48 protein-coding genes are annotated in these 50,091 nt (G+C 70.3%); 37 read left to right on the top strand and 11 right to left on the bottom strand.

Going from position 1 to position 50,091, the window contains the following annotated elements; genetic code table 11:
- From ACFYO2_RS12350 to ACFYO2_RS12310, 9 genes are all read left to right on the top strand, one after another.
- A partial coding sequence (locus tag ACFYO2_RS12350; RefSeq protein ID WP_324612174.1) for a DNA-directed RNA polymerase subunit alpha C-terminal domain-containing protein occupies positions 1–384 on the top strand: 384 nt, incomplete at its 5' end.
- Positions 385–564: 180 nt separating this feature from the next.
- Positions 565–1,113, top strand: a complete 549-nt coding sequence (gene rplQ, locus ACFYO2_RS12345) for a 50S ribosomal protein L17 (protein WP_388347533.1) — start codon at positions 565–567, stop codon at positions 1,111–1,113.
- Between the two features lie 74 nt (positions 1,114–1,187).
- Positions 1,188–2,069, top strand: a complete 882-nt coding sequence (gene truA, locus ACFYO2_RS12340; RefSeq protein WP_388347531.1) for a tRNA pseudouridine(38-40) synthase TruA — start codon at positions 1,188–1,190, stop codon at positions 2,067–2,069.
- Positions 2,070–2,240: 171 nt separating this feature from the next.
- Positions 2,241–3,836 carry a glycosyltransferase family 2 protein gene (locus ACFYO2_RS12335; protein ID WP_388347529.1) on the top strand — a complete coding sequence of 532 codons (1,596 nt, stop codon included), beginning with the start codon at positions 2,241–2,243 and terminating at the stop codon, positions 3,834–3,836.
- Positions 3,833–4,882, top strand: a complete 1,050-nt coding sequence (locus tag ACFYO2_RS12330; protein WP_388347527.1) for a glycoside hydrolase family 26 protein — start codon at positions 3,833–3,835, stop codon at positions 4,880–4,882. Before ACFYO2_RS12335 ends, ACFYO2_RS12330 begins: the two co-directional genes overlap by 4 nt.
- On the top strand, positions 4,879–6,810 hold the full coding sequence (locus tag ACFYO2_RS12325) for a hypothetical protein (RefSeq protein WP_388347525.1): 1,932 nt from the start codon (positions 4,879–4,881) through the stop codon (positions 6,808–6,810). The genes ACFYO2_RS12330 and ACFYO2_RS12325 overlap by 4 nt, the downstream gene beginning before the upstream one ends.
- Positions 6,807–8,654, top strand: coding sequence for a glycosyltransferase family 39 protein (locus ACFYO2_RS12320; protein ID WP_388347524.1), 1,848 nt, complete (start codon positions 6,807–6,809; stop codon positions 8,652–8,654). The genes ACFYO2_RS12325 and ACFYO2_RS12320 overlap by 4 nt, the downstream gene beginning before the upstream one ends.
- 67 nt (positions 8,655–8,721) lie before the next feature.
- The gene (locus tag ACFYO2_RS12315) at positions 8,722–9,480 is read left to right on the top strand and encodes a polyprenol monophosphomannose synthase (protein WP_388347522.1); all 759 of its coding nucleotides are present in this window, start codon (positions 8,722–8,724) and stop codon (positions 9,478–9,480) included.
- 115 nt (positions 9,481–9,595) lie between these two features.
- Positions 9,596–10,147, top strand: coding sequence for a GtrA family protein (locus tag ACFYO2_RS12310; protein WP_388347521.1), 552 nt, complete (start codon positions 9,596–9,598; stop codon positions 10,145–10,147).
- 31 nt (positions 10,148–10,178) lie between these two features.
- Here ACFYO2_RS12310 and ACFYO2_RS12305 read toward each other — a convergent pair whose 3' ends face one another.
- Complete coding sequence (locus tag ACFYO2_RS12305) at positions 10,179–11,060, bottom strand: hypothetical protein (protein ID WP_388347519.1); 882 nt, start codon at positions 11,058–11,060, stop codon at positions 10,179–10,181.
- A 536-nt stretch (positions 11,061–11,596) separates the two neighbouring features.
- On the opposite strand from ACFYO2_RS12305, the gene rplM reads away from it, so the two are divergent.
- From rplM to glmM, 3 genes are all read left to right on the top strand, one after another.
- A complete protein-coding gene (gene rplM / locus ACFYO2_RS12300) occupies positions 11,597–12,040 on the top strand; it encodes a 50S ribosomal protein L13 (protein WP_388347517.1) in 444 nt (147 codons plus the stop codon).
- 42 nt (positions 12,041–12,082) lie between these two features.
- Positions 12,083–12,604, top strand: a complete 522-nt coding sequence (gene rpsI, locus ACFYO2_RS12295; RefSeq protein WP_388347515.1) for a 30S ribosomal protein S9 — start codon at positions 12,083–12,085, stop codon at positions 12,602–12,604.
- A 186-nt stretch (positions 12,605–12,790) separates the two neighbouring features.
- A complete protein-coding gene (gene glmM, locus ACFYO2_RS12290) occupies positions 12,791–14,149 on the top strand; it encodes a phosphoglucosamine mutase (RefSeq protein ID WP_388347513.1) in 1,359 nt (452 codons plus the stop codon).
- A gap of 190 nt (positions 14,150–14,339) precedes the next feature.
- Here the strand turns inward: glmM and ACFYO2_RS12285 are convergent, their stop codons facing one another.
- The gene (locus ACFYO2_RS12285) at positions 14,340–15,275 is read right to left on the bottom strand and encodes a DUF389 domain-containing protein (RefSeq protein WP_388347511.1); all 936 of its coding nucleotides are present in this window, start codon (positions 15,273–15,275) and stop codon (positions 14,340–14,342) included.
- A 50-nt stretch (positions 15,276–15,325) separates the two neighbouring features.
- Complete coding sequence (coaA, locus tag ACFYO2_RS12280) at positions 15,326–16,294, bottom strand: type I pantothenate kinase (RefSeq protein WP_388347509.1); 969 nt, start codon at positions 16,292–16,294, stop codon at positions 15,326–15,328.
- A gap of 174 nt (positions 16,295–16,468) precedes the next feature.
- On the opposite strand from coaA, the gene glmS reads away from it, so the two are divergent.
- Entirely contained in the window at positions 16,469–18,316 is a 1,848-nt protein-coding gene (glmS, locus tag ACFYO2_RS12275) for a glutamine--fructose-6-phosphate transaminase (isomerizing) (RefSeq protein WP_388347507.1), read from the top strand.
- A gap of 7 nt (positions 18,317–18,323) precedes the next feature.
- On the opposite strand, the gene ACFYO2_RS12270 is transcribed toward glmS, so the two are convergent.
- Positions 18,324–18,434 carry a DUF397 domain-containing protein gene (locus ACFYO2_RS12270; RefSeq protein ID WP_388347616.1) on the bottom strand — a complete coding sequence of 37 codons (111 nt, stop codon included), beginning with the start codon at positions 18,432–18,434 and terminating at the stop codon, positions 18,324–18,326.
- A 69-nt stretch (positions 18,435–18,503) separates the two neighbouring features.
- On the opposite strand from ACFYO2_RS12270, the gene ACFYO2_RS12265 reads away from it, so the two are divergent.
- The 7 genes from ACFYO2_RS12265 (at position 18,504) to ACFYO2_RS12235 (ending at position 24,765) form a co-directional block, all read left to right on the top strand.
- A complete protein-coding gene (locus ACFYO2_RS12265) occupies positions 18,504–18,938 on the top strand; it encodes a VOC family protein (protein WP_388347506.1) in 435 nt (144 codons plus the stop codon).
- Positions 18,939–19,019: 81 nt separating this feature from the next.
- Positions 19,020–19,391 (top strand): holo-ACP synthase, encoded by a 372-nt coding sequence (locus tag ACFYO2_RS12260; RefSeq protein WP_388347504.1) that lies wholly within the window; start codon positions 19,020–19,022, stop codon positions 19,389–19,391.
- A gap of 228 nt (positions 19,392–19,619) precedes the next feature.
- Positions 19,620–21,053, top strand: a complete 1,434-nt coding sequence (locus ACFYO2_RS12255; RefSeq protein WP_388347503.1) for an NAD(P)H-hydrate dehydratase — start codon at positions 19,620–19,622, stop codon at positions 21,051–21,053.
- A gap of 293 nt (positions 21,054–21,346) precedes the next feature.
- Positions 21,347–22,507, top strand: a complete 1,161-nt coding sequence (gene alr, locus ACFYO2_RS12250) for an alanine racemase (protein ID WP_388347501.1) — start codon at positions 21,347–21,349, stop codon at positions 22,505–22,507.
- A gap of 124 nt (positions 22,508–22,631) precedes the next feature.
- A complete protein-coding gene (locus ACFYO2_RS12245; RefSeq protein ID WP_388347499.1) occupies positions 22,632–23,864 on the top strand; it encodes an alpha/beta fold hydrolase in 1,233 nt (410 codons plus the stop codon).
- A gap of 88 nt (positions 23,865–23,952) precedes the next feature.
- Positions 23,953–24,459 (top strand): tRNA (adenosine(37)-N6)-threonylcarbamoyltransferase complex ATPase subunit type 1 TsaE, encoded by a 507-nt coding sequence (gene tsaE / locus ACFYO2_RS12240; RefSeq protein WP_388347614.1) that lies wholly within the window; start codon positions 23,953–23,955, stop codon positions 24,457–24,459.
- Positions 24,460–24,594: 135 nt separating this feature from the next.
- Entirely contained in the window at positions 24,595–24,765 is a 171-nt protein-coding gene (locus ACFYO2_RS12235) for a hypothetical protein (RefSeq protein WP_388347497.1), read from the top strand.
- Between the two features lie 34 nt (positions 24,766–24,799).
- On the opposite strand, the gene ACFYO2_RS12230 is transcribed toward ACFYO2_RS12235, so the two are convergent.
- On the bottom strand, positions 24,800–25,348 hold the full coding sequence (locus ACFYO2_RS12230; protein ID WP_388347495.1) for a hypothetical protein: 549 nt from the start codon (positions 25,346–25,348) through the stop codon (positions 24,800–24,802).
- A 282-nt stretch (positions 25,349–25,630) separates the two neighbouring features.
- On the opposite strand from ACFYO2_RS12230, the gene tsaB reads away from it, so the two are divergent.
- The 4 genes from tsaB to ACFYO2_RS12210 are packed head-to-tail and all read left to right on the top strand — an operon-like array spanning position 25,631 to position 28,134.
- Positions 25,631–26,287, top strand: a complete 657-nt coding sequence (gene tsaB, locus ACFYO2_RS12225) for a tRNA (adenosine(37)-N6)-threonylcarbamoyltransferase complex dimerization subunit type 1 TsaB (RefSeq protein WP_388347494.1) — start codon at positions 25,631–25,633, stop codon at positions 26,285–26,287.
- Positions 26,288–26,295: 8 nt separating this feature from the next.
- Entirely contained in the window at positions 26,296–26,805 is a 510-nt protein-coding gene (gene rimI, locus ACFYO2_RS12220) for a ribosomal protein S18-alanine N-acetyltransferase (protein ID WP_388347612.1), read from the top strand.
- A complete protein-coding gene (gene tsaD, locus ACFYO2_RS12215) occupies positions 26,798–27,883 on the top strand; it encodes a tRNA (adenosine(37)-N6)-threonylcarbamoyltransferase complex transferase subunit TsaD (protein ID WP_388347492.1) in 1,086 nt (361 codons plus the stop codon). Before rimI ends, tsaD begins: the two co-directional genes overlap by 8 nt.
- A complete protein-coding gene (locus ACFYO2_RS12210; RefSeq protein WP_388347490.1) occupies positions 27,880–28,134 on the top strand; it encodes a hypothetical protein in 255 nt (84 codons plus the stop codon). Before tsaD ends, ACFYO2_RS12210 begins: the two co-directional genes overlap by 4 nt.
- Positions 28,135–28,210: 76 nt before the next feature.
- Here ACFYO2_RS12210 and ACFYO2_RS12205 read toward each other — a convergent pair whose 3' ends face one another.
- Positions 28,211–30,550 carry a glycoside hydrolase family 3 N-terminal domain-containing protein gene (locus tag ACFYO2_RS12205; protein ID WP_388347488.1) on the bottom strand — a complete coding sequence of 780 codons (2,340 nt, stop codon included), beginning with the start codon at positions 30,548–30,550 and terminating at the stop codon, positions 28,211–28,213.
- A gap of 122 nt (positions 30,551–30,672) precedes the next feature.
- Here ACFYO2_RS12205 and ACFYO2_RS12200 point away from each other — a divergent pair, with 122 nt between their 5' ends.
- The 5 genes from ACFYO2_RS12200 to ACFYO2_RS12180 all read left to right on the top strand — a co-directional run bounded on the left by ACFYO2_RS12200 (position 30,673) and on the right by ACFYO2_RS12180 (position 36,165).
- The gene (locus ACFYO2_RS12200; protein WP_388347486.1) at positions 30,673–31,734 is read left to right on the top strand and encodes a LacI family DNA-binding transcriptional regulator; all 1,062 of its coding nucleotides are present in this window, start codon (positions 30,673–30,675) and stop codon (positions 31,732–31,734) included.
- 92 nt (positions 31,735–31,826) lie between these two features.
- Positions 31,827–33,182 carry an endo-1,4-beta-xylanase gene (locus ACFYO2_RS12195; protein ID WP_388347484.1) on the top strand — a complete coding sequence of 452 codons (1,356 nt, stop codon included), beginning with the start codon at positions 31,827–31,829 and terminating at the stop codon, positions 33,180–33,182.
- 94 nt (positions 33,183–33,276) lie between these two features.
- The gene (locus ACFYO2_RS12190; RefSeq protein WP_388347482.1) at positions 33,277–34,338 is read left to right on the top strand and encodes an LCP family protein; all 1,062 of its coding nucleotides are present in this window, start codon (positions 33,277–33,279) and stop codon (positions 34,336–34,338) included.
- Between the two features lie 128 nt (positions 34,339–34,466).
- Complete coding sequence (locus ACFYO2_RS12185) at positions 34,467–34,823, top strand: YciI family protein (protein WP_388347481.1); 357 nt, start codon at positions 34,467–34,469, stop codon at positions 34,821–34,823.
- A 55-nt stretch (positions 34,824–34,878) separates the two neighbouring features.
- Entirely contained in the window at positions 34,879–36,165 is a 1,287-nt protein-coding gene (locus ACFYO2_RS12180) for an RNA polymerase sigma factor (RefSeq protein ID WP_388347479.1), read from the top strand.
- Position 36,166: 1 nt separating this feature from the next.
- On the opposite strand, the gene ACFYO2_RS12175 is transcribed toward ACFYO2_RS12180, so the two are convergent.
- A complete protein-coding gene (locus ACFYO2_RS12175; protein ID WP_388347477.1) occupies positions 36,167–37,351 on the bottom strand; it encodes a methyltransferase domain-containing protein in 1,185 nt (394 codons plus the stop codon).
- 501 nt (positions 37,352–37,852) lie between these two features.
- On the opposite strand from ACFYO2_RS12175, the gene ACFYO2_RS12170 reads away from it, so the two are divergent.
- The 3 genes from ACFYO2_RS12170 (at position 37,853) to groL (ending at position 41,163) form a co-directional block, all read left to right on the top strand.
- Positions 37,853–38,773, top strand: coding sequence for a polysaccharide deacetylase family protein (locus tag ACFYO2_RS12170; protein WP_388347610.1), 921 nt, complete (start codon positions 37,853–37,855; stop codon positions 38,771–38,773).
- 323 nt (positions 38,774–39,096) lie between these two features.
- On the top strand, positions 39,097–39,405 hold the full coding sequence (gene groES / locus ACFYO2_RS12165) for a co-chaperone GroES (protein WP_003998759.1): 309 nt from the start codon (positions 39,097–39,099) through the stop codon (positions 39,403–39,405).
- A 132-nt stretch (positions 39,406–39,537) separates the two neighbouring features.
- Positions 39,538–41,163 (top strand): chaperonin GroEL, encoded by a 1,626-nt coding sequence (groL, locus tag ACFYO2_RS12160; RefSeq protein ID WP_388347475.1) that lies wholly within the window; start codon positions 39,538–39,540, stop codon positions 41,161–41,163.
- 210 nt (positions 41,164–41,373) lie between these two features.
- Here the strand turns inward: groL and ACFYO2_RS12155 are convergent, their stop codons facing one another.
- The 3 genes from ACFYO2_RS12155 to ACFYO2_RS12145 all read right to left on the bottom strand — a co-directional run bounded on the left by ACFYO2_RS12155 (position 41,374) and on the right by ACFYO2_RS12145 (position 43,756).
- Positions 41,374–42,069: an ester cyclase gene (locus ACFYO2_RS12155; protein WP_388347474.1), complete on the bottom strand. Its 696-nt coding sequence runs from the start codon at positions 42,067–42,069 to the stop codon at positions 41,374–41,376.
- A 129-nt stretch (positions 42,070–42,198) separates the two neighbouring features.
- Complete coding sequence (locus tag ACFYO2_RS12150; protein ID WP_388347472.1) at positions 42,199–42,972, bottom strand: SDR family NAD(P)-dependent oxidoreductase; 774 nt, start codon at positions 42,970–42,972, stop codon at positions 42,199–42,201.
- Between the two features lie 97 nt (positions 42,973–43,069).
- Entirely contained in the window at positions 43,070–43,756 is a 687-nt protein-coding gene (locus tag ACFYO2_RS12145; RefSeq protein WP_388347470.1) for an MOSC domain-containing protein, read from the bottom strand.
- Between the two features lie 80 nt (positions 43,757–43,836).
- Between ACFYO2_RS12145 and ACFYO2_RS12140 the strand changes: the two genes are divergently transcribed.
- Entirely contained in the window at positions 43,837–44,733 is an 897-nt protein-coding gene (locus ACFYO2_RS12140; RefSeq protein WP_388347468.1) for a LysR family transcriptional regulator, read from the top strand.
- Positions 44,734–44,825: 92 nt separating this feature from the next.
- Here the strand turns inward: ACFYO2_RS12140 and ACFYO2_RS12135 are convergent, their stop codons facing one another.
- The gene (locus ACFYO2_RS12135) at positions 44,826–45,149 is read right to left on the bottom strand and encodes a WhiB family transcriptional regulator (RefSeq protein ID WP_388347467.1); all 324 of its coding nucleotides are present in this window, start codon (positions 45,147–45,149) and stop codon (positions 44,826–44,828) included.
- 382 nt (positions 45,150–45,531) lie between these two features.
- Between ACFYO2_RS12135 and ACFYO2_RS12130 the strand changes: the two genes are divergently transcribed.
- The 4 genes from ACFYO2_RS12130 (at position 45,532) to ACFYO2_RS12115 (ending at position 50,071) form a co-directional block, all read left to right on the top strand.
- Positions 45,532–46,143 (top strand): response regulator transcription factor, encoded by a 612-nt coding sequence (locus tag ACFYO2_RS12130; protein ID WP_003948568.1) that lies wholly within the window; start codon positions 45,532–45,534, stop codon positions 46,141–46,143.
- Between the two features lie 455 nt (positions 46,144–46,598).
- Positions 46,599–47,186 (top strand): sigma-70 family RNA polymerase sigma factor, encoded by a 588-nt coding sequence (locus ACFYO2_RS12125; protein WP_053754091.1) that lies wholly within the window; start codon positions 46,599–46,601, stop codon positions 47,184–47,186.
- 139 nt (positions 47,187–47,325) lie between these two features.
- Positions 47,326–48,831 (top strand): IMP dehydrogenase, encoded by a 1,506-nt coding sequence (gene guaB / locus ACFYO2_RS12120; RefSeq protein ID WP_388347465.1) that lies wholly within the window; start codon positions 47,326–47,328, stop codon positions 48,829–48,831.
- A gap of 115 nt (positions 48,832–48,946) precedes the next feature.
- Positions 48,947–50,071: a GuaB3 family IMP dehydrogenase-related protein gene (locus ACFYO2_RS12115; protein ID WP_388347463.1), complete on the top strand. Its 1,125-nt coding sequence runs from the start codon at positions 48,947–48,949 to the stop codon at positions 50,069–50,071.
- The last annotated feature ends 20 nt before the right edge of the window (positions 50,072–50,091 follow it).

Below are 50,091 nucleotides of genomic sequence, written 5' to 3'. Positions count from 1 at the left end.
ACCCTGGTCGAGCTGTTCGGTCTGGCCCGCGAGCTCAACATCGACGCCGAGGGCATCGACATGGGCCCGTCCCCCACGGACGCCGCCCTTGCCGCTGATCTCGCCCTGCCGATCGAGGAGCTCGAGCTCACCGTTCGGTCGTACAACTGCCTCAAGCGCGAGGGCATCCACTCCGTGGGTGAGCTCGTGGCCCGTTCCGAGGCGGACCTGCTCGACATCCGCAACTTCGGTGCGAAGTCCATCGACGAGGTCAAGGCCAAGCTCGCCGGCATGGGTCTCGCGCTCAAGGACTCCCCGCCCGGGTTCGACCCGACGGCCGCCGCGGACGCGTTCGGCGCGGACGACGACGCGGACGCGGGCTTTGTGGAGACCGAGCAGTACTAAGAGCTCGGGCCATCCGGTCCGTTCTTGGGTGCGGAGCGCTGTGCTTGATCGCGCAGTTCCCCGCGCCCCTTCCGGGAGCGCCCCTTCGGGGCTGCTCCCGGATCTCCGACTAGCACCCGCTTGCTCGGATACTGACTCCGGTACCTGATACGGCCGGGGCAGACACCTAGGAGAAACACCATGCTGAAGCCCACCAAGGGTGCCCGTCTGGGCGGCAGTGCCGCGCACGAGAAGCTGCTTCTCGCGAACCTCGCGAAGTCGCTGTTCGAGCACGGCAAGATCACCACCACCGAGGCGAAGGCGCGCAAGCTGCGTCCGTACGCCGAGCGTCTGGTCACCAAGGCGAAGAAGGGCGACCTTCACAACCGCCGTCAGGTGCTCCAGGTGATCACGGACAAGAGCATCGTGCACACGCTCTTCACCGAGATCGGCCCGCGCTACGAGAACCGTCCCGGTGGCTACACCCGCATCACCAAGATCGGTAACCGTCGTGGCGACAACGCGCCCATGGCTGTCATCGAGCTGGTCGAGGCGCTGACGGTCGCGCAGCAGGCCACGGGTGAGGCGGAGGCCGCCACCCAGCGTGCCGCCAAGGACGCCGAGGCTGCCACGGAGGCTCCGGCCGCCGAGGAGACCAAGGTCGACGTGACCAAGGCCGACGAGGTCGAGGACGCGGCTCCGGCCGAGCCCGCCGCGGAAGCGGCTGAGGACAAGGCCAAGGACGCCTGAGGCTGAACCCTCGCGTTGAGCGGGTCCGCCCCCTGCGGGGCGGGCCCGCTTTCGCGTTTTGAGAGGATCTAGGGGTGAGTGACGAAGTACAGCCCGGGTTCGTACGGGTGCGGATGGACCTCTCGTACGACGGGACCGAGTTCTCCGGGTGGGCCAAGCAGGCCGGGGGACGGCGGACCGTACAGGGCGAGATCGAGGACACCCTGCGGACCGTGACGCGGTCGCGGGAGACGACGTACGAGCTGACCGTGGCGGGGCGGACCGACGCGGGTGTGCACGCGCGCGGGCAGGTGGCGCACGTCGATCTGCCTCAGGAGCTCTGGGCCGAGCACCGGGAGAAGCTGCTGAAGCGGCTCGCCGGGCGACTGTCCAAGGACGTGCGGGTGTGGTCCCTCACCGAGGCGCCCGCCGGGTTCAACGCGCGGTTCGCTGCGTTGTGGCGCCGCTACGTCTACCGGGTGGGGGACCGGCCCGGGGGAGTGGACCCGCTGCTGCGCAACCATGTGCTCTGGCACGACTGGGAGTTGGACGTCGCCGCGATGGACACCGCTGCCAAGTCCCTTGTCGGCGAGCACGACTTCGCGGCGTACGCGAAGAAGCGCGAGGGGGCGACGACGATCCGCGAGATCCTCGACTTCGGGGTGCGCCGGCGCGTGGACGGCACCGTCGAGATCGAGGTCCGCGCCGACGCCTTCTGCCACAACCAGGTGCGCTCCATGGTCGGCGCGCTGCTGTTCGTGGGCGACGGGCACCGCGGCGTGGAGTGGCCGCGGCAAGTCCTCGAAGCGCGCGTACGCGACAGTGCCGTGCACGTCGTACGGCCGCACGGGCTGACGCTGGAGGAAGTCGGGTACCCGGCGGACGAGTTGCTGGCGGCGCGGAATCTGGCGGCGCGGAATCGGCGGTCGTTGCCGGGACCGGGTCCTGCTGACGCCATCCCTCGTGCTGAAGGGTAAGAGATTGTTTATACCCGGTGTGGTTGGTTATGAAACTCGTGCGTAACACGCATGTTCGAGCGTAACCCCTGAAACTCGGTTATCCTTTCGTTGCTCGGCCGGGAGTTCGATTAAGGGTTGGCCGAGCTTGGGTGGGGGGTATCGGGCCGGACCTGGCCCGGGGGGTCGTGCATGAGTGCACTGGGGACTGCTCGTGTTCCGCAGAACCGAAAGCGTAAACGGACGTCGCAGAGCCACGGGCTGCTGCCGACGCCGCCGGACGACGTGGAGAAGTATTCGTACACGCGGCGGCACCTGTGGGTGCTGACGATCGGTTCGCTGATCAGTTTCGCGTGCCTGGCGATGAGCCAGTTTCTGTTCACGGCGTCGAGTCCGTGGTTCTGGCTGACGCTGCCGCTGCTGGCGTTCATCATTGCGGACTACCTGATCTCGCTGTACCTCGACGGGCTCAGCAAGGACTTCGACGTCAAGGGGCACAAGCGCCTTGTACGCGCGTGGCGGCCCGCCAGGTACCCGAGCGTGGACATCTTCCTGCCGGTGTGCGGTGAGCCCCTGGAGGTGCTCCACAACACCTGGGTCCACGTGAACCGGCTCGCCGGCAGCTACCAGGGCGTCGTGAACACGTACGTCCTCGACGACGCCGCCGAGGACGAAGTCGGGGCCATGGCCGCCGACTTCGGGTTCCACTACGTGGTGCGGCCCAACCGCGGCTGGTTCAAGAAGGCCGGCAACCTCAACCACGCCTTCGAGAAGACCGACGGCGACCACATCCTCATCCTGGACGCCGACTTCGCGCCGCGCGCCGACCTGCTCGACGAGCTGCTGCCGCACATGGACGACGACGAGAAGGTCGCCATCGTGCAGTCGCCGCAGTTCTTCCGCATCGTCGACCGGCAGAACTGGATCGAGCGGGGCGCGGGCGCCGTGCAGGAACAGTTCTACCGCTCCGTCCAGACCTCCCGTGAGGACCATGACGGGTCCATCTGCGTCGGCTCGAGCGCGATCTACCGGCGCGCGGCCCTGGAACAGACCGGCGGCATCACGCTGATCGAGCACTCCGAGGACATGTACACCGGCTTCGACCTGCGGGCCCTCGGCTGGAAGCTGCGCTACGTGCCCGTCGCGCTGTCCGCCGGCGTGTGCCCGGACACGGCCGGTGCCTTCCACAACCAGCAGTACCGCTGGTGCATGGGCTCGCTGGAGCTGCTCACCAGCAAGCGGTTCTGGGAGATGGACCTCAAGGTCAAGACACGGCTCTGCTACATCTCAGGCTTTCTCTACTATCTCCAGACCGCACTGGCCACGTTCATCGTGCCGATCATCCCGCTCGCCCTGATGATCCTGCGGCCCGACCTGATGCGCGCCGAGGCCGCCCTGTGGGTGCTGCCCAGCGTCGCGTACGTCTCGCTGGTGCTGCCGCTGTGGCACCGGGCGCCCTACCGCCTTGAGGCCTGGGCCGTCCGCGTCATGTACGGGTGGTCGCACGTCTTCGCCGTCTGGGACGTGCTGCGGGGCCGCCCGATGGGCTGGAAGCCCACCGGCTCGGCGGGTGCCAAGAAGAACGGCATGCGCCGCTACTGGAACTGCATGATCTTCTGGACCGGTGGCACCGCCGTGGCCTGGATCCTCGTCGCGGCCTGGCGCATGCTCACCCTCTATCCGCCGGACTTCGCGCTGATGCTGTCCGCCGGCCTCTTCTACGCGATGGTCGTCGGCCGTGTTCTCGTCCAGCCGCGTGCCCAGGAAGTGCAGGAAGCGACCGCATGAGTTTCTCCGTACGTCCGGTACGAGCCCTGCGTCCCGTGCGGGCGCTGGCCGCCGTCCTGCTCGCCGGCGCGCTGTTGGCCGGGTGCAGCACGTTCTCCGAGGAGGGCCGCGCCCAGTACGAGCGCGGCCAGGGTGCGGAGCCGAGTGCCGCGGGCACCGGCGAGGCCACCGACTCCGCGAAGCCGGAGCCGCCGTACGACGTGCGGCCGCTGCTGGAGCCGGCGAAGAAGTACCTGGGCGTGGCCGCCGAGGGCGCCCCCGCCAAGATGAAGTCCGTCGAGGACTTCGCGAAGCGGGCCGGCAAGAAGCCCAACCTGATCGAGTTCTACTCGGCCTGGGGTGACCAGTACGAGCAGGATCTGGTGCGGAAGTCCTGGGACTACGGCGCGCTGGCGTTCATCGCCTGGGAGCCCTTCGAGACGAGCATGAAGGACATCGCGGGCGGCAAGGAAGACGCGTACATCCGTGAGTACGCGCGCTCCGTCAAGGAGCTCAACCTGCCCGTGGCGATCAGCTGGGCGCACGAGATGAACGGCTTCTGGTACCCGTGGGGCACCAAGAAGGCCACCGCGGCCGAGTTCACCGCCGCCTACAAGCACATCCACGACCTCTTCGACGACGAGGGCGCCACTCAGGTCATCTGGGTGTGGAGCCCGAACGTCACCCACCCGATGCCGAAGGTGAAGCTCAAGCCGTACTGGCCGGGCGACGACTACGTCGACTGGGTCGGAGTCATCGGCTACTACGCGGCCACCGGGCCCTCGACGTACCCGTCGCTCTACGGGCCGACGATGACCCAGATCCGAACCTTCACGCAGAAACCGTTCATCATCGCGGAGACGGCGGCGCAGGCCGGTGAGCGCAAGCCCGCCGACATCAAGGACCTCTTCCAGGGGACCGCGAAGCGCCACGATGTCATCGGATTCGTCTGGTTCGACTTCGACAAGGAGGCGGACTGGCGCGTCAACAGCGGTCCGCTGTCCGAGAAGACCTTCCGGGAGCAGGCCAAGAGCCAGAGCTTCGGATTCGATGTGACGAAGCCATGACCGACCGGCGCACACCCACCTGGGCGGACGACTCCGAGCTGAGCGACGGGGAGTACGAACGTCCGCCCGTGTATGGACAGCAGCAGGACCAGCAGCAGTACGGCCACGTCGATGAGAGCCGGCAGCGGTACCAGCAGCAGAGCCTGCGGCAGTACGCACAGCAGGCCCAGACGCCCAGGGTGCAGCCGACCCACCCGCCGCAGGAGCAGCAGGCCGGCGCCTATCAGGCCGGGTATTTCACCGAGACCGGCAGCTGGCGCTTCGACATCCACGACCGGACGTCCTCGTACACGGACCAGCAGGCGTACGACACTTACGCGCCCTACGATCCGTACGCCTCGTACACCGCCCTCGAGCCGGAGCCCGTCGCCGAGCCGGTGGCGCCCGAGCCGGAGAACCCCGGCTATACGCTGCCTCCCGTCCAGGAGTCCGCCTGGTCGTTGGACACTCGGCGCAGCCGGTTGCTGGGGCGCTGGGTGCTGCTCTGTGTCCTGCTGATCCAGGCCGGTCTCTCGCTACGGCTGCGCGGCACCGCGTTCCAGGACGAGGCGCTCTACATTGCCGCGGGCCACTACGAGGTCGGGAACATCCTGCACGGCACGCCCGTGCCGGGTGACTTCGAGGGGTACTTCTCGGGCTACCCGAAGCTGTACCCGGTGCTCGCGGCGATGGTCGACAGCGTGGCCGGGCTCTCCGGGGTGCGGCTGGTCAGTCTCGCGTTCATGCTCGGCGCGACCGTGCTGCTGTACGCGACGACCTGCCGGATGTTCAACGTCCGGGCGGCGCTGGGCGCGGCGGCCCTTTTCTCGGTCATCCAGTCGACGTCGTTCCTGGGCAACTTCGCCACCTTCGACGCGGCGGCGATCTTCCTGCTGGCCCTGTCGATGTGGATCGTCGTACGCACCGGCCGGGCGAACATCTTCCTGGTCGTGTTGGCGGCGCCCCCGGCGTTCCTGGCCTTCGGCACCAAGTACGCGTCGGGCCTGTATCTGCCGACCCTGGTGGTCCTGGCGGTGCTGACCGCGTACCGGCACCGCGGCATGCTCGCGCTCGCCCGCGGCGTGCTGCTCGGCGCGGCGATGGTCGCCCTGCTGGGCGTCGCCTATGTGCTCACCGGGTCGCTCGGCGGTATCAGCCAGACCACCACCGACCGCCCCAAGGGCACCGACACCGCACAGACGATCCTGCAGCACAGCGCGGAGTGGGGCGGGCTGATGTTCCTCGCCGCCCTCGGCGGCTCCATCGCCTACGCGATCCGCCCGAACATGGGTGAGATGCCATGGCTCGACAAGCAGGGGCCCGGGCGTTGGCGGCGTATCTCGCTCGGTGTCCTGCTGACCGGCACCGCGCTGCTCGCCCCGGCCTACCAGATCCACCTGCAGACCGAGATCTCGCTCTTCAAGCACGTGGGCTTCGGTCTGCTCTTCGCCGGGCCGATGGCGGGCCTCGGCATGTCACGGCTCGTCGGACCGCACTTCCGGCACCCGCAGCTCGGGATCATGCTGTACGTCCTGACGCTGGTGTTCGGCATGGTGCAGTCGCAGTACGCGTACAGCTTCCCGGACTCCAGGGAGATGACGGCCATCCTGCGCACCATGGTCGACCGAAAGGGCAGCTACCTCGCCGAGGAGCACGAGGTCCCGGCGTACTACCTGCGGGACAGGACCGACTACAAGCAGTGGCAGAGCACGTTCGGGATGGACTACAAGGACAAGAAGGGCAAGCAGTACTCCGGCCCCGACGCCTACCGCGCCGCCGTCCGGGACGGGAAGTTCGACATCATCGTGCTGCGCGGGACCATCACGCCCGAGGTCGACCAGGCCGTGATGGACGCGCTGCGCGGCAATCCCCACTATCGCCTGGCAGCCGTGGCGCCCTTCATGGCCAGCAGGGGCCCGGGCGAGTACCGGATTTGGGTGAAGCGATGAGTGTCCATTCCTCTCCTCCTCACGGCGGCGGACATCCCGACGCCCCGGGCGGGCCCGACCCGTACGCGGGGCAGGGCGCCTACACCGGGCGGGGAGCGTACGCCGGTCAGGGCGGCTACGCCGATCCGGGGCAGGGCCCGTATGCCGGCCCGGGCGCTTACGCGGCTCCCGGTCAGTACGCCGATGCCGGTCAGTACGCCGATCCCGGCATGTACCCCGGGCAGCGGGACACGTACGCCGCCGAGCCCGTCGCACCGGAGCCGGTCGCCCCGGAGCCGCCGGCGGACGAGCCCGGGGAAGCGGAGCCCGACAGCTCGAAGGGCGGGCGGCTCGTCGCCGTCGTGACCTTCCTGCTGCCCACGGCGCTCGCCTTCGCGATGGCCCTGCGCGGTATCGGCACCCGGCAGCTGTGGCGGGACGAGCACGCCACCTGGTGGGCGGCCCACCTGTCGCTTCACGATCTGAGCCTGCTGATCCGCTCCATCGACGTGGTGTTCACGCCGTACTACGTGTTCATGCACCTCTGGATCTCCGTCGCCGGGGACTCCCCGACAGCGATGCGCATACCCGGCGCGGTGGCCATGGCGGCGGCGGCCGGTCTGCTCGCCCTGCTCGGGCGGCAGCTGTTCACCACGCAGACGGGGATCCTGGCGGGGCTCGCCCTGGCCGTCGTGCCGATCACCACGCGGTACGGGCAGGAGATCCGGCCGTACTCCTTCGCCGTGGCGGCGGTGCTGCTGTCGACGCTGCTGCTGGCCCGGGCGCTGGACAAACCGTCGTTCAAGGTGTGGGTCGCCTACACGCTGTCGGTGCCGCTGATCGGCTGGAGTCACCTGGCCTCGCTCGCGGTGCTCGGCGCACATCTGGCAATGATCGTGATCGCGCGCCGCTCGGGCGACAAGATCGTGAGCTGGGCATACGCGGCAGCCGTCACCCTGGGCATGTGCTTCGTCATCCCGATGGCCGTCTCGGGCTCGGGCCAGAGCGGCCAGATCGCCTGGAACCAGCCGACATTCAAGAACCTGCTCGAGTTCCCCAGGGACCTCTTCGGTTCCTGGGACGTGGCCGTTCCGGTGATGGGACTGGGCGCGTTCGGGCTGGTCTTCGCGGGCCGGTGGGCTCTTCCGCTGGCCGCCTGGATCTTGTTGCCGCCTGTGGTGACGTACGTCACCGCCGACCAGCTGCACCTCTTCCTCGCGCGCTATCTGCTGTTCACGGCGCCCGCCTGGGTGCTGCTCGCGGCCGTGGCCGTGAGCCGGCTCGCCGGTCCGGTGGCCGGGGCGAAGGCCGGTTCGGGAGCGGCGGTACGGCGCGGCCTCGGCTGGGTCCTCGTGGCGGCCACGGTCGCCGGGATCGGCTTCCAGTCGCTGCCCGCCATCCGCGAGACCCGCCAGAACCCGTGGGGCGAGCCGGACTACCGCGGGGCCGCGCGGATCATCGAGGCGGAGCAGCGCAAGGGCGACGGCATCGCCTTCAGCGGTGTCATGGGCGAGCGCCGGGGCATGGACTACGAGCTGCGCGACGACGCCGGCCGCCCGCGCGACTCGCTGATGTACCGCACTCCGCAGGAGATGGGCTCGTTCGGCGCGCTCGAATGCCCGCAGCCCGCGAAGTGCCTGGCGAAGGCCGAACGCCTCTGGGTCGTGTCGACCACGCTCGACGGGCAGCCGTACAGCGGCATGCCCAAGGAGAGCGCGACCGCGATCCAGAAGGGCTTCCGGGTCGTGAAGACGCGCAAGCTCAAATATCTCCAGCTGCTGCTTCTGGAGCGGAAGCCCGACGCGACGGTCGATGACTCGTCGGACGAAAAGGACGACGCGGGCAAGCGCAAGGTGCATACCTGAGCTGGGTTTCCGGACGCTGGACGACCCGCGTCCGGCGGGCGGGCAATCAGATGGGGAGGGGAAAGAGATGACGTACGACGTGGGGGCGGACGTGGCTGTCACCGTGGTGATGCCTACGTACAACGAAGCCGCCAACCTGCCGAGAATGGCCGAGGCGGTGCTTCAACTGCCGCTCAGTGGGCTCCACTTGAAGATAGTGGACGACTCCAGTCCGGATGGTACAGGACGGATCGCCGAGGAGCTCGCCGAGAAGTACAACTGGGACGGGCGGCGCCGCATGAGCGTGCTGCACCGGACCGAGAAGGACGGCCTCGGGCGCGCGTACGTCGCCGGTATGAGTGCCGCGCTCGCCGAGGGCGCCGAGTACGTCGTCCAGATGGACGCCGACGGCAGCCACCCCGTCGAGGCGGTCCCGCGGATGCTCGGCACGGCCGTGGCCTCGGGCGTGGGCCTGGTCGTCGGCAGCCGGTACGTGGAGGGCGGCTCGCTGGACGAGGAGTGGGGCAAGCACCGCGTGCTGCTGTCCCGCTTCGCCAACCGCTACGCCCGGACCGTGCTCGGCACGAAGATCCGGGACATCACGGCCGGCTTCAACCTGTGGTCGGCCGCCACTCTTCGTGACGTGGATCTCGCGACCCTGGACAGCGCCGGCTACAGCTTCCAGGTCGAGCTGAAGTTCAAGGCCGTCCGGGCCGGACACAGCGCCGTCGAGATCCCGATCCGTTTCGAGGAGCGCACCGAAGGCGTCTCCAAGATGAGCTTCGGGACGCAGGTCGAGTCGGCGCTGGTGCCGCTGCGACTGCGGATGCGCAACCGACGGAGCTGAACCGGAAGCCGTCGGCCCGCAGACGGCGGGCCGGCGGAGACGGCAGGCCGTCGGACGGCCACACCGGCAGGCCATGAGCTCACACGGCCGTTGAGAAAAGGGACACGACTACACCATGAGCGGACGGCACGCGCTTCCTTCGCGGTGGGAGCATCTGTACCGCGAGATCGCGAAGTTCGGCCTGGTGGGGCTCTCGGGATTCGTACTCAATCTCGCGGTCTTCAACTTCATCAGGAGCTTTGCCCAATGGCCGACCGTCAGGGCGAGTGTCCTGGCGACGGCAGTCGCCATCATGGGCAACTACCTCGGCCTCCGGTACTTCGCGTACCGGAACCGTGGCCAGGACGACCGGACGGGCCAGCGGAAGGAACTGGGTCTCTTCCTCTTCTTCAGCGCGATCGGCCTGGTCATCGAGAACGGGGTCCTCTTCACGACCACCTACGGATTCGGCTGGGACAGCACACTCGCCAACAACGTGTGCAAGTTCCTCGGCATCGGTATCGCGACCCTCTTCCGCTTCTGGTCCTACCGGACGTGGGTCTTCAGGACCGCCGGCCACCAGCCGGAACGCACCGCGGCGGTCGCGCGGGGTGGGGCGCCGGCCTTCCCCACCCCGTCGGTCGCGCCCCCCGAACCCGTCCTGAACGTCTCCTGGGAGACTCCGTGACGGTGTCAGGCCGGGTGCGGGGCGGGTGGCGTCACCCGTTCGCCGCGGCCGACGCCTGGGCCTCGCCCCGGCGGCGGATCTGGCGGAACGTGAACTCGCCGAGGTCGTCGCCGGTCGTGAAGACGGCGGTGTCCTTGGTCGTCACGTCCTTGCCGCTGGTGAAGCCGGCGATGGTGAAGTAGGCGTAACGGCCGTAGGAGTTGGTGGTCGAGCGGCAGACGGCGGAGTTGCAGAACGCCTTGACTCCGTCCCCGGCCAGCGACGCGACGATGCTCTTGGTGTCGGCGTCCTTCTTGGCCTTGACCGCCTGCGCCTCGGTGTCGAAGACGGCCACGCCGACCGTGACCGCGACGCCGCCCTTGGTGTACGTGACGCGCATCAGGCGGGTGCAGTCGTTGTCGGTGAGGACCTTCGCGAGCGTGCCCTTGGCGGCCGTGGCACAGCTCTTGGTGTCGGCCGTCGGCCCTTTCTTGTAGACCGTCGAGCCCATGGTCAGCTGCGTGCCCGGGAAGAGGATGTTCGGGCCGATCGGGGCCGTGTCCTTGCTCTTGCTGGAGACGAAGTCCTTCGGATCCAGCGGCGGCGGGGCGCTGGTCGGCTCGAACGACGGCTCCGCGGTCCCCGTTCCGCTGGGGATGTCCGCGCTGGCCGGAAGGGAGGACGGCTTGCCCGATCCCTCGGGATCGCCGTTCGCCGACACCACGGCCATCGCCACGGCCGTGCCGATCGCCAGCGTGGCCAGTGCGCCGCCGCCGATGAACAGCAGCCGGCGCCGCCTGGCGCGCGCCTCCGACGCCTCGGCGAGCGCGGCCCAGTCCGGGGCGTTGGTCTCCCCGCCGTTCCACGGCTGCTGGGATTGCGGTGTCCAGGGATCCCACTGGGACTGGGGTCCCCCCTGCTGCCCATAGCTCATGAGCCGCATCTTAGACGGGAGATGTGGTGTGCCGGTCCGCCTCAAGAGGCTCTGGAACCCCTGGCGTTCGCTCGGCGAGCGAACGCAAAAGCGACATCTCCGGGTGGTTGGTACGAAGGGCGAACCGGCCTCCATGGGTGGTACTGGCGGCGGTGCCGGGTGCCGCGGCGCGCGCAACGCGGCTGACCTCGGACGGTGGGACGGACCGCGCAGGCCTTCAAGAAACCGTCACACTCTGTGTACCGGCGTTCACGGTGGCGCACCGCGGGGGTCGCAGGGGCCTGTGAGGCGGGTAGAATCGGCTCGGACGGCTGCAGTCGCCTCGTTTTGACCCGTACGGGCCAGCGAAGGTATCCTGCTTCTTCGTTGTGTATTGGCTTGCTCATTCTCACGGGACGGGCCCTTACACCGGTCCACCGGGCCGATGACCAGCGACCCCACGTACGCGGTATGCGTCGCCGCCGTGGGCACAGGCTGTCGTGATCGTTTCGGTGACCTTGTTTAGGACCATTCACTCGAAGCGAAGGCTACGAACCGTGCGTACGTACAGCCCCAAGCCCGGCGATGTGACGCGCCAGTGGCACGTCATCGACGCTCAGGACGTTGTCCTGGGTCGTCTCGCCACCACCGCCGCCACGCTTCTGCGGGGCAAGCACAAGCCGATCTACGCGCCCCACGTCGACACCGGTGACTTCGTCGTCATCATCAACGCCGACAAGGTGCACCTCTCCGGCAACAAGCGGACCCAGAAGATGGCGTACCGCCACTCCGGCTACCCGGGTGGTCTGCGTTCCGTCCGTTACGACGAGCTGCTCGACAAGAACCCCGAGAAGGCCATCGAGAAGGCCGTCAAGGGCATGCTCCCCAAGAACACTCTGGGCCGTCAGATGCTCTCGAAGCTGAAGGTCTACAAGGGTGACCAGCACCCGCACGCCGCGCAGCAGCCGGTGCCGTTCGAGATCACCCAGGTCGCGCAGTAAGTCCGGCCACCCCCTAAGACTGAACAGAATCTGAGGAGAATCGTGGCCGAGACCACTGTTGAGCAGCCGGTCGAAGAGACCGAGCTCGTCGACATCGAGAGCTACACCACCGAGTCGGACGCCCCCGTCGAGGGCGAGTACACCTCCGAGTCCATGGCGTCCCGCTTCGGCGACCCGCAGCCGGCCGCCGGCCTGGGCCGTCGCAAGAACGCCATCGCCCGCGTCCGGATCGTCCCGGGCTCCGGCAAGTGGAAGATCAACGGTCGCACCCTCGAGGACTACTTCCCGAACAAGGTGCACCAGCAGGAAGTCAACGAGCCCTTCAAGGTGCTCGAGCTCGAAGGCCGCTACGACGTCATCGCCCGCATCGCGGGTGGCGGTGTCTCCGGTCAGGCCGGTGCGCTCCGTCTCGGTGTCGCCCGTGCGCTGAACGAGGCCGACGTGGACAACAACCGCGGCGCCCTCAAGAAGGCCGGCTTCCTCAAGCGCGACGACCGTGCGGTCGAGCGCAAGAAGGCCGGTCTCAAGAAGGCCCGCAAGGCCCCGCAGTACAGCAAGCGTTAAGCTTCGCTGCCTGCTCGTACTCGCAGTACTACCAGCAGTACGCAGTACGTCGAACGCCCCGGCGGCACGCCACAGTGCCGCCGGGGCGTTCGTTTATCACAGCCTTGGGCGTATAACGGCACGAGACGTTCAAAGGCTTGTGCGATCGGATGGACTCCGAATCTTCACGTTTCCTCAGGAGGACAAGTGGGACGACTCTTCGGCACGGACGGCGTGCGCGGGGTAGCCAACGCGGATCTGACGGCCGAGATGGCGCTCGGCCTCTCCGTCGCCGCGGCGCACGTACTCGCCGAGGCGGGCACCTTCGCGGGCCACCGGCCGACGGCCGTGGTCGGACGGGACCCGCGAGCGTCCGGGGAGTTCCTGGAGGCCGCCGTGGTCGCGGGCCTCGCCAGCGCGGGCGTCGACGTCCTGAAGGTGGGCGTGCTGCCGACCCCGGCGATCGCCTACCTCACGGCCGACCTCGGCGCCGACCTCGGTGTCATGCTCTCCGCCAGCCACAACGCCATGCCCGACAACGGCGTCAAGTTCCTCGCCCGCGGCGGCCACAAGCTCGACGACGAGCTGGAGGAGCGTATCGAGGCCGTCTACGAGGAGCACCGCACCGGCGCCCCCTGGGACCGGCCGACCGGTTCGGGCGTGGGGCGCGTGCGGACGTACGAGGAAGGGGCCGAGCGGTACGTCTCCCATCTCGTCGGCGTCCTCCCGAACCGCCTCGACGGGCTGAAGATCGTCCTCGACGAGGCGCACGGCGCGGCCGCCCACGTCTCGCCCGACGCCTTCACCCGGGCCGGCGCCGAGGTCATCACGATCGGTGCCGAGCCGAACGGACTCAACATCAACGAGGGCTGCGGCTCCACCCACCTCGGACTCCTCAAGGCCGCGGTCGTCGAGCACGGGGCCGCGTTCGGCATCGCGCACGACGGTGACGCGGACCGCTGCCTCGCCGTGGACCACACCGGTGAGGAGGTGGACGGCGACCAGATCATGGCCGTACTCGCGCTTGCGATGCGGGAGCGTTCCGCACTGCGCTCCGGCACCGTTGTCGCGACGGTCATGTCGAACCTCGGGTTCAAGCTGGCGATGGAGCGGGAGGGGCTCACGGTCGTCCAGACGGCGGTGGGGGACCGGTACGTGCTGGAGGAGATGAAGGAGCACGGGTACACGCTGGGGGGCGAGCAGTCCGGGCACGTGATCATCCTCGATCACGCGACCACGGGGGACGGCACGCTGACCGGTCTCCTGCTGGCCGCCCGGGTCGCGGAGAGCGGGCGGTCGCTCAGGGAGCTGGCGGCTGTGATGGAGCGGTTGCCGCAGGTGCTGATCAATGTGCCGGACGTCGATCGGTCGCGGGTGGGTACGTCCGCGGAGCTCGCGTCGGCTGTTGTGGACGCCGAGCAGGAGCTCGGGTCGACCGGGCGGGTGTTGTTGCGGCCCTCGGGGACCGAGCCGTTGGTTCGGGTGATGGTTGAGGCGGCTGATATCGATCAGGCTCGGTCTGTGGCCGGGCGGCTGGCGGATGTCGTGAAGTCGGCGCTGGGGTAGGTCTGTTCCGGGTCGGGGGAGGGGGTTCTGTTGTGTGCGGGCTGCGGGTTCGTTGTGGCTTGTCGCGCAGTTCCCCGCGCCCCTGAGGGTGTTGTCGGTGCCCGGCGCTTTGAGAGTGCTGCTTGAGGGGGTCGTCGGTGCCCGGCGCTTTGAGAGTGCTGCCTGGGGGTGTTGTCGGCGCCCGGCGCTTTTAGAGTGCTGTTCGTTTGCGTTGGGTGGACCAGAGCCACTTCTGGAGCATCAGGGTGAGGGTGCCGGCCAGGATGATGCCGAAGAGGTTCAGGAGCAGCTGTTCCGAGGAGCGCCAGGCCTGGTTGGTGTCGCTGTAGATGAGGGCCACGGCCGCGTTGGCGGCTGCTGGGACCGTCGTCACGGAGATGGCGACGCCGACCAGGGCGCCGGACTTGGCGGACGTCAGGGAGAGGGTGCCGGCGGCTCCGGCGAGGACGGCGACGACGAACGAGAACCAGTCCGGGGCGTAGATGAAGCCGGTGTTGGGGCGGTCGGCCTCCAGCAGCTCCTTGGTGAACAGGCCGACGGCGTCCATGAAGAGGCTGAAGCCGACGGTCGCCGCCATCGCCACGGCGAAGCCCACCAGCAGGGCGATCAACGAGCGCAGTGCCAGGCGCGGCGCGCGCTGTACCGCGGCCGTGCAGATACCCGCCAGCGGGCCGAACTCCGGGCCGACCGCCATCGCGCCGACGATCAGGATCGCGTTGTCCAGGACGACACCGCATGCCGCGATCATCGTGGCGAGCGTGATGAACGCGAGGTAGGTGACGGAGAGGGTCGACTCCTCGTGCGTCGCGTCCGTCAGGTGTTCCCACAGGACCGCGTCCGCGCCCTCGCCGGGTGCCTCCGCCTCGGCCTTGTCGGCGCGCTTGGACAGGGACAGGTCGATGTTCTCGACGGCGATGGAGCCGCTGTCGTCGAGGCCCAACTCCTGGAGACCCGTGAGGAGTTCATCGCCGGCCTCGCGGGCCACGTCGCACATCACCACGTCTCCGGCCGGGTTGCGGGCGGTGCCCGGCATGACCACGAGGTGAGTGGTGCCGACCGTCCTCTCGATCAGGCGGACCACATCGTCGGTCCTGTCGGAGGGTGTGATGAGGCGCAGATGCAGCATGACGCCTTTCTAACAGGCCGACGTTTCCCAGGAACCCCTGGCTACGGCCTTTACAGCTTGCGCAGGCTCAGCCGCTGGACCTTGTGGTCGGGGCCCTTGCGGATGATGAGGGTGGCGCGGCCGCGGGTGGGGGCGACGTTCTCGATCAGGTTGGGCCGGTTGATCGTCCGCCAGGTCGTGCGGGCGTAGTCGAGGGCCTCGTCCTCGGACACCTGGGTGTACTTGCGGAAGTACGAGGACGGGTTCTGGAAGGCGGTCGCGCGCAGCTTCTTGAAGCGGTTGAGGTACCAGCGCTCGATGTCCTCGGCGCGGGCGTCGACGTACACGCTGAAGTCGAAGTAGTCGGCGAGGCCGACCCGGGTGCGGCCGTCCTTGCCGGGCAGGGCGGGCTGCAGGACGTTCAGGCCCTCGACGATCAGGATGTCGGGGCGGCGGACGGTGAGCCGCTGGTCCGGGACGATGTCGTAGATGAGGTGGGAGTAGACCGGGGCGGTCACCTCGTCCTTGCCCGCCTTGATGTCGGCGACGAAACGCGTCAGGGCGCGGCGGTCGTACGACTCGGGGAAACCTTTCCGCGACATCAGGCCGCGGGCCTGGAGCTCGTTGGTGGGCAGCAGGAAGCCGTCGGTGGTGACCAGCTCGACGCGCGGGTGCTCGGGCCAGCGGGAGAGCAGGGCCTGGAGGAGACGGGCGACGGTCGATTTGCCGACGGCGACCGAGCCTGCCACCCCTATGACGAAGGGGGTGCCGGACTGGGAGCCCTGTTCGCCGAGGAAGGTGTTCAGGGCGCCGCGCAGGCCGTCGGTGGCGCCGATGTAGAGATTGAGGAGGCGAGACAGCGGGAGGTAGATGTCCCGGACCTCGTCCAGGTCGATGACATCGCCGAGGCCGCGCAGCTTCTCGACCTCGTCGGCCGTGAGTGGCAGCGGCGTCTTTTCGCGCAGCACGCTCCACTCGGCTCGGGTGAGATCGACGTAGGGAGTCGCCTCCGGCCTGTGCCGGTGGGCGCTCCGGGGCATCGGGGAGACCGGAGAGATCACAGTCCATTGTTAACGGAGTTTGAACGGGATGGCGGGTGGGGTGCGTCACGCGCCGCTCGTGCGCTTCTGGAACGTTCGTACCCCGGTGGGAATTTCCGAATTCGGGCACGCGGAGGCTCTTTCGGGACGCGTTTTCGCCGTACGCTGCCGGTCATGTGCGGAATCGTGGGATACGTGGGGTCTCAGTCGGCGCTCGAGGTCGTCATGGCCGGGCTGAAGCGGCTGGAGTACCGGGGGTACGACTCGGCGGGTGTGGCCGTGCCGGCGGACGGGGGTCTGGCCGCCGCGAAGAAGGCGGGCAAGCTCGTCAATCTGGAGAAGGAGCTGACGGAGCGTCCGCTGCCGACCGGAACGACAGGCATCGGGCACACTCGGTGGGCCACCCACGGGGGACCGACGGATGCCAACGCTCATCCGCACCTCGACAACGCCGGGCGCGTCGCAGTCGTACACAACGGGATCATCGAGAACTTCGCCGTTCTGCGGGCGGAACTGGCCGAGCGAGGGCACGAGTTGCTCTCCGACACCGACACCGAGGTCGTCGCCCATCTGCTCGCCGAGGAGTTCTCCGCGACCTCCGATCTGGCGGAGTCGATGCGGTTGGTCTGCCGACGGCTGGAAGGCGCGTTCACGCTGGTCGCGGTGCATGCCGACGAGCCGGACGTGGTGGTCGGTGCGCGGCGGAACTCGCCGCTCGTGGTGGGCGTTGGAGAGGGCGAGGCCTTTCTCGCCTCGGACGTCGCCGCGTTCATCGCCCACACGCGGTCGGCGATCGAGCTGGGTCAGGACCAGGTGGTGGAGCTGCGGCGGGACGGGGTGACCGTCACCGGCTTCGACGGGCGGCCGGCGCAGGTGCGGTCGTATCACGTCGACTGGGACGCGTCGGCCGCGGAAAAGGGGGGCTATGACTACTTCATGCTCAAGGAGATCGCCGAGCAGCCCAAGGCGGTCGCCGATACGTTGCTGGGGCGCATCGACGCGTCCGGCTCGCTGACGCTGGACGAGGTCCGGATCCCCGCGAGTGAGCTGCGGGAGGTCGACAAGATCGTCGTCGTCGCGTGCGGTACGGCCTTCCACGCCGGGATGATCGCCAAGTACGCCATCGAGCACTGGACGCGGATTCCGTGCGAGGTGGAGCTGGCGAGCGAGTTCCGCTACCGGGACCCGATCCTGGACGCGCGGTCATTGGTCATCGCCATCTCCCAGTCCGGCGAGACCATGGACACGCTGATGGCCCTACGGCACGCGAGGGAACAGGGCTCCAAGGTGCTGGCCATCTGCAACACCAACGGGTCGACGATCCCTCGCGAGTCGGACGCGGTGCTGTACACGCACGCGGGGCCGGAGGTGGCCGTCGCTTCGACCAAGGCGTTTCTGACGCAGCTGGTGGCGTGTTATCTGGTCGCCCTCTATCTGGGGCAGGTGCGGGGCACCAAGTGGGGCGACGAGATCGGTGCTGTGGTCCGGGACCTGTCGCAGATCTCCGGGGAGATCGACAGGGTCCTGGAGACGATGGAGCCGGTGCGGCAGCTGGCACGGTCGCTCGCCTGCAAGGACACGGTGCTGTTCCTGGGGCGGCACGTGGGGTATCCGGTGGCGCTCGAAGGTGCGTTGAAGCTCAAGGAGCTCGCTTACATGCACGCCGAGGGCTTCGCCGCCGGTGAGCTGAAGCACGGGCCGATCGCCTTGATCGAGGACGACATGCCGGTGGTCGTCGTCGTGCCCTCGCCTCGGGGGCGGTCCGTGTTGCACGACAAGGTCGTGTCCAACATCCAGGAGATCCGGGCGAGGGGGGCGCGGACGATCGTCATCGCGGAGGAGGGGGACGAGGCGGTGGCGCCGTACGCCGATCACCTGATCCGGATTCCGGCCACGCCTACGCTGCTTCAGCCGCTGGTGGCGACGGTGCCGTTGCAGGTGTTCGCCTGCGAGTTGGCCACGGCCCGGGGCAACGAGGTCGATCAGCCTCGGAACCTGGCGAAGTCGGTGACGGTGGAGTGAGCTGACTTCAGGACGTCGCGGATGGATATGTGGGTGGGGGGCTCGCGATCTCCACGCAGTTGTTGCCGTCCCTGCCGCCGGAGTAGGACGACTTCCGCCAGTTGCCGGGGATCGTCACGGTGCGCCTCACAGTTCCTTGGACAGCCTGTGGAGGAAGGAGAACAGCACGCGCCGTTATGGTGGACCGATGGCGTCGATCAAGCAGTTCCAAGTCACCTTCGACTGCGCAGAACCGGAGCGCGTCGCTCGCTTCTGGTGTGAGGTGTTGGGGTATGTCGTACCGCCGCCACCGGAGGGGTTGGCCAGTTGGGACGATTTCAATCGCTCTCTGCCGCCTGAGCAACAGGGTGCAGCGTTCGCGTGCGTTGATCCCTCAGGTGTGGGCCCGCGACTGTTCTTCCAGCGCGTTCCCGAAGGCAAGGTCGTCAAGAATCGGCTGCATCTTGACGTGCGAGTCGGCACCGGGCTCGTGGGTGAGGAGCGTCTGGCCGCACTTGAGGCCGAGTGCGCACGACTGGTCCCGCTCGGCGCGGTACGCGGGCGGCTACTGCTTGCCGATGGGGTCAACGAGTCGTGCCTCGGGATGCAGGACATCGAGGGCAACGAGTTCTGTCTCGACTGAGGGGTCGCGCGCCGGGTCGTCGGCCGGCCCGTCGGCTGTGAGGTGCGTGTCGGCGCAGGCGCCGGTCGTAAGGTGCTCGACATGAGCATCATCGGGGTCGGGATCGACGTGGCCGAGATCGACCGGTTCGCGGCGTCGCTGGAGCGTACGCCTGGGATGGCCCAACGGCTGTTTCTGGAGAGTGAGTTGATGCTGCCGAGCGGTGAGCGCCGGGGCGTTGCCTCGCTCGCGGCCCGTTTCGCCGCCAAGGAGGCCCTCGCCAAGGCGCTTGGCGCCCCGGCCGGGCTGCACTGGACGGACGCCGAGGTCTACGTCGAGGACAGCGGGCAGCCTCGGCTGCGGGTGACGGGGACGGTGGCGGCGCGGGCGGCGGAACTCGGCGTGCTGTCGTGGCACGTGTCGTTGAGCCATGACGCGGGGGTGGCCTCGGCGGTCGTCGTCGCGGAGGGGTGAAAGTCCGTGAGCCCGCAGGGCCACTGAGCCCGCCGGGCCGCTGTCACCGTGTCGATGACCGCTCCGCCGCTCTCCGACACGCAGAACACGCCGCGTCCGCCGCCGCGCGCGATCACTTCGCCGACGCGAATGTTGGCCATCCGATGAGGGTCGGCGAGATTGGCAAAGGGGTGGCAAAGGGGCAATGCCTGTGACGAGGTTCGTGCGGCACGGGGGAGACTCGACGGCATGCGTACTGCGTACAACGTGGAGACGGTCAGGACCGCCGAGCGGGAGCTGATGGCACGGCTTCCGGACGGGGCGTTGATGCAGCGGGCGGCGGCCGGACTAGCCGCCGCCTGCGCGGACTTGCTGGGGCGGGTGTACGGCAGCCGGGTGGTGCTGCTGGTCGGGAGCGGCGACAACGGCGGCGACGCGCTGTACGCCGGTGCCCGGCTGGCGCGTCGCGGAGCAGGGGTTGCGGCGGTGCTGCTGGCGCCCGAGCGCACCCACGCCGGGGGGCTCGCGGCACTGCTGCGGGCGGGGGGCCGGACGGTGGCTCCGGGCGCCGCCGGGGAACTCGTCGCGCGGGCCGACCTGGTGCTCGACGGCATCGTCGGGATCGGCGGCAAGGGCGGACTGCGGCCGGACGCCGTGCCGCTCGCCGCCGCGGCCGAGCGGTCGCGGGCCGTCGTCGTCGCCGTCGACCTGCCGAGCGGGGTCGATGTGGACACGGGTCAGGTGAACGGGACAGCGGTACGGGCCGACCTGACCGTCACCTTCGGGACGCACAAGCCGGGCCTGCTGGTCGATCCGGCGCGGGAGTTCGCCGGTTCCGTGCGGCTCGTCGACATCGGGCTGGAGCTGCCGGCCGAACCCGCGCTGGAGGCGTTGCAACACGTGGACGTGGCGCGGCTGTTGCCGGTGCCCGGTGCCGAGAGCGACAAGTACCGGCGGGGGGTTGTCGGGATCGCCGCCGGGTCGGCGCGTTATCCGGGGGCGGCGGTGCTCGCGGTGTCGGGGGCGTTGCGGGGTGGGGCCGGGGCCGTACGGTACGTCGGGCCCGCGGCGGAGGCCGTCATCGCGCGCTTTCCCGAGACCTTGGTGTCGGACCGGGGGCCGCGGAAGGCGGGGCGGGTGCAGGCGTGGGTCGTCGGGCCGGGCGCCGGGGACGACGCCGCGACGGTGGCGGAGGTGCTGGCGGCGGACGTACCCGTGCTCATCGACGCGGACGGGCTGCGGCTGGCCGACCAGGACGCGGTGCGGGCCCGCACCGCGCCCACGCTGATGACCCCGCACGCCGGAGAGGCTGCCGCGCTGCTCGGGGTGGCGCGGGAGGAGGTCGAGAGGGCTCGACTGGAATCGGTGCGGGAGTTGGCGGGGCGGTATGGGGCGACCGTGCTGTTGAAGGGGTCGACGACGTTGGTGGCCGACTCGGCGGGCGGGGCGGTGCGCGTGAACGCCACGGGGACGTCCTGGCTCGCCACGGCCGGCAGCGGTGACGTGCTGTCGGGGCTGACGGGATCGCTGCTGGCGGCGGGGTTGTCCGCGCTGGACGCGGGGAGCGTCGGGGCGTATCTGCACGGGCTGGCGGGGAGGTTCGCGGCGGACGGGGCGCCGGTGGGGGCGCATGACGTGGCGGCGGCGTTGCCCAGGGCTTGGCGGGATGTCGTGCGGGGCTGACGCGGGTGCCTGGCGGGTTGGGGTGCCCTGGGTGTGTTTCGCCCCCGCCGCCCCTTCCCGTCCCGTCCCTGGAGGCTGCGCCCCCAGACCCCCACCGGCCCGGAGGGCCTCGTCCTCAAACGCCGGACGGGCTTGGGGCGCGGCTGCTCGTCAATAAGGGTGACCCCACCGCGCGGCAGCGCTCTCGCACCGCACTCCCGCGATTCTCTGATCGCATGATCAGCAGACATCGGAGGCCGGGGACGTAGGCGTCCGGCGGCCCTGTCGGACCCCTCTGAGACACTGGGGGCGCTATGACTGAGACAGCACCTGCCCCGACCGCACCGCTGCGCGCCCGCGCCGAGATCGACCTGGGCGCGCTGCGGGCCAATGTGCGGACGCTGCGTGCCCGGGCGGCGGGGGCGGCCGTGATGGCCGTGGTGAAGTCCGACGGGTACGGGCACGGGGCCGTGCCGTGCGCCCGTGCGGCCTTGGAGGCAGGGGCCACCTGGCTGGGTACGGCCACGCCGGAGGAGGCTCTCGCCCTCCGATCCGCCGGGCTGCCCGGGCGCGTCATGTGCTGGCTGTGGACGCCCGGCGGGCCCTGGCAGGCCGCCATCGAGGCCGATCTGGACGTGTCCGTCAGCGGGATGTGGGCCCTCAGGGAGGTCACCGAGGCCGCCCGCCGAGCGCGTACTCCCGCGCGCGTGCAGCTCAAGGCCGACACCGGGCTCGGGCGGAACGGGTGTCAGCCCGGCGAGGACTGGGCCGAACTCGTCCGCGAGGCCCTGCTGGCCGAGCGGGACGGGCTCGTCCGCGTGACCGGGCTCTGGTCGCACTTCGCCTGCGCCGACGAACCCGGGCATCCCTCCATCGCCGCCCAGCTCACCCGTTTCCGGGAGATGGTGGCGTACGCGCAGGCGCGGGGCGTGCGGCCCGAGGTGCGGCACATCGCCAACTCGCCGGCCACGCTCACGCTTCCCGAGGCCCACTTCGACCTCGTACGGACCGGAATCGCGATCTACGGAATCTCGCCGAGCCCCGAGATGGGCAGCCCGGCCGACTTCGGGCTGCGGCCCGTGATGACGCTGTCGGCGTCCGTCGCGCTCGTGAAGCAGGTGCCGGCGGGCCACGGCGTCAGCTACGGGCATCACTACGTCACGCCGGGCGAGACCACCCTCGGCCTGGTGCCCGTCGGCTACGCGGACGGCATCCCGCGGCACGCCTCCGGCACCGGCCCGGTGCTGGTCGGCGGCAAGTGGCGGACGGTCGCCGGGCGGGTCGCGATGGACCAGTTCGTCGTCGACCTGGGGGGCGACGAACCCGAACCGGGCGCGGAGGCCGTACTCTTCGGGCCCGGCGACCGCGGCGAGCCCACCGCCGAGGACTGGGCGCAGGCGGCGGGGACCATCGCCTACGAAATCGTCACCCGGATCGGAACGCGCGTTCCCCGCGTCTATGTGAACGAGGAATGAGGAACGAGTCGGGTAATCCGCAAGAGCGCGGAAGAACAGCCGGCCCGGCATCATGCGGCACCATCCGGCAACACCTGTGTCATCCGAACCAACCAACCAGCAGTCCGGCGAAGAGGAGCGGTACGTGAGCGAGAGCAGCGCGGAGGTCGTGGCGGACGCCGCCGCGGCCGTCGCCTCCGCCACGGGGGCGGCCGCCGGCTGGCGCCGGGCGACCGGCATCGCGGGCGCCGCCATAGGGGTGGTCGCCGCGGGCGCGGCCGCCGGAGTCGCCATAGAACGGCTCACCGTCGGCCGCGGCATGCGCAAGAAGGCGCGACTCGCGCTCGACTCGACCGGGCCGTACGGCTCGTTGCGCGGCATGCCCGGCAAGGCGTACGCCGACGACGGCACCGAGTTGTACTACGAGGTCGACGACGTGGAGCCGGAAGGCGGATCGGCGCCCCGGCGCCGACGGCTCTTCGGCCGCAAGGCGCCCCTGCCCGTCACCGTCGTCTTCAGCCACGGCTACTGTCTCAGCCAGGACTCCTGGCACTTCCAGCGCGCCGCCCTGCGGGGCGTCGTACGGACCGTGCACTGGGACCAGCGCAGCCACGGCCGGTCCGCGCGGGGCGTGGCCCAGGTGCAGGACGACGTGCCGGTCAGCATCGAGCAGCTCGGCCGCGACCTGAAGGCCGTCATCGACGCCGCCGTGCCGGAGGGGCCGATCGTGCTGGTCGGGCACTCGATGGGCGGCATGACCGTGATGGCGCTCGCCGACCAGTACCCCGAGCTGATCCGCGACCGGGTGGTGGCGGTGGCGCTGGTGGGCACGTCGTCCGGGCGGCTCGGCGAGGTCAACTTCGGGCTGCCCGTCGCGGGCGTGAACGCCGTACGGCGGGTGCTGCCCGGCGTCCTGAGGGCGCTGGGGCAGCAGGCCGCCCTGGTGGAGAAGGGGCGCCGGGCCACCGCCGACCTGTTCGCCGGGGTCATCAAGCGGTATTCCTTCGCCTCTCGGGACGTCGACCCGGCCGTCGTCCGGTTCGCCGAGCGGATGATCGAGGGCACGCCGATCGACGTGGTCGCCGAGTACTACCCGGCCTTCAACGACCACGACAAGACCGAGGCCCTCGCCCTCTTCGTGGACATGCCGGTGCTTGTGCTGGCCGGAGTGGGGGATCTCGTCACGCCCAGCGAGCACAGCGAGGCGATCGCGGACGTCTTGCCGGAGGCGGAGTTGGTGCTGGTGCCGGACGCCGGGCACCTCGTCATGCTGGAGCACCCGATAGTCGTCACCGACCGCCTCGCTGATCTGCTCGCCCGCACTGGCGCGGTGCCAAGCACAGCTACCGTGGGTGGCTGTGACTCCGCCACCTCCTGACAGAGGTGGCTTCCAGCCTTTGGCTGCGGTCCAGCCAGAACCGACCCCTTGCGGGGTGTGATCAGTGTACTACTGCGAGTGAGTGATGATGGAAGAAATCGCAGCGCCGCACCCGTCTGTTGAGATGACCGTCAACTCCCCAGAACAGATGCGCGAGTTGGGGCGCCGCCTCGCCAAGCTGCTGCGCGCCGGCGACCTCGTGATGCTCACCGGGGAGCTGGGCGCGGGCAAGACGACGCTGACCCGCGGGCTCGGCGAGGGGCTCGGGGTCCGGGGGGCCGTGACGTCCCCGACCTTCGTGATCGCCCGTGTGCATCCGTCCCTCGGGGACGGGCCGCCGCTCGTCCATGTCGACGCGTACCGCTTGGGCGGCGGCCTCGACGAGATGGAGGACCTCGACCTGGACGTCTCGCTGCCCGAGTCCGTGATCGTCGTGGAGTGGGGCGAGGGCAAGGTCGAGGAGCTGACCGACGACCGGCTGGAGGTCGTCATCCACCGGGCCGTCGGCGATACGACGGACGAAGTGCGGCACATGACGCTGACCGGCCTGGGGGAGCGGTGGGCGGCGGTGGATCTGAGCGTCCTGGTGGCATGACCGCACGGGTTGATGAATGTTCCGACAAGACGTCGGCAAGATGTTGCGTTCCGCGTCTTCGGCGTGGTCACATGGTATCCAGTTCGTAGTTAGGTGAACCTAACTACGCCCGCCCCCGAACTTCAGGAGGCGTCCATGTCGGCCACCGAGAACAAGCCGGAACCGCCGTCGTACGCGGTCGTCGCCGGGGTGTCCATGCGCGACCTGCTGGCGTCCTGCGCCGCCGCGACCGCGGTTTCCACACCGCCGCGCCTGCCCGACCCCGGGACGGTCCAGCCGCACGCCGAGCATCGGGAAGCGGCGTAGGACTCCGCTCGGCGCCAGGGGATGACGCTCGGCTCTAGCGGATGACGACGACCCTCTCGCCGATCGTCGCGAACCTCCACATCGCGTTGCCGTCCGCCCGGGACTCCCGGACGCCGCCCGCCCTGACCGTCGGCGCGGGCGCCGGCACCGAGCCGTTCACCGCCGCGCTGAAGCCGATGGGCACACGGTTCACGTTGGTGAAGCGGACGACGTGCTCGACGGGGGTGCCGTCGGTGCCGGTGACCCTGTTCGAGCGGGACGTGACCGCGTAGCTGCCGGGGGCCGGGTCGACGGTGCCCGGGGTGACCTTGAAGGTGCGGATGATCTTGTCGCCCGGGCCGACCAGCCACACCCGGTCGGCCTTCACCGAGTACACGACGCGTTTGCCCGTACCGGAGCCGGCGGGCAGCGCGGTGGGGTCGGCGCGGGGTGCTTTCGAGGTGGCCGCCGCGAGTGCGCTGCCGGTGGTGGGGCTGCCGAGGCCGGCGGGGACGCTTGCCGAGGCCTGGTAGGTGAGGAAGCCGACCGTCGCCAGGGCCGCCACGGTGAGCCCGGCCACGATTCCCGAGCTGCTGCTTGCCACCGTCGTCCACCTCGTATGCATCGTCTGGTACGTCCCGCTTTGGCGTGTGACGGTAGCAGCAGGTGACGACCCGTCCGGGACGGCCGTGCGTGCGCGGGGCCCGTGTCGGACTCCCCGCCTGCGCCGCGGGGTCCGGCACGCACGTTGCCGAACCGCCCACGTGGCTCTGCCACGAGGGCGCTCCGGCGCCTTGCGATCGCACGCACCGGACCCCGCGGCTCCCGCCCTTCGGGCGGACGACGGGGAGTCCGACACGGGCCCCGGGAGCCGTAGGCTGTTTGCGTGCTCTTGCTCGCTCTGGATACCGCCACCCCCGCCGTCACCGTCGCGCTGCACGACGGCACGGACGTCATCGTCTCGTCGAGTCAGGTGGACGCGCGCCGGCACGGGGAGCTGTTGCTGCCGGCCGTCGACCGTCTGCTCGCCGAAGCAGGTCTCAAGCTGGACGCCGTCACCGGCGTCGTCGTAGGCATCGGGCCCGGCCCCTACACCGGGCTGCGCGTCGGCCTGATGACCGCGGACACCTTCGGGCTCGCGCTCGGCGTGCCCGTGCACGGCATGTGCACCCTCGACGGCCTCGCGTACGCGGCCGACGTCGAGAAGGGCCCGTTCGTCGTGGCGACCGACGCCCGGCGCAAGGAGGTCTACTGGGCGAAGTACGCCGACTCCCGCACCCGCCTCACCGACCCCGCCGTCGACCGGCCCGCCGACATCGCCGACCGGGTCGCCGGGTTGCCGGCCGTCGGCGCGGGCGCGCTGCTCTACCCGGACACCTTCCCGGTCGTGCACGAGCCCGAGCACGTGTCGGCCGCCGCGCTCGCGTCCCTGGCCGCCGAGAGACTCGACAGGGGCGAGGAACTTCCCGCCCCCCGGCCCCTGTACCTGCGCCGCCCGGACGCGCAGGTCCCCAAGAACTACAAGGTGGTCACCCCCAAGTGACCGACACCGTGACCCGTAGCGTGACTCCTCGACTGCGCGAGATGCGCTGGTGGGACATCGACCCCCTGCTCGAACTGGAGCGGGACCTCTTCCCCGAGGACGCCTGGTCGCGGGGGATGTTCTGGTCGGAGCTGGCCCACTCCAGAGGGCCCGAGGCGACCCGGCGGTACGTCGTCGCCGAGGACGCCGACGGGCGGCTCGTCGGATACGCGGGACTGGCCTCGTCCGGGGACCTGGCCGACGTACAGACGCTCGCCGTCGCCCGCGACCACCAGGGCACCGGGCTCGGCAGCCGGCTGCTGGCCGAGCTGCTGCGGGCCGCGACCGCCTTCGAGTGCGCCGAAGTGATGCTGGAGTGCCGGATCGACAACATCCGCGCCCAGAAGCTCTACGAGCGCTTCGGCTTCGAGCCCATCGGTTTCCGGCGCGGCTACTACCAGCCGGGCAACGTGGACGCACTCGTGATGAAACTGACCGACCCATCGACTTCCCTGCAAGGAACCGAGATCCATGGCTGACGAACCGCTCGTCCTCGGCATCGAGACCTCCTGTGACGAGACCGGCGTCGGCATCGTCCGGGGCACCACCCTGCTGGCCGACGCCATCGCGTCCAGCGTCGACGAGCACGCCCGTTTCGGTGGCGTGGTGCCGGAGGTGGCCTCCCGGGCGCACCTCGAGGCGATGGTGCCGACCATCGACCGCGCGCTGAAGGAAGCGGGGGTGAGCGCGAAGGACCTGGACGGCATCGCGGTCACCGCCGGTCCCGGCCTCGCCGGCGCCCTGCTCGTCGGGGTCTCGGCGGCGAAGGCGTACGCCTACGCGCTCGGCAAGCCGCTGTACGGCGTCAACCACCTGGCCTCGCACATCTGCGTGGACCAGCTGGAGCACGGGGCGCTGCCGGAGCCGACGATGGCGCTGCTGGTGAGCGGCGGCCACTCGTCCCTGCTGCTCTCCTCGGACATCACCTCCGACGTACGGCCCATGGGCGCGACCATCGACGACGCGGCCGGCGAGGCCTTCGACAAGATCGCCCGCGTGCTGAACCTCGGCTTCCCGGGCGGTCCGGTCATCGACCGGTACGCGAAGGAGGGCGACCCCTCGGCCATCGCCTTCCCGCGCGGTCTGACCGGGCCGCGCGACGCGGCGTACGACTTCTCCTTCTCCGGGCTGAAGACGTCCGTGGCCCGCTGGATCGAGGCGAAGCGGGCGGCCGGCGAGGAGGTGCCGGTACGGGATGTGGCGGCGTCCTTCCAGGAGGCGGTCGTGGACGTCCTGACCCGCAAGGCGGTCAGGGCCTGCCGCGACGAGGGCGTCGACCACCTGATGATCGGCGGGGGCGTGGCCGCCAACTCGCGGCTGCGGGTTCTGGCCCAGGAGCGCTGCGAGGCGGCCGGCATCCGGCTGCGGGTCCCGCGACCCAAGCTGTGCACGGACAACGGGGCGATGGTGGCGGCGCTGGGCGCGGAGATGGTGGCGCGGGGCCGGGCCGCGTCGAGCTGGGACCTGTCGGCGGACTCGTCCCTCCCCGTGACGGAACCCCATGTGCCGGGCCACGACCACGTCCACGAGGTCAGCACGGAGAACCTGTACTCGTGACGGTCGCGTTGATGTGGGAGGCTCGGGCGGTGGACGGGCGGGGCGAGGAACTGCTCGCCTGGGCGCGGGCGCAGAAACTGGCCGAGGCCCCGCTGCGGCGGGAGACCCTCCGGGCGCCGGGGGACCGGGTCCTGGTCATCACCTGGTGGGACGCGGCCCACGATGCCGAGCTCCCCGAACTGCCGGAGCCGGACGTCGAGTTGGTCACCCGGGCGGTGCATCGGTGGCGGTTCGAGTCGGTGGGGGACTGATCGGGGCGCGCGAGGCGAGGGGCGCGCACCCGAGGTGCCGGCGGCCTCCCGCGCGCCGGCACCTCGCAGCCGCGCGTCAGTCAGCCGGACCGGCCCCCGGTACCTCCGCCGCCTCCGTCTCGCACCGCAGCCGGCGTTCCACGCCCAGCTCCCGCACCGGCCCTGTCAGGGTCACTCGCGCCACATGCCGTACCTCCGCGCTGGACGCCGCCAACCGCAGTTCCAGTGCTCCGGGTTCGACCACCCGTCGCCCCCGGCGGTCGGTGAACGCCGACAGGTCGGCGTGGAAGCGGAAGGTGACGCGGCTTGCCTCGCCGGGTTCGAGTCGCAGTCGCCGGTAGCCGATCAGCCGTACGTCCGGTCGCGTCACCGAGGCGACCGGGTCGTGCAGGTACAGCTGGACGACGTCCGCGCCCGCGCGCTCGCCCGTGTTGCGGACGGTCAGCGAGACGTCGTACGAGCCGTCCGTGCCGATCTGGGTCGGCTCGGTGCCGCCCGTGAAGTCCTCCCACGCGAACTCCGTGTAGGAACGCCCGTGCCCGAAGGCGTACAACGGGGTCGGGTCCAGGTTGCTCACATCCGCCCGTAGCCCCAGCGGCGGTTGGAGGTAGGTCCACGGCTGGCCTCCGGGGACGCGCGGGACGCTCACCGGCAGCCGGCCGGACGGGGTCACGCGGCCCGACAGCACTCCCGCCACCGCCGGGCCGCCCTCCTCCCCCGGGAAGAACGCCTGGACGACGGCGGCGAGTCGGCCGTCCCAGCGGCCCAGTGCGTAGGGGCGGCCGGTGAGGAGGACGAGGACGACCGGGACGCCGGTCGCCACCAGTGTGTCCAGCAACTCGGCCTGGACGCCCGGGAGCCGGAGGTCCGTCGCGTCGCAGCCCTCGCCCGATGTGCCGCGGCCGAACAGGCCCGCCCGGTCGCCCAGTACCGCCACGCAGACGTCCGCCTCGGCGGTCCGCGCCACCGCCTCCTCGAAGCCCGTCGTGTCCGGGTCCGACACCCCGCAGCCCTCCGCGAACGTCACCTTGGCGTCCGGGAGTTCGGCCCGCAGGGACTCCAGAAGAGTGGGGATGTCCACGCCCGTCGGCACCTCGGGGTGCTGCGTGAGGACGTGCGAGGGGAAGGAGTAGCAGCCGAGCATCGCGAGTGCGTCCGCCGCCCTCGGGCCGACCACCGCGATGCGTGTGTCGGGGGCCAGCGGAAGCAGGCCGTCCGGGTTGTCCAGCAGAACCACCGACTCCTCCGCCAGGCGGCGGGCCAGCGCGCGGTTCGCCGTCGAGTCGAGGTTGACGCGGCCGGTCGGCTCCGGGTCCCAGTCCTCGTCCAGCAGGCCCAGTTCGCACTTCTGGAGCAGGACCCGGCGGACCGCCCGGTCGATCAGGGACTCCGGGACCGAGCCCGCCCTGACTGCCTCCAGAAGTGGCTTGCCGTAGCACTTGAGGGTCGGCAGTTCCACGTCGATGCCCGCCGTCAGCGCCGCGTGCGCCGCCTCCGCCTCGGTGCCGGCCACCCGGTGCTGGGTCTGCAGGAAGCCGATGCCGAAGTAGTCGGCGACCACCGTGCCGGTGAAGTCCCACTGTTCGCGGAGGAGTTCGGTCAGCAGGCCGGGGTCGGCCGAGGCGGGGACGCCGTCCGTGTCGGTGTACGCGGCCATCACCGAGCGGGCGCCGCCCTCCCGCAGCGCCATCTCGAACGGCGGGAGGACCACGTCGGCGAACTCGCGGACACCCGCGCGCACGGGGGCCTGGTTGCGGGCGCCCGCCGAGGAGGCGTACCCGGCGAAGTGCTTGAGCGTGGCGATGATCCCGGCCGACTCGAGGCCGCGGACGTAGGCGGCTCCGACCGTGCCGACCAGGTACGGGTCCTCGCCGATGGTCTCCTCGACGCGGCCCCACCGGGGATCCCGTACGACGTCCAGGACCGGGGCGAGGCCCTGGTGGACGCCGACCGAGCGCAGGTCGTCGCCGATGCGGCGGGCCATCTCCTCGACCAGCGCGGGGTCGAAGGTGGCGCCCCAGGCGAGGGGGACCGGGTAGGCGGTGGCCTGCCAGGCGGTGAAGCCGGCCAGGCACTCCTCGTGGGCGATCGCGGGGATGCCGAAGCGGCCGGCCTCGGCGATACGGCGCTGGGCGCGGGCCAGTGCCTGCGCGCCCAGCGCCGGGTCCACCGGGGCCGTGCCGAAGGGGCGGGTGAGCTGGCCGAGGCCGTGGGTGATCAGCTCGTCCCATTCGTAGACGGAGGAGCCGGTGGTCATCTCGCTCTGCAGGGGGGCGACTCCGTCGCCGTCCGTGGCGGCGCCCACCCACACGCCGTACAGCTGGGCGGTCTTCTCCTCCAGGGTCATCCGGGAGAGGAGGTCGTCGACGCGGGCGGCGGCGGGCAGGGCGGGGTCACGCCAGGGGGCGGTGGTCATGTAACTCCTGTCGGGGTCGATGGCCCTCTCGCGAATGTTTCGAGATGTATGTCGAATGTTTTGGGAACCTAGGCCGGTGCGAGGGGTTCGTCAAGAGGTCGCGCAGGGATACGATCGCCGCCATGACACCCCCGGAGCCCGCAGAAACCCGGACGACAGCCCCGACGGCCGGACGGTCCGCGCAGACCGCGACGCTCGCCGAGATCGCCCGCGAGGCCGGCGTTTCGGCACCGACAGTTTCGAAGGTCCTGAACGGACGTGCCGATGTCGCCCCGGCGACCCGCAGTCGCGTGGAGGACCTTCTGCGCGCGCACGGCTACCGGCGACGGCGTGCCGAGGCGAGCCGGTCGCCCCTGATCGACCTGGTCTTCCACGAGTTGGAGAGCGCCTGGGCGATGGAGGTCATCCGGGGTGTGGAGAACGTGGCGCGGGACGCCGGGCTGAGTGTGGTGCTGAGCGAGAGCGCGGGGCGGCTGACCCCGGGGCGGACCTGGGCCGACCAGGTCGCCGCCCGCCGGCCGCACGGCGTGGTCCTCGTGCTGTCCGGGCTCGACGAGTCCCAGCGCGCCCTGCTCAGCAGCCGCTCCATCCCGTTCGTGGTGATGGACCCGGCCGGCGACCCCGGCGCCGACGTACCCTCGATCGGCGCCACCAACTGGCAGGGCGGCCTCGCCGCCACCCGGCATCTGGTCGAGCTGGGTCACACCCGCATCGGCGCGATCAGCGGACCGTCCCGGATGATGTGCAGCCGCGCCCGCGTCGACGGCTACCGGGCCGCCCTGGAGACCGCCGGGCTGCCCGTCGACCCCGGGCTGATCGCGGCCGGCGACTTCCACCACGAGGCCGGCTACCGGCACGGCCTGGAACTGCTGCGCCGCCCGGACCGGCCCACCGCCGTCTTCGCCGGCAACGACCTCCAGGCGCTCGGGCTGTACGAGGCCGCGCGCGAGCTGGGCCTGCGGATCCCGGAGGACCTGAGTGTGGTCGGCTTCGACGATCTGCCGGTGGCGCCCTGGGTGGGGCCGCCGCTGACGACCGTACGACAGCCCCTCACGGAGATGGCGGAGGCGGCGGCCAAGCTGGTGCTGGACCTCGGGCGCGAGGGCGGCTCAGGGGCGGCGACCCGGGTGGAGCTGGCGACCAGCCTGGTGGTGCGGGCGAGTACGGGCGCGCCGCCCAACTAGGCGTGTTTCTGCATTGACGGGTGTGGTGACCGCGCCCACACTGCTCCGAAGCCAATCGGTTGCACGACCGAAACTTTCGGAGGCACCCGCAAATGAGATCTCTGAGAACGGGCTTATCCCTCGCATCACTCCTGAGCGGCGTCGCGATGCTCGGCGCGCTGCTGGTCACCGCACCCGCGACGCACGCCGCCGACGCGCCCCTGCGCGACCTCGCCGACGCCAAGGGCAAGGTCATGGGCACGGCGGTCACCGGGTCCAAGCTCACCGGGACGTACGGCGAGATCGCCGCCCGCGAGTTCAACGCGATGACCCCCGGCAACGCCATGAAGTGGGGCTCGGTCGAGCCGACCCGGGGCAGCTTCAACTGGGCCGAGGCAGACCAGATCGTCGCCTTCGCCGAGGCGCATGGCCAGCAGGTGCGCGGCCACACCCTGGTCTGGCACAGCCAGAACCCGAGCTGGCTGACGAACGGCACCTGGACCGCCGCCCAGCTGAGCCAGTTGATGAACGACCACATCGCGCTGGAGGTGGGCCGGTACAAGGGCCGGCTGGCCACCTGGGACGTGGTCAACGAGCCGTTCAACGAGGACGGCACCTACCGTCAGACCCTCTGGTACAACGGCCTCGGCGCCGACTACATCGCCCAGGCCCTGACCGCCGCGCGGGCCGCCGACCCGGCCGCCAAGCTGTACATCAACGACTACAACGTCGAGGGCGTGGGCGCGAAGAGCACCGCCCTGTACAACCTGGTCAAGTCCCTCAAGGAGCGCGGCGTCCCGATCGACGGGGTCGGGCTCCAGGCCCACCTCATCCTCGGCCAGGTGCCCTCCACCCTGCAGCAGAACATCCAGCGCTTCGCCGACCTCGGCGTGGACGTGGCGATCACCGAGCTGGACATCCGGATGCAGCTGCCTTCGGACAGCGCGAAGCTGACCCAGCAGGCCGCCGACTACAAGGCGGTCGTCGGTGCCTGCGTGGCGGTGGCGCGGTGCGTCGGCGTCACGGTGTGGGGCTTCACCGACTCCGACTCCTGGATCCCGGACACCTTCCCGGGGCAGGGCGCGGCGACGCCGTACGACGAGAACTACGCGCCGAAACCGGCGTACCACGCGATCGCCGAGGCGCTGGGCGGGACCACGAGCGAGCCGCCGACGGGCGCGTGCACGGCGACGTACAGCGTGACGAGCCAGTGGAACTCCGGCTTCACGGGACAGGTGAGGATCGCCTGCTCGGGGGCGGCCCTGTCGTCGTGGAAGGCCGGCTGGACGTACGGCGCCGGGCAGCAGATCACGCAGGCCTGGAACGCCACCTGCGCCCAGACGGGCACGGCGGTCAGCTGCTCCAACGCCTCCTACAACGGGACCGTCCCGGACGGCGGGTCGGTGACCCTCGGGTTCAACGCGTCGTGGAGTGGGAGCAACCCGGTGCCGGTGGTGACGCTGGGGTGAGGCGGTCCTGAGAAGGATGAGATTTTCCGAAGAAAACCGTCTCCCACGCCCGTCCCTAACATTCTCCTAATAATTCGGACTTACGTTCCTAGCCGTGACCGGAGACCAAGAGAACGGCGACGAGGGCAGACGGAGAGGCCGGCGGTCGAGAGCGCTCAAGGCCGCCGGCCTCACACTCGCGGGCGCACTGGTGCTGGGCGTCGCCACAGCCGGCTGGGCCTACTGGCACCTCAACAACAACATCAAGAGCGTCGACATCAACAACGCGCTCGGCGACGACCGCCCGGCGAAGGCGGTGACGACGCCCACCCCGTCCGGTTCCGCCTCGGCCTCCGCCTCCCCGCTGCCCACCGAGGCCCTGAACATCCTGGTCCTCGGCTCGGACTCGCGCAGCGGCGAGGAGAACCAGGCACTCGGCGGCGGCGACAGCTCCGGCGCCCGGTCCGACACGGCGATGGTGGTGCACCTCGACGCAGGCCGTACGAAGGCGACCGTGGTCAGCATCCCGCGCGACACGCTCGTCACCCGGCCCTCCTGCCCGCTGTCGTCCGGGGGGTCGACGGCGGTGGCGTACAACTCGATGTTCAACAGCGCCTATTCGGTGGGCGGGCCGGTGTGCGCGGTCAAGACGGTCGAGTCGATCACGGACGTCCGCATGGACCACTACATCGAGATCGACTTCGCCGGCTTCGCGAAGCTCGTCGACGCCCTCGGCGGGGTCACCGTCACCACCGACGAGGACATCGACGACGACGACAGCCACCTGAAACTGAAGGCCGGCACCCACCGGCTCGACGGCGAGCAGGCCCTCGCCTTCGCCCGCACCCGGCACGGCATAGGCGACGGCAGCGACCTCGGCCGCATAGGCCTCCAGCAGAAGCTGGTGAAAGCCCTGCTGGAACAGATCTCCTCGACGAACCTGCTGACCGACCCCGCCAAGCTGTACCGGGTCGCCGACGCGGTCACCGGCAGCCTCACCACGGACACCGGCCTCGACTCCCTGACCGAACTGATGCGCCTCGGCGAAAGCCTGCAGGGCCTGTCGGCGGACCAGGTGACGACGGTGACCATGCCGGTGCTGCCGGCACCCTCGAACCCCAACCGGGTGGTGGCGAACGAGCCGGAGGCCGGAGAGCTGTGGGAGTCGCTGCGCTGAGCCCTGAGCAGGGGCGGAAAAAATCTTCGAAGAAATCCGTCGAGGCTGTCGATCCGGGTGTCTTCCGATCGACGCAGGGGTGAGAGGCCGGGAACAGCCCGGCCCCACGACACGAGGAGGCGGGCACCATGCCGCGCTATCTCTCCATGGTCCAGATCGACGAGTCCACCGCCCCCGCCGAGGGCCCCAGCCCCGAGCTGATGCAGCGGATGGGGGAACTGATCGAGGAGATGACGAAGGCCGGGGTCCTGCTGGACACCGCCGGGCTGACGCCGACCGCGCAGGGCAACCGGGTGCGCTGGGAGGGCGGGCAGCTGTCCGTCACGGACGGGCCGTTCACGGAGTCCAAGGAGGTCGTCGGCGGCTACGCGATCATCCAGGCCAAGGACCAGGCCGAGGCGATCGAGTGGACCAAGCGCTTCCTGAAGGTGCACGAGGAGCACTGGACGGTGACGTGCGAGGTGCGGGAGATCGCCGAGGGCTGAGCGCCGGCTGAGCGCTGCTTGGCGGCGCGCCTGCGCGGGTGTCTGATGGTGGGTTGTGACATCACAGCCCACCGCCGACCCGAGCGGAACCGCAGAAGATCCGCGCGGAGCCGTCGAGACCGTCTTCCGGATCGAGTCGCCCCGGATCATCGCCGGTGTCGCCCGTATCGTCCGGGACGTCGGCATCGCCGAGGAACTGGCCCAGGACGCGCTGGTCGCGGCCCTGGAGCAGTGGCCCCGCGACGGCGTCCCCGACAACCCGGGTGCCTGGCTCATGGCCACCGCCCGGCGCCGCGCCGTCGACCTGATCCGCCGCCGGGAGAACTACGCCCGCAAGCTGGCCGAGATCGGCCGGGACCTGTCGGACGCGGCGCCGCCGGAGGAGCCCGCCGACCCCGAGGACATCGACGACGACCTGCTCCGCCTGGTCTTCACCGCCTGCCACCCGGTCCTGTCCGCCGAGGCCCGCACCGCCCTCACCCTGCGCCTGCTCGGCGGCCTGACCACGGCGGAGATCGCCCGCGCGTTCCTGGTCCCGGAACCGACGGTCGCCCAGCGCATCGTGCGCGCGAAGCGCACCCTGGCCACCAGGAACATCGCCTTCGAGGTCCCGTACGGCCCCGACCGCGAGGCCCGCCTCGGCTCCGTCCTCGACGTCATCTACCTGATCTACAACGAGGGTTACGCCGCCACGGCAGGCGACGACTGGCTGCGCCCGGGCCTGTGCGAGGACGCCCTGCGCCTGGCCCGCGTGCTGTCCGCCCTGATGCCGAAGGAACCCGAGGTCCACGGCCTGACCGCCCTGCTGGAGTTCCAGACGTCCCGGTCCGCGGCCCGCACCGGCCCGTCCGGCGAGCCCGTCCTGCTCAAGGACCAGAACCGCAGCCGCTGGAACCGCATGCTCATCGCCCGCGGCATCACCGCGCTCGGCCGCGCCGACGCCACTGCCGTCGGCGCCCCCGGCCCGTACGCCCTCCAGGCCGCCATCGCCGCCTGCCACGCGATGGCGTACTCCTACGAGGAGACCGACTGGCCGGCCATCGCCGCCCTGTACGCCCTGCTCGCCGCCCGCTCTCCCTCGCCGGTCGTCGAACTCAACCGCGCGGTCGCCGTGTCGATGGCGGACGGCCCGGCCCCGGCGCTGGAGATCGTCGACGCCCTGGCCGCCGAACCGGCCCTGCGCGACTACCACTTGCTGCCGAGCGTGCGGGGTGACCTGCTGACGCGCCTCGGCCGTACGGCGGAGGCGAGGGCCGAGTTCGTACGGGCGGCGGAGCTGACGCACAACACCCGGGAACGGGAGCTGTTGCTGAGGCGGGCGGCCGAGGCCGAGGTTTCCTGAGTCAGGCGGGATGGCCGAGGAGCATGGTCGGCGCTCCCGCGACCCGCGTCAGGAACACGGTCGCCGAGTTCGGCCCGTGCTGCTTGGGGAGCGCCTTGCGGCGCAACTCCTCCGGCTCGACCGCCGACCCCCGCTTCTTCACGGTCAGGATGCCGACCTCCCGCTCCCGCAGCAGCGCCTTCAACTTCTTTAGGTTGAAGGGGAGTTGATCGGTGATCTCGTACGCGGAGGCGTACGGGGTCACATGCCGCTCGTCGGCCGTGATGTAGGCGATCGTGGGGTCGATCAGCCCGCCTTCCAGGTCCTCGGCGACCTCGGCGACCAGGTGGGCACGGATGACGGCGCCGTCGGGCTCGTACAGGTACCGGCCGACGGGGCGGACGTGGGGATCGGGCAGCTTGGTGTCGGGTGAGGCCCACACGCCGGCTTCCGCGGGCAGCAGGATCGCCCGCCGTGCCCCTCGCGTCACATCAGGGCCGAACCACAGCGTGGCCTCCTTCACCTCCCCGCGGTCCGAGATCCACTCGGCCTCGGCCTGGGCGGGGATCACCTCGTGCGGAATGCCGGGCGCGATCTTCAACACCCCGCGCGGCGCCCTGAGCGCGGCGGACACGGCCCAGGACAGGGGAGGGGAATAGGCCTCGGGGTCGAAGATCCGGCCCCGCTTGGAGGAACGCCGGGCCGGGTCGACGAACACCGCGTCGTACTCGGCCGTGTCCACCTCCGTCACGTCCGCCTCGCGTACCTCGATCAGGCCGGCGAGGCCGAGTGCGTCGGCGTTGGCGCGGGCCACGGCACAGGTCAGCGGATCCCGGTCGACGGCCAGGACGCGGATCCCGGCCCGCGCGAAGGCGATGGCGTCCCCGCCGATCCCGCAGCACAGGTCGGCGACGGACCGCACCCCCTGCGCCTGGAAGCACTCGGCCCGGTACGTCGCCACGCTGGACCGGGTCGCCTGCTCAACGCCGTTCGGAGTGAAGAACATCAGCCCGGCGTCCTCCTCCCCGAACTTCGCCGCCGCCCGCTGCCGCAGCCGTGCCTGCCCGAGCGCCGCCGACACCAGTTCGGCGGGGTGCTCGCGGCGCAGCCGGGTGGCGACGGCGAGTTCGTCGGCGGGGGCGGTGCCGCGCACCGCGTCGAGGAGGGCGCGGCCCTCGGGGGTGAGGAGGGAGGCGAGGTCGTTCACCGGCTCATTGTGGGCCAGTCGATGGATGGTGTGCCTCCGGTGGAGGTGTCGCCCCGGGGGCGCGGGGGCGTCCTGCGAGGATCCGGCACCATGCGAACGGTAGGACAAAATGACAAAAGTCGGTCATTCGTGACGGTGAGGGGCGGCATCGCCGTGCCCGCCGTGGCCGTCCTCGTCTCCGGCTGTGCGCAGGGCGGTGACGACTCCGACGTACGGCCCGCCGCCGGCCGGCAACGCGCGAAGGAGGGGCGCGCGGCCAAGCTGCGCGCCGCGCACAGGGCAAGGATGGCGGCGGCGAAACGCTGGGGCCTGAGGAAGGCCCCGATCCTGCCCCCGCGCCCACCCGCCGCCAACCCGAGGATCACCACCCGCAAGGGCTTCGAGGTGGACGGCCACGACAGCCTCCCGCCGGTCTTCACCGCCGTCCCGACCCATGATCCGCCGCTTCCTGAACAAGATCACCAAGGAGGGGTACGCCGTCGCCCGCCTGGAGGACTACCTGTGAAGTGGCGGGCCCTGACCTCCGGCGTTCTCGCGGCCGCCCTCCTCACCGGCTGCGCCCGGTCCGCCGACCCCGTCGAACGGCCGGGCAAGAAGGCGGCCGAGGCCGCCGATCGGGCGGCCTCGCACGGACCGAGCGGTGGGGGCTCGTACGGTCCGAGCGGTGCGGGCTCGCACGGACGGGAGGGCGCAGGGTCGTCCGGTCCGGAGGGCGCGGGCTCCTACGGTCCGGAGGGCGCGGGTGAGCGGCCGTACCGCCGCTGGGGGCTGACGGCCCCGCCGGCCCCGGCCCCGAAGCCATCCGCCAGACCTCCCGCCCCACGCCCGCCGGGCCGGGGTCTTACGCCCGTCCTCGACCACGTCCCAACCAGCGACCGCGTCGTCTTCCTCACCTACGACGACGGCGCCGAGAAGGACCCGCGGTTCGTCGACATGGTCCGTGAACTGCGGCTTCCGGTCAGCATGTTCCTCACGGACAGTGTCGTGGGGCCGGGGTACGGCCACTTCGCGCGCCTGCGGTCGGTCGGCGCGAGCATCCAGAACCACACTCTCGACCATCCGGCACTGCGGGGACTGCCGTACGCCGGCCAGCGTACCGAGATCTGCGGCCAGCAGGACAAACTCCACTCCCGCTTCGGCATCCGCCCCCGCCTCTTCCGCCCGCCCTACGGCACGTACGACACCACCACCCTCCGCGCCGCCGCCGACTGCGGCCTCTCGGCGGTCGTCCTGTGGCGGGTCTCGGTGGAGAACGGCGAGCTCGCCTTCACCGAGGGCGAGAGGCGCCTGCGCCCGGGCGACATCGTCTCGGTGCCCTCGGGCCGGCCGACCGGCGAGACGCTGACGGAGCGGACGGTACGGCTGCTGCGGGAGATCCAGGAGCAGGGGCTGACGGTGGGGCGGTTGGAGGACTACCTGTAGCGATCCCGGCCCGTCCGGCGTTCGAGGACGAGGCCCCTTCAGGGCCGAAGCGGGGTCCGGGGGCGGCAGCCCCCAGGACGAGTCCCGCACCGGCGCAGGGGGCCGGCGCAGGGAACGCCAACCGAAAACCTCGCCGCCGCGCCGCACCGCATTGGCACTCCGCTTGACCGAGTGCTAACCACAGTCATAGTCTCGGGTCTGGCACTCCCCCCTGGAGAGTGCCAACTAGCGACGGGCAGGTCCGGCACCCGCGACGACGGATCGACCTGGTCGCCACCTCAGACAGTTAACCCCGTGAGATCTCCGAAGGGGGAGGTCGGATCGTGACGACCACCAGCTCCAAGGTTGCCATCAAGCCGCTCGAGGACCGCATTGTGGTCCAGCCGCTCGACGCCGAGCAGACCACGGCCTCTGGCCTGGTCATCCCGGACACTGCCAAGGAGAAGCCCCAGGAGGGCGTCGTCCTGGCCGTGGGCCCGGGCCGCTTCGAGAACGGCGAGCGTCTTCCGCTCGACGTCAAGACCGGCGACATCGTGCTGTACAGCAAGTACGGCGGCACCGAAGTGAAGTACAACGGCGAGGAATACCTCGTCCTCTCGGCTCGCGACGTGCTCGCGATCATCGAGAAGTAATTCACCTCGCTTCGCCTCACCGCGAAGCACACTGCTTTGAGCTGCGCCCCTGGCCCCCCGCGATCACTTCATGAGCCGGGCGCCGGGGGCGCGGCTAATTTCACCTAGATTTCCGAGAGGGCTCACGCTCCCATGGCGAAGATCCTGAAGTTCGACGAGGACGCCCGTCGCGCCCTCGAGCGCGGCGTCAACAAGCTCGCTGACACGGTCAAGGTGACGATCGGCCCCAAGGGCCGCAACGTCGTCATCGACAAGAAGTTCGGCGCCCCCACCATCACCAACGACGGCGTCACCATCGCCCGCGAGGTCGAGGTCGACGACCCGTACGAGAACCTCGGCGTCCAGCTGGTGAAGGAGGTGGCGACCAAGACCAACGACGTAGCGGGTGACGGTACGACCACCGCCACCGTGCTGGCCCAGGCGCTCGTCCGCGAGGGCCTGCGGAACGTTGCCGCGGGTGCCTCCCCGGCCGCCCTGAAGAAGGGCATCGACGCCGCGGTCAAGGCGATCTCCGAGGAGCTCCTCGCGACCGCCCGCCCCATCGACGAGAAGTCCGACATCGCCGCCGTCGCCGGTCTGTCCGCCCAGGACAGCCAGGTCGGCGAGCTCATCGCCGAGGCGATGGACAAGGTCGGCAAGGACGGTGTCATCACCGTCGAGGAGTCCAACACCTTCGGGCTCGAGCTGGACTTCACCGAGGGCATGGCCTTCGACAAGGGCTACCTGTCGCCGTACTTCGTGACGGACCAGGAGCGCATGGAGGCTGTCCTCGAGGACCCGTACATCCTCATCAACCAGGGCAAGATCTCCTCGATCCAGGACCTGCTGCCGCTGCTCGAGAAGGTCATCCAGGCGGGTGCCTCCAAGCCGCTGCTGATCATCGCCGAGGACGTCGAGGGCGAGGCCCTGTCGACCCTGGTCGTGAACAAGATCCGCGGCACCTTCAACGCGGTCGCGGTCAAGGCCCCCGGCTTCGGCGACCGCCGCAAGGCGATGCTGCAGGACCTGGCGGTCCTCACCGGCGCCACGGTCATCTCCGAAGAGGTCGGCCTCAAGCTCGACCAGGTCGGCCTGGACGTGCTGGGCTCCGCCCGTCGCGTCACGGTCACCAAGGACGACACGACCGTCGTGGACGGCGCCGGCAACTCGGCGGACGTCACGGGCCGCGTCGCCCAGATCAAGGCCGAGATCGAGAACACCGACTCCGACTGGGACCGCGAGAAGCTCCAGGAGCGCCTCGCGAAGCTGGCCGGCGGCGTGTGCGTGATCAAGGTCGGCGCCGCCACCGAGGTGGAGCTGAAGGAGAAGAAGCACCGCCTGGAGGACGCCATCTCCGCGACCCGCGCCGCGGTCGAGGAGGGCATCGTCTCCGGTGGTGGCTCCGCGCTCGTCCACGCCGCCAAGGTCCTCGAGGGCAACCTCGGCAAGACCGGCGACGAGGCCACCGGTGTCGCCGTCGTCCGCCGCGCGGTCGTCGAGCCGCTGCGCTGGATCGCCGAGAACGCCGGCCTGGAGGGCTACGTCATCACCTCCAAGGTCGCCGAGCTCGACAAGGGCCAGGGCTTCAACGCCGCCACCGGCGAGTACGGCGACCTGGTCAAGGCCGGTGTCATCGACCCGGTCAAGGTCACCCGCTCCGCCCTGGAGAACGCCGCCTCCATCGCCTCCCTCCTCCTCACGACCGAGACCCTGGTCGTCGAGAAGAAGGAAGAGGAGGAGCCGGCTGCCGGTGGGCACGGCCACGGCCACTCCCACTGAGGCACGCACGCGCCCACTGAGGCACGCACGCGCGAAGAAGCCCCCGCTCCCTCCTCTGGGAGCGGGGGCTTTCCCCTTCGCGGGTCACTGGGCCGGAGTTCGCGGGTCCCGCCGGAGTTCGCGGGACACTCTGGCGGACTTCGCGGTCCTCGGGGTCAGCGTTCGCGGGTCACGGGTCAGCGTTCACGGGTCCGGGGTCCAAATTCGCGGTCACGGGGTCTGAGCGACCGCTCCCAGCTGCGCCAGCAGCCCCGCCCGGTCGTACTGCCACCACCCCTCGCAGATCTTCCCCTCCCGGAACCGGTGCCAGGTCATCCCGGTCATGGTGACCTCCTGCCCGGTGGCCGGTATCCCCAGGAACTCCCCCGTCTGTCGCCCGCTCCAGGTCCACCGCGTGCACACCCGGTCCGCCTCCGCGAGCTGGTCGTCCACCCGGAAGGAGAAGGCGAAGGCCTGCCGCCACCCCTCGTACTCCTCCCGCGCCCCCTGCAGGTCGAGGTCCCGCGGATTGGCGGGGTCATGGTCCACGTAGTCGTCCGCGAACCGCTCGAACAGGGCCGCCGTCCCGTCCTGCCCGGCCTCCCCGAAGAACTCCCGTGCCACCCCGAGGTTGAGCTGCTCGTCCCGCACCACGTCCAGATCGGTGAACGTCGGCATCCCGTCGCACAGGGCGACCAGCTCGCGGTAGATCCGCTCGGTCTCGGGCAGATTGGAGTTCCGCATCGCTTCTTCGTACGACGGAAACTCCACGATCTCCACGAAGTGCGACGCGTCCGACAGGTCCTTCCCGACCACCGCATGCGTCGCGGTCCGCTTCCCCCGGGTCTGCTCGACCCACATGTCCATCAGCCGGTTCATCTCGTCGAACCGACTGGTCCTGCAGTCGATGAGCTGCACAAAGGTCATGACACCACCTCCAGACCCCCCTGAGGTCCGGCTGAACAGCACCATTCTCCCACCGGGACGCCTCGGCGCCTCCCGGCCGTTCGGCATCATGACGCCTCGTACGCTCGTGCGCTCGGCGCCCTCCCGGCGCTACTGCGGCCCGTACTTCCGCCCCGTCCTGGAGCTGAGCCCTCCGAGCAACCCCCGAGGCACCACCTTCACCATTCCCATCAACGCCTTGTACCGCGGATCCGGAATCGACACCGTCTTCCCCCGCGCCAGATCCCCCAGCGCCGCCGCCACCAGCTTGTCCGCGTCCAGCCACATCCAGCCGGGGATGTTGTCCGTCCCCATCCCGGCCCGCTGGTGGAACTCGGTGCGCACGAAGCCGGGACACAGCGCCATCAACCGAACCCCGCTGCCCGCGAGATCCCGCGCCGCCCCCTGCGTGAACTGCACGACCCACGCCTTGGACGCGCCGTACGTCCCGCGCGGCACGAAGGCGGCCACCGACGCTACGTTGACGACGCCGCCGCGGCCACGTTCGCGCATCGCCTCGGTCGCCGCCGACGTCAGTCGCAGCACCGCCTCGCAGTGCACCTTGAGCATCATCAGCTCGTCGGCCATGGATACGTCGAGATAGCGGCCCTTGTTGCCGAAGCCCGCGTTGTTGATCAGCAGGTCGACGGGGTTCTTGCGGTCGGCCAGCCGGGCGGCGACCGCCTCGATTCCGTCGTCGGTGGCGAGGTCGGCGGTGAGGACCTTCGCCTCGATGCCGTGCCGGTCGTGCAGTTCGGTCGCCTGTTCCCGCAGCCGCTTGGTGTCGCGGGCGACCAGGACGAGGTTGTGCCCGTCCGCCGCCAGCCGTCGTGCGAAGGCGGCGCCGATGCCCGCGGTGGAACCCGTGATGAGAGCCGTTGTCATGGCGCAAGGTTAATGACCCGGACTGCGCGCGTCCGCTCTCCGCACAGGGCCTCCGGGTGCGTGAAGGCCTGACGGACGGCAGTCCGGTGAGCGTTCGTCAGGCTCCGCGCTCGGCGTGCTCGGCGTGCTTCTCAACGTAAGTGCGTGCCCACTCCCGCACCTCCGAGTGCAGCGCCTCGCCCGCCGCCAGCAGCCGCGGCTGCAGGTGCCGCTCGGTGGTGATCGCCCGGAACACCAGGGCCACGGTCACGTCGTGGCCGGGCCGGTGGACGACCTCGACGGGGTCCCCGGCACGGATCTCGCCCGGCTCGATCACCCGCAGGTACGCACCCGACGCCCCTTTCTGCGTGAAGCGCTTCACCCACCGCTTCTCACCCATATGGCCCTGGAAGGTCAGGCAGGGGATCCGCCCGCTGCTGACTTCCAGGACCACCTCGGACCCGATGCGCCAGCGCTCGCCGATCAGCGCGCCCGAGACGTCGATGCCCTGCGTCGTGAGGTTCTCCCCGAAGGCGCCGTTCGCCAGCGTGCGCCCCAGCTCGCGTTCCCAGTCGTCCAGGTCCTCGCGGGCCACCGCGTACACGGCCTGGTCGTCGCCGCCGTGATGCCGTGTGTCGCACACCGTGTCCCCGGCGAGCCCGCTCGCCCCGACCCCCTTGGGCCCGGGCGCGGTCACCTTCACCGGCTCACTGGTCGGCTTTTTGTCGATGCCGGTCAGTCCTTCGGGCTGGTCCGTGTACGGCACGGCCTTCGCGCGGCCGAGATTCACCGAGAGAAGCTTCATGAGCGCACGGTAGGTGACCGCGCCCCAAAGTGTCGACGGAGTTTTCTGCCAGAGCCCCAAGCTCCGCTTATGCTCGTTGTGTGATCGAGGCCCGTCATCTCCGCGTCCTGCGTGCCGTCGCCGTCACCGGCTCCTTCTCGGCGGCGGGGCGCGAACTGGGCTGCACCCAGCCCGCCGTGAGCCAGCAGATGAAGGCCCTGGAGGCTTCCGTCGGGACCCCGCTGCTGATCCGCAGCGGGCGCGAGATGCGGCTGACCCAGGCCGGCGAGGCGCTGGTGCGGCACGCCGCGGGGATCCTCGCCGGGCTCACCGCGGCCGAGGAGGAAGTCGCCGCCATCGCGGGCCTGCGCGCGGGCCGCGTCCGGCTCGTCTCCTTCCCCAGCGGCAGCTCCACCCTCGTACCGACGGCCCTCGCGGCCCTGCGCGCCGAACACCCGGGCACCCGCGTCTCCCTGGAGGAGGCCGAACCACCACAGTCCGTCGGCCTGTTGCGCGAGGGCGACTGCGACGTGGCACTCGCCTTCCGGTACGAGGGGGCGGCGGGCGCCGAGGAGTGGGACGACCTCGTCGTACGGCCGCTGCTGACCGACCGGCTCGTCGCCCTCGTACCGGAACGGCACCGGCTCGCGAGCGCGGAGGCCGTCGCCATCGGCGAACTCGCCCGGGAACCCTGGATCGCGGGCTGCCCGCGCTGCCGAGGCCAGCTCGTCGAGGTGTGCGAGAGCGCCGGCTTCACCCCGCGCATCGACTTCGCGACGGATGACTATCCGGCCGTGGTGGGCCTGGTGGGCGCCGGTCTCGGCGTCGCCGTCCTGCCCCAGCTCGCGGTCGAGTCCGTACGGCCACGGGGTGCGCGCACGGTGACGCTGGAACCGGCGGTCCGGCGGGAGATCGTCGCGCTGACGCTGCCCGACCTGTCCCAGGTGCCGGCGGTGGCGGCGACGCTGGAGCAGTTGGCGCGCGCAGCGAAGCGTTGACGCCTGCTCCTGGGGATACCTCGGCGCAAAAACTAGGGGCACGCGTGCGCGTGCCCATGTAGCAGAAACGTTCCTTCAGTTGGTCGGTTGCTTCAGCTGCTCGAAGGGTCGCCCCCGGCCGACGTCGACACCAGCCGGTGGCGCGCCCGCCCCATGAGCTCCTCGCGCTCGTCCTCGGTCAGCCCGCCCCAGACGCCGTACGGCTCTCTCACCGCCAGCGCGTGTGCCGCGCACTGCGCGCGCACCGGGCACCTCATGCAGACCTCCTTGGCCGAGTTCTCGCGAGCACTCCGGGCCGCGCCCCGCTCGCCCTCCGGGTGGAAGAAGAGCGAGCTGTCCACCCCGCGACAGGCGGCCAGAAGCTGCCAGTCCCACAGGTCCGCGTTCGGTCCGGGAAGGCGGGAGAAATCTGCCATTGCGTGACCCCTTGTCGCCGTTCTGGGCGGATACGGTGTCCACGACCGTACATCTACGATCTAAGGAGATGAAAATATGACTCATTGCGAATCTAGCCTCAGACACTGAGAAATGGGAAGAAAAGGGTCTGAATGGGGCATGGGGTTGTGATGAAACGTTGTGGGTCCACCGCGCATGTCTGCACCGTGTCCGAGCCCTCACGTAGAGTGCCGAAGATGGCACACGGCCCCGTAACTCTTTCGAGTGACCGTCGTTGAGAGTGCGGAGGCGGTTGGAACAACAAGTGCTCGGGCAGGCGTCCGAGACGGTCGACCGCACAGGTGACGATTTCGTACCAGCCTGGAGGCTCAAGGTGACGTGCATCAGCTGCGGAGGGCGGCCATGACATCCGTCCTCGTCTGCGACGACTCCCCGCTTGCCCGAGAGGCGCTCCGCCGCGCGGTCGCGACCGTGCCCGGCGTCGAGCGCGTGACGACGGCGGCCAACGGCGAGGAAGTCCTCCGCCGCTGGGGTGCCGACCGCTCGGACCTGATTCTGATGGACGTACGCATGCCCGGTCTGGGCGGCGTCGAGACCGTCCGGCGGCTGCTGTCCGCGGACCCCGGTGCGCGCATCATCATGCTCACCGTCGCCGAGGATCTCGACGGCGTGGCGCTCGCGGTCGCCGCCGGTGCCCGCGGCTACCTGCACAAGGACGCCTCGCGCGCCGAGTTGCGTGCCACCGTCACGCAGGCTCTCGCCGATCCGACCTGGCGGCTGGCCCCGCGCCGGCTGCGCTCCGCCGAGATGGGCGCCGCGCCGACGCTCACCGCGCGCGAGATCCAGGTCCTCGAAGGCATGAGCCATGGCCGCTCGAACGCCGAGATCGGCCGCGAACTGTTCCTCTCGGAGGACACCGTCAAGACCCACGCCCGACGGCTTTTCAAGAAGCTCGGCGCCTCGGACCGCGCGCACGCCGTGGCGCTCGGTTTCCGCTGGGGCCTGGTGCGCTAGGTCCCACGCGTGGGTTGTAGCGGGGGTGACGAAATCCCCGCCTGCCTCATGGTGGGCGGGGCCGAACGACCCCGAGGAAGTTCAGGCACGCCCCGACATTGCCCGGCACGAACTCTCGCAGCACCGGCCGAAGGCCCTGGTAGCGCTGCTGCGAGGACCTTCGGCCGGCACGCCGAGAACACGCGTCGGCCGCGACACGAGCCGCCGGCGCGGCGGGCGCGGGAACGTACCTGGACCTCCCCGGAGCCGCTCGGCGGCGGGGCCCGTCGGGTGCCCGCTGCTCGTTTCGCCGCGGATGCCGCATCCTTGAGGGTGTGGAGTTCCTCGGGGACGAGTCGATCGAGCGGGAGGGGAGGGCGCAAGGGATGAGTTCCGGCGCACCTGCTCATAACGCTTCGGTGCACAACGACCAGGGCGATGCCACGCATCGGAAGCCGCCAAGGCACCATGGACCGATGCGCGACGACGAGGCGGGCACTGCCCCAGGGGCGATCGGCGGGCTCGTGCATCGCGCCGTCGACGGGGACGAGCAGGCCACACACGACCTGCTTGCCCATGTCCACCCCCTGGCGCTGCGCTACTGCCGCACCCGTCTGTCCCGTCTCCCGGGGGACGCACGGCACTTCGTCGAGGACCTCGCCCAGGAGGTCTGCGTGGCGGTCCTCCTCGCTCTGCCGCGCTACCGGGACACCGGCCGCCCCTTCGAGGCGTTCGTCTTCGCCATCGCCGCGCACAAGGTCGCCGACCTGCAGCGGGCGGCGATGCGTCACCCCGGCTCGACGGCCGTCCCCTCGGACGAGATGCCCGAGCGGCCGGACGACTCCCTCGGCCCGGAGGAGCGGGCGCTGCTCAGCAGCGACGCCGAATGGGCCAAGAAACTCCTGGCCAACCTGCCCGAGAACCAGCGGGAGCTGTTGCTGCTGCGGATCGCGGTGGGCCTCACGGCCGAGGAGACCGGCCAGATGTTGGGAATGTCACCCGGAGCGGTCCGGGTCGCCCAGCACCGGGCACTCAGCAGGCTGCGGGCGCTGGCCGAGCAGTAGTCACCGTGGTGAACGGGCGGGGCGTCGGTTCCGTATGAACGTACGAAGCCCGCAGCCACCGTGAACCGCGGAATCCGGGACCCCAGCTTCCCGTTAGCATGGACATCCGCACCGATCAAGGCCATTTGGGGAAGGTGTCATGACTGCAAACGTCGACGGAGTGCCCGGTAAATTCGCGACACTCGGGCTGACCTACGACGACGTGCTGCTGCTGCCGGGCGCATCCGAAGTGCTCCCGAGCGCGGTCGACACCTCGTCCCGCATCTCCCGCAACATCCGAGTGAACATCCCGCTGCTCTCGGCGGCGATGGACAAGGTGACCGAGTCCCGCATGGCGATCGCGATGGCCCGCCAGGGCGGGGTCGGTGTGCTGCACCGCAACCTCTCCATCGAGGACCAGGTCAACCAGGTCGACCTCGTGAAGCGCTCCGAGTCCGGCATGGTCACCGACCCGATCACGGTGAACCCGGACGCGACGCTCGGCGACGCCGACGCGCTGTGCGCCAAGTTCCGCATCAGCGGCGTCCCCGTCACCGACGGCAGCGGCAAGTTGCTGGGCATCGTCACCAACCGCGACATGGCCTTCGAGACCGACCGCGCCCGTCGGGTGCGCGAGGTCATGACGCCGATGCCGCTGGTCACCGGCAAGGTCGGCATCTCCGGCGCGGACGCCATGGAGCTGCTGCGCCGTCACAAGATCGAGAAGCTTCCGCTGGTCGACGACGCGGGCATCCTCAAGGGCCTCATCACCGTCAAGGACTTCGTCAAGGCCGAGAAGTACCCGCACGCGGCCAAGGACGCCGAGGGCCGGCTGCTCGTCGGTGCCGCCGTCGGCGCCAGCCCCGAAGCGCTGGAGCGGGCCCAGGCGCTGGCCGAGGCGGGCGTGGACTTCCTGGTCGTCGACACCTCGCACGGGCACAACAGCAACGCCCTGAACTGGATGGCGAAGATCAAGTCGAGCGTGTCCGTCGACGTGATCGGTGGCAACATCGCCACGCGTGACGGCGCTCAGGCCCTGGTCGACGCGGGCGTCGACGGCATCAAGGTGGGCGTGGGCCCCGGCTCGATCTGTACCACCCGGGTCGTCGCCGGCATCGGCGTTCCGCAGGTCACCGCCATCTACGAGGCAGCCCTCGCGGCCCGTGCCGCGGGAGTCCCGGTGATCGGCGACGGCGGTCTGCAGTACTCCGGCGACATCGGCAAGGCGCTGGCGGCCGGTGCCGACTCGGTGATGCTGGGCAGCCTCCTCGCGGGGTGTGAGGAGTCGCCGGGCGAGCTGCTGTTCATCAACGGCAAGCAGTTCAAGTCGTACCGCGGCATGGGCTCGCTGGGCGCCATGCAGTCCCGGGGCCAGGGCAAGTCGTACTCGAAGGACCGCTACTTCCAGGCGGAGGTGGCCTCCGACGACAAGCTCGTTCCCGAGGGCATCGAGGGCCAGGTGCCCTACCGCGGCCCGCTGGGCAACGTGCTGCACCAGCTCGTCGGCGGTCTGCGCCAGACCATGGGCTACGTCGGCGCGGCCACCATCGAGGAGATGGAGTCCAAGGGCCGGTTCGTACGGATCACCTCGGCGGGCCTCAAGGAGAGCCACCCGCACGACATCCAAATGACCGTCGAGGCGCCGAACTACAGCCGCGGCGAGTGACCCGCACGCGCGCGTGAGGCAGGCCGAGGGCGGCTCCGGAGCATCCGGGGCCGCTCTTGCCGTACCCGTCGGCGATACTGGTAGACGCTGAAACGCATCAGGAAAGGCCACACACGTGACTGAGATCGAGATCGGGCGCGGCAAGCGCGGCCGCCGGGCGTATGCCTTCGACGACATCGCTGTCGTCCCCAGCCGTCGTACGCGGGACCCGAAGGAGGTCTCGATCGCCTGGCAGATCGACGCCTACCGATTCGAGCTGCCCTTCCTGGCCGCCCCCATGGACTCGGTCGTCTCACCGGCCACCGCGATCCGCATCGGTGAGCTGGGCGGCCTCGGCGTGCTGAACCTCGAGGGCCTGTGGACGCGGCACGAGGACCCGCAGCCGCTGCTGGACGAGATCGCCGAGCTGGACGTGGACAACGCGACCCGCCGCCTCCAGGAGATCTACGCCGCTCCCATCAAGGAGGAGCTGATCGGGCAGCGCCTCAAGGAGGTGCGCGACTCGGGCGTGGTCACCGCCGCCGCGCTCTCCCCGCAGCGCACCGCCCAGTTCTCCAAGGCGGTCGTGGACGCGGGCGTGGACATCTTCGTCATCCGCGGTACGACGGTCTCGGCGGAGCACGTCTCCGGCTCGCACGAGCCGCTGAACCTGAAGCAGTTCATCTACGAGCTCGACGTCCCGGTGATCGTCGGCGGCTGCGCCACGTACACCGCGGCCCTGCATCTGATGCGGACCGGCGCGGCCGGCGTCCTGGTCGGCTTCGGCGGCGGCGCGGCGCACACCACGCGCAACGTGCTCGGTATCCAGGTCCCGATGGCGACGGCGGTCGCCGACGTGGCGGCTGCCCGCCGCGACTACATGGACGAGTCCGGCGGCCGGTACGTGCACGTGATCGCCGACGGCGGTGTCGGCTGGTCCGGCGACCTGCCCAAGGCGATCGCCTGCGGCGCCGACGCGGTGATGATGGGCTCCCCGCTGGCCCGTGCCACGGACGCGCCGGGCAAGGGCCACCACTGGGGCATGGAGGCGGTGAACGAGGAGCTGCCGCGCGGCAAGAAGGTCGACCTCGGCACGGTCGGCACCATCGAGGAGGTCCTCACCGGCCCGTCCCACACGCCGGACGGCTCGATGAACTTCTTCGGGGCGCTGCGGCGGGCGATGGCGACCACCGGGTACAGCGAGCTGAAGGAGTTCCAGCGCGTCGAGGTTACGGTGGCGGACTCGGTGCATCGGCGGTAGTTCGCGTAGTCCCCGGAGGA

The organism is Streptomyces sp. NPDC006602, from assembly GCF_042870385.1.
Classification (GTDB): domain Bacteria; phylum Actinomycetota; class Actinomycetes; order Streptomycetales; family Streptomycetaceae; genus Streptomyces.
Note: the sequence above shows the minus strand (reverse complement) of the source record. Positions and strands in the feature narration are given on the sequence as shown.

Excerpts from the sequence above, each read along its gene's own strand:
- ACFYO2_RS12265 (WP_388347506.1), top strand. The coding sequence starts at position 18,504 with ATGGCGTCGATCAAGCAGTTCCAAGTCACCTTCGACTGCGCAGAACCG.
- ACFYO2_RS12330 (WP_388347527.1), top strand. The coding sequence starts at position 3,833 with ATGAGTTTCTCCGTACGTCCGGTACGAGCCCTGCGTCCCGTGCGGGCG.
- ACFYO2_RS12325 (WP_388347525.1), top strand. The coding sequence starts at position 4,879 with ATGACCGACCGGCGCACACCCACCTGGGCGGACGACTCCGAGCTGAGC.
- ACFYO2_RS12305 (WP_388347519.1), bottom strand. The coding sequence starts at position 11,060 with ATGAGCTATGGGCAGCAGGGGGGACCCCAGTCCCAGTGGGATCCCTGG.
- ACFYO2_RS12205 (WP_388347488.1), bottom strand. The coding sequence starts at position 30,550 with ATGACCACCGCCCCCTGGCGTGACCCCGCCCTGCCCGCCGCCGCCCGC.
- glmS (WP_388347507.1), top strand. The coding sequence starts at position 16,469 with ATGTGCGGAATCGTGGGATACGTGGGGTCTCAGTCGGCGCTCGAGGTC.
- alr (WP_388347501.1), top strand. The coding sequence starts at position 21,347 with ATGACTGAGACAGCACCTGCCCCGACCGCACCGCTGCGCGCCCGCGCC.
- groL (WP_388347475.1), top strand. The coding sequence starts at position 39,538 with ATGGCGAAGATCCTGAAGTTCGACGAGGACGCCCGTCGCGCCCTCGAG.
- ACFYO2_RS12145 (WP_388347470.1), bottom strand. The coding sequence starts at position 43,756 with ATGAAGCTTCTCTCGGTGAATCTCGGCCGCGCGAAGGCCGTGCCGTAC.
- ACFYO2_RS12195 (WP_388347484.1), top strand. The coding sequence starts at position 31,827 with ATGAGATCTCTGAGAACGGGCTTATCCCTCGCATCACTCCTGAGCGGC.
- ACFYO2_RS12255 (WP_388347503.1), top strand. The coding sequence starts at position 19,620 with ATGCGTACTGCGTACAACGTGGAGACGGTCAGGACCGCCGAGCGGGAG.
- ACFYO2_RS12125 (WP_053754091.1), top strand. The coding sequence starts at position 46,599 with ATGCGCGACGACGAGGCGGGCACTGCCCCAGGGGCGATCGGCGGGCTC.
- rplQ (WP_388347533.1), top strand. The coding sequence starts at position 565 with ATGCTGAAGCCCACCAAGGGTGCCCGTCTGGGCGGCAGTGCCGCGCAC.
- ACFYO2_RS12315 (WP_388347522.1), top strand. The coding sequence starts at position 8,722 with ATGACGTACGACGTGGGGGCGGACGTGGCTGTCACCGTGGTGATGCCT.
- ACFYO2_RS12260 (WP_388347504.1), top strand. The coding sequence starts at position 19,020 with ATGAGCATCATCGGGGTCGGGATCGACGTGGCCGAGATCGACCGGTTC.
- ACFYO2_RS12150 (WP_388347472.1), bottom strand. The coding sequence starts at position 42,972 with ATGACAACGGCTCTCATCACGGGTTCCACCGCGGGCATCGGCGCCGCC.
- coaA (WP_388347509.1), bottom strand. The coding sequence starts at position 16,294 with ATGCCCCGGAGCGCCCACCGGCACAGGCCGGAGGCGACTCCCTACGTC.
- ACFYO2_RS12135 (WP_388347467.1), bottom strand. The coding sequence starts at position 45,149 with ATGGCAGATTTCTCCCGCCTTCCCGGACCGAACGCGGACCTGTGGGAC.
- ACFYO2_RS12285 (WP_388347511.1), bottom strand. The coding sequence starts at position 15,275 with ATGCTGCATCTGCGCCTCATCACACCCTCCGACAGGACCGACGATGTG.
- guaB (WP_388347465.1), top strand. The coding sequence starts at position 47,326 with ATGACTGCAAACGTCGACGGAGTGCCCGGTAAATTCGCGACACTCGGG.
- ACFYO2_RS12130 (WP_003948568.1), top strand. The coding sequence starts at position 45,532 with ATGACATCCGTCCTCGTCTGCGACGACTCCCCGCTTGCCCGAGAGGCG.
- ACFYO2_RS12335 (WP_388347529.1), top strand. The coding sequence starts at position 2,241 with ATGAGTGCACTGGGGACTGCTCGTGTTCCGCAGAACCGAAAGCGTAAA.
- ACFYO2_RS12235 (WP_388347497.1), top strand. The coding sequence starts at position 24,595 with ATGTCGGCCACCGAGAACAAGCCGGAACCGCCGTCGTACGCGGTCGTC.
- ACFYO2_RS12200 (WP_388347486.1), top strand. The coding sequence starts at position 30,673 with ATGACACCCCCGGAGCCCGCAGAAACCCGGACGACAGCCCCGACGGCC.
- ACFYO2_RS12310 (WP_388347521.1), top strand. The coding sequence starts at position 9,596 with ATGAGCGGACGGCACGCGCTTCCTTCGCGGTGGGAGCATCTGTACCGC.
- tsaE (WP_388347614.1), top strand. The coding sequence starts at position 23,953 with ATGGAAGAAATCGCAGCGCCGCACCCGTCTGTTGAGATGACCGTCAAC.
- ACFYO2_RS12185 (WP_388347481.1), top strand. The coding sequence starts at position 34,467 with ATGCCGCGCTATCTCTCCATGGTCCAGATCGACGAGTCCACCGCCCCC.
- ACFYO2_RS12155 (WP_388347474.1), bottom strand. The coding sequence starts at position 42,069 with ATGACCTTTGTGCAGCTCATCGACTGCAGGACCAGTCGGTTCGACGAG.
- ACFYO2_RS12320 (WP_388347524.1), top strand. The coding sequence starts at position 6,807 with ATGAGTGTCCATTCCTCTCCTCCTCACGGCGGCGGACATCCCGACGCC.
- tsaD (WP_388347492.1), top strand. The coding sequence starts at position 26,798 with ATGGCTGACGAACCGCTCGTCCTCGGCATCGAGACCTCCTGTGACGAG.